Annotated in this window: 60 protein-coding genes and 3 tRNA genes (1 of these 63 running past the window's edge); 44 read left to right on the forward strand and 19 right to left on the reverse strand. The window is 43.8% G+C overall.

What is annotated here, in order from left to right; translation table 11 throughout:
* Positions 1–414: 414 nt before the first annotated feature.
* From N473_RS10280 to N473_RS10300, 5 genes are all read left to right on the forward strand, one after another.
* The gene (locus N473_RS10280; protein WP_063367842.1) at positions 415–1131 is read left to right on the forward strand and encodes a beta-ketoacyl synthase chain length factor; all 717 of its coding nucleotides are present in this window, start codon (positions 415–417) and stop codon (positions 1129–1131) included.
* Between the two features lie 216 nt (positions 1132–1347).
* Positions 1348–1614, forward strand: coding sequence for a phosphopantetheine-binding protein (locus N473_RS10285; protein WP_063367843.1), 267 nt, complete (start codon positions 1348–1350; stop codon positions 1612–1614).
* A gap of 440 nt (positions 1615–2054) precedes the next feature.
* A complete protein-coding gene (locus N473_RS10290) occupies positions 2055–2501 on the forward strand; it encodes an acyl-CoA thioesterase (RefSeq protein WP_063367844.1) in 447 nt (148 codons plus the stop codon).
* Between the two features lie 112 nt (positions 2502–2613).
* Positions 2614–3801, forward strand: coding sequence for a beta-ketoacyl-ACP synthase (locus N473_RS10295; RefSeq protein WP_063367845.1), 1188 nt, complete (start codon positions 2614–2616; stop codon positions 3799–3801).
* Between the two features lie 181 nt (positions 3802–3982).
* Positions 3983–4780 (forward strand): VOC family protein, encoded by a 798-nt coding sequence (locus N473_RS10300; protein WP_063367846.1) that lies wholly within the window; start codon positions 3983–3985, stop codon positions 4778–4780.
* On the opposite strand, the gene N473_RS10305 is transcribed toward N473_RS10300, so the two are convergent.
* A complete protein-coding gene (locus N473_RS10305) occupies positions 4770–5516 on the reverse strand; it encodes a hypothetical protein (protein WP_081221080.1) in 747 nt (248 codons plus the stop codon). The genes N473_RS10300 and N473_RS10305 overlap by 11 nt on opposite strands.
* Positions 5517–5658: 142 nt before the next feature.
* Here N473_RS10305 and N473_RS10310 point away from each other — a divergent pair, with 142 nt between their 5' ends.
* From N473_RS10310 to N473_RS10320, 3 genes are all read left to right on the forward strand, one after another.
* Positions 5659–6324, forward strand: a complete 666-nt coding sequence (locus N473_RS10310; protein WP_063367847.1) for an SDR family oxidoreductase — start codon at positions 5659–5661, stop codon at positions 6322–6324.
* A 105-nt stretch (positions 6325–6429) separates the two neighbouring features.
* Positions 6430–6828 carry a hypothetical protein gene (locus N473_RS10315; protein WP_063367848.1) on the forward strand — a complete coding sequence of 133 codons (399 nt, stop codon included), beginning with the start codon at positions 6430–6432 and terminating at the stop codon, positions 6826–6828.
* A 16-nt stretch (positions 6829–6844) separates the two neighbouring features.
* A complete protein-coding gene (locus N473_RS10320) occupies positions 6845–9181 on the forward strand; it encodes a fatty acid cis/trans isomerase (protein ID WP_063367849.1) in 2337 nt (778 codons plus the stop codon).
* Positions 9182–9231: 50 nt separating this feature from the next.
* On the opposite strand, the gene N473_RS10325 is transcribed toward N473_RS10320, so the two are convergent.
* The gene (locus N473_RS10325; RefSeq protein WP_063367850.1) at positions 9232–9858 is read right to left on the reverse strand and encodes a peroxiredoxin-like family protein; all 627 of its coding nucleotides are present in this window, start codon (positions 9856–9858) and stop codon (positions 9232–9234) included.
* Between the two features lie 119 nt (positions 9859–9977).
* Here N473_RS10325 and N473_RS10330 point away from each other — a divergent pair, with 119 nt between their 5' ends.
* The 4 genes from N473_RS10330 to N473_RS10340 all read left to right on the forward strand — a co-directional run bounded on the left by N473_RS10330 (position 9978) and on the right by N473_RS10340 (position 11870).
* A complete protein-coding gene (locus N473_RS10330) occupies positions 9978–10598 on the forward strand; it encodes a dUTP diphosphatase (RefSeq protein WP_063367851.1) in 621 nt (206 codons plus the stop codon).
* A gap of 236 nt (positions 10599–10834) precedes the next feature.
* Positions 10835–10966, forward strand: coding sequence for a hypothetical protein (locus N473_RS26870; protein WP_269202335.1), 132 nt, complete (start codon positions 10835–10837; stop codon positions 10964–10966).
* Positions 10954–11160, forward strand: a complete 207-nt coding sequence (locus N473_RS10335; protein WP_063367852.1) for a hypothetical protein — start codon at positions 10954–10956, stop codon at positions 11158–11160. The genes N473_RS26870 and N473_RS10335 overlap by 13 nt, the downstream gene beginning before the upstream one ends.
* Entirely contained in the window at positions 11157–11870 is a 714-nt protein-coding gene (locus N473_RS10340) for an alpha/beta fold hydrolase (RefSeq protein ID WP_081221082.1), read from the forward strand. Before N473_RS10335 ends, N473_RS10340 begins: the two co-directional genes overlap by 4 nt.
* A 300-nt stretch (positions 11871–12170) precedes the next feature.
* On the opposite strand, the gene yrfG is transcribed toward N473_RS10340, so the two are convergent.
* A complete protein-coding gene (yrfG, locus tag N473_RS10345; protein ID WP_063361952.1) occupies positions 12171–12842 on the reverse strand; it encodes a GMP/IMP nucleotidase in 672 nt (223 codons plus the stop codon).
* 60 nt (positions 12843–12902) lie between these two features.
* Between yrfG and nudE the strand changes: the two genes are divergently transcribed.
* From nudE to N473_RS10370, 5 genes are all read left to right on the forward strand, one after another.
* The gene (nudE, locus tag N473_RS10350) at positions 12903–13466 is read left to right on the forward strand and encodes an ADP compounds hydrolase NudE (RefSeq protein ID WP_063367853.1); all 564 of its coding nucleotides are present in this window, start codon (positions 12903–12905) and stop codon (positions 13464–13466) included.
* Position 13467: 1 nt separating this feature from the next.
* Positions 13468–14259 (forward strand): 3'(2'),5'-bisphosphate nucleotidase CysQ, encoded by a 792-nt coding sequence (cysQ, locus tag N473_RS10355; RefSeq protein WP_039611386.1) that lies wholly within the window; start codon positions 13468–13470, stop codon positions 14257–14259.
* A 250-nt stretch (positions 14260–14509) separates the two neighbouring features.
* Positions 14510–14586 (forward strand) — tRNA-Met (locus N473_RS10360).
* A 44-nt stretch (positions 14587–14630) separates the two neighbouring features.
* Positions 14631–14707, forward strand: a tRNA-Met gene (locus N473_RS10365).
* A 45-nt stretch (positions 14708–14752) separates the two neighbouring features.
* Positions 14753–14829, forward strand: a tRNA-Met gene (locus tag N473_RS10370).
* Between the two features lie 80 nt (positions 14830–14909).
* Here N473_RS10370 and N473_RS26175 read toward each other — a convergent pair.
* The gene (locus N473_RS26175; RefSeq protein ID WP_155735577.1) at positions 14910–15050 is read right to left on the reverse strand and encodes a hypothetical protein; all 141 of its coding nucleotides are present in this window, start codon (positions 15048–15050) and stop codon (positions 14910–14912) included.
* A 213-nt stretch (positions 15051–15263) separates the two neighbouring features.
* Between N473_RS26175 and N473_RS10375 the strand changes: the two genes are divergently transcribed.
* Positions 15264–15485, forward strand: a complete 222-nt coding sequence (locus tag N473_RS10375) for a hypothetical protein (RefSeq protein ID WP_063367854.1) — start codon at positions 15264–15266, stop codon at positions 15483–15485.
* A gap of 230 nt (positions 15486–15715) precedes the next feature.
* Here N473_RS10375 and N473_RS10380 read toward each other — a convergent pair whose 3' ends face one another.
* From N473_RS10380 to abc-f, 6 genes are all read right to left on the reverse strand, one after another.
* Positions 15716–16900, reverse strand: a complete 1185-nt coding sequence (locus N473_RS10380; protein WP_063367855.1) for a dipeptidase — start codon at positions 16898–16900, stop codon at positions 15716–15718.
* Positions 16901–16985: 85 nt separating this feature from the next.
* Entirely contained in the window at positions 16986–17243 is a 258-nt protein-coding gene (locus tag N473_RS10385; RefSeq protein WP_039611390.1) for a YheU family protein, read from the reverse strand.
* A 10-nt stretch (positions 17244–17253) separates the two neighbouring features.
* Positions 17254–18234, reverse strand: a complete 981-nt coding sequence (locus tag N473_RS10390; RefSeq protein WP_063367856.1) for a hydrolase — start codon at positions 18232–18234, stop codon at positions 17254–17256.
* A 187-nt stretch (positions 18235–18421) separates the two neighbouring features.
* Complete coding sequence (locus tag N473_RS26490) at positions 18422–18562, reverse strand: hypothetical protein (RefSeq protein ID WP_196766395.1); 141 nt, start codon at positions 18560–18562, stop codon at positions 18422–18424.
* A gap of 119 nt (positions 18563–18681) precedes the next feature.
* The gene (locus tag N473_RS10395) at positions 18682–19131 is read right to left on the reverse strand and encodes a TIGR02444 family protein (protein WP_063367857.1); all 450 of its coding nucleotides are present in this window, start codon (positions 19129–19131) and stop codon (positions 18682–18684) included.
* Complete coding sequence (gene abc-f, locus N473_RS10400; protein ID WP_063367858.1) at positions 19125–21047, reverse strand: ribosomal protection-like ABC-F family protein; 1923 nt, start codon at positions 21045–21047, stop codon at positions 19125–19127. The genes N473_RS10395 and abc-f overlap by 7 nt, the downstream gene beginning before the upstream one ends.
* A 122-nt stretch (positions 21048–21169) precedes the next feature.
* Between abc-f and N473_RS10405 the strand changes: the two genes are divergently transcribed.
* Positions 21170–21370 (forward strand): YheV family putative zinc ribbon protein, encoded by a 201-nt coding sequence (locus tag N473_RS10405; RefSeq protein WP_023401300.1) that lies wholly within the window; start codon positions 21170–21172, stop codon positions 21368–21370.
* 35 nt (positions 21371–21405) lie between these two features.
* On the opposite strand, the gene N473_RS10410 is transcribed toward N473_RS10405, so the two are convergent.
* Positions 21406–21618 carry a SlyX family protein gene (locus N473_RS10410; protein ID WP_039611394.1) on the reverse strand — a complete coding sequence of 71 codons (213 nt, stop codon included), beginning with the start codon at positions 21616–21618 and terminating at the stop codon, positions 21406–21408.
* The gene (locus tag N473_RS10415; protein WP_063367859.1) at positions 21618–22616 is read right to left on the reverse strand and encodes a WD40 repeat domain-containing protein; all 999 of its coding nucleotides are present in this window, start codon (positions 22614–22616) and stop codon (positions 21618–21620) included. The genes N473_RS10410 and N473_RS10415 overlap by 1 nt, the downstream gene beginning before the upstream one ends.
* 276 nt (positions 22617–22892) lie before the next feature.
* Here N473_RS10415 and fkpA point away from each other — a divergent pair, with 276 nt between their 5' ends.
* Positions 22893–23648, forward strand: a complete 756-nt coding sequence (gene fkpA / locus N473_RS10420) for an FKBP-type peptidyl-prolyl cis-trans isomerase (RefSeq protein ID WP_039611396.1) — start codon at positions 22893–22895, stop codon at positions 23646–23648.
* A gap of 58 nt (positions 23649–23706) precedes the next feature.
* Here fkpA and N473_RS10425 read toward each other — a convergent pair whose 3' ends face one another.
* Positions 23707–24177, reverse strand: a complete 471-nt coding sequence (locus N473_RS10425) for an Rsd/AlgQ family anti-sigma factor (protein WP_039611397.1) — start codon at positions 24175–24177, stop codon at positions 23707–23709.
* Positions 24178–24830: 653 nt separating this feature from the next.
* Here N473_RS10425 and hemE point away from each other — a divergent pair.
* Positions 24831–25898: a uroporphyrinogen decarboxylase gene (hemE, locus tag N473_RS10430; protein WP_063367860.1), complete on the forward strand. Its 1068-nt coding sequence runs from the start codon at positions 24831–24833 to the stop codon at positions 25896–25898.
* A gap of 61 nt (positions 25899–25959) precedes the next feature.
* Here hemE and speE read toward each other — a convergent pair whose 3' ends face one another.
* Entirely contained in the window at positions 25960–26820 is an 861-nt protein-coding gene (gene speE / locus N473_RS10435) for a polyamine aminopropyltransferase (RefSeq protein WP_063367861.1), read from the reverse strand.
* A gap of 215 nt (positions 26821–27035) precedes the next feature.
* Between speE and speA the strand changes: the two genes are divergently transcribed.
* The 5 genes from speA to N473_RS10460 all read left to right on the forward strand — a co-directional run bounded on the left by speA (position 27036) and on the right by N473_RS10460 (position 33107).
* Positions 27036–28916 (forward strand): biosynthetic arginine decarboxylase, encoded by a 1881-nt coding sequence (gene speA / locus N473_RS10440; protein WP_081221085.1) that lies wholly within the window; start codon positions 27036–27038, stop codon positions 28914–28916.
* 112 nt (positions 28917–29028) lie between these two features.
* Positions 29029–29907, forward strand: coding sequence for an acyltransferase (locus tag N473_RS10445; RefSeq protein ID WP_063367863.1), 879 nt, complete (start codon positions 29029–29031; stop codon positions 29905–29907).
* Positions 29908–29948: 41 nt separating this feature from the next.
* Positions 29949–30869 carry an acetyltransferase gene (locus tag N473_RS10450; RefSeq protein WP_063367884.1) on the forward strand — a complete coding sequence of 307 codons (921 nt, stop codon included), beginning with the start codon at positions 29949–29951 and terminating at the stop codon, positions 30867–30869.
* Complete coding sequence (locus N473_RS10455; protein ID WP_063367864.1) at positions 30866–32053, forward strand: mechanosensitive ion channel family protein; 1188 nt, start codon at positions 30866–30868, stop codon at positions 32051–32053. Before N473_RS10450 ends, N473_RS10455 begins: the two co-directional genes overlap by 4 nt.
* 244 nt (positions 32054–32297) lie before the next feature.
* Entirely contained in the window at positions 32298–33107 is an 810-nt protein-coding gene (locus N473_RS10460; protein ID WP_063367865.1) for a substrate-binding periplasmic protein, read from the forward strand.
* Between the two features lie 46 nt (positions 33108–33153).
* Here N473_RS10460 and N473_RS10465 read toward each other — a convergent pair whose 3' ends face one another.
* A complete protein-coding gene (locus N473_RS10465; RefSeq protein ID WP_155735578.1) occupies positions 33154–33546 on the reverse strand; it encodes a serine hydrolase in 393 nt (130 codons plus the stop codon).
* A complete protein-coding gene (locus N473_RS10470) occupies positions 33543–35060 on the reverse strand; it encodes a S41 family peptidase (protein WP_063367867.1) in 1518 nt (505 codons plus the stop codon). The genes N473_RS10465 and N473_RS10470 overlap by 4 nt, the downstream gene beginning before the upstream one ends.
* A gap of 184 nt (positions 35061–35244) precedes the next feature.
* On the opposite strand from N473_RS10470, the gene N473_RS10475 reads away from it, so the two are divergent.
* From N473_RS10475 to N473_RS10490, 4 genes are all read left to right on the forward strand, one after another.
* The gene (locus N473_RS10475; RefSeq protein WP_063367868.1) at positions 35245–35742 is read left to right on the forward strand and encodes a DUF6653 family protein; all 498 of its coding nucleotides are present in this window, start codon (positions 35245–35247) and stop codon (positions 35740–35742) included.
* Between the two features lie 235 nt (positions 35743–35977).
* Positions 35978–36307 carry an ArsR/SmtB family transcription factor gene (locus N473_RS10480; protein ID WP_063367869.1) on the forward strand — a complete coding sequence of 110 codons (330 nt, stop codon included), beginning with the start codon at positions 35978–35980 and terminating at the stop codon, positions 36305–36307.
* A complete protein-coding gene (locus N473_RS10485; RefSeq protein ID WP_063367870.1) occupies positions 36307–39600 on the forward strand; it encodes an efflux RND transporter permease subunit in 3294 nt (1097 codons plus the stop codon). The genes N473_RS10480 and N473_RS10485 overlap by 1 nt, the downstream gene beginning before the upstream one ends.
* Positions 39584–40636, forward strand: coding sequence for an efflux RND transporter periplasmic adaptor subunit (locus N473_RS10490; RefSeq protein ID WP_063367871.1), 1053 nt, complete (start codon positions 39584–39586; stop codon positions 40634–40636). Before N473_RS10485 ends, N473_RS10490 begins: the two co-directional genes overlap by 17 nt.
* A gap of 10 nt (positions 40637–40646) precedes the next feature.
* Here the strand turns inward: N473_RS10490 and N473_RS10495 are convergent, their stop codons facing one another.
* Positions 40647–41324: a nitroreductase family protein gene (locus N473_RS10495; RefSeq protein ID WP_063367872.1), complete on the reverse strand. Its 678-nt coding sequence runs from the start codon at positions 41322–41324 to the stop codon at positions 40647–40649.
* A gap of 243 nt (positions 41325–41567) precedes the next feature.
* On the opposite strand from N473_RS10495, the gene N473_RS10500 reads away from it, so the two are divergent.
* Both N473_RS10500 and purT read left to right on the forward strand, forming a co-directional pair.
* Positions 41568–42242 carry a fumarylacetoacetate hydrolase family protein gene (locus N473_RS10500; protein ID WP_063367873.1) on the forward strand — a complete coding sequence of 225 codons (675 nt, stop codon included), beginning with the start codon at positions 41568–41570 and terminating at the stop codon, positions 42240–42242.
* A gap of 95 nt (positions 42243–42337) precedes the next feature.
* Complete coding sequence (purT, locus tag N473_RS10505; protein ID WP_063367874.1) at positions 42338–43525, forward strand: formate-dependent phosphoribosylglycinamide formyltransferase; 1188 nt, start codon at positions 42338–42340, stop codon at positions 43523–43525.
* 48 nt (positions 43526–43573) lie between these two features.
* Here purT and N473_RS10510 read toward each other — a convergent pair whose 3' ends face one another.
* Entirely contained in the window at positions 43574–44260 is a 687-nt protein-coding gene (locus tag N473_RS10510; RefSeq protein WP_063367875.1) for a TorF family putative porin, read from the reverse strand.
* 276 nt (positions 44261–44536) lie between these two features.
* Entirely contained in the window at positions 44537–45703 is a 1167-nt protein-coding gene (locus N473_RS10515; RefSeq protein WP_063367876.1) for a hypothetical protein, read from the reverse strand.
* 441 nt (positions 45704–46144) lie between these two features.
* Here N473_RS10515 and N473_RS10520 point away from each other — a divergent pair, with 441 nt between their 5' ends.
* From N473_RS10520 to rpsE, 12 genes are all read left to right on the forward strand, one after another.
* Positions 46145–48094, forward strand: a complete 1950-nt coding sequence (locus N473_RS10520; protein ID WP_063367877.1) for an AsmA family protein — start codon at positions 46145–46147, stop codon at positions 48092–48094.
* 464 nt (positions 48095–48558) lie between these two features.
* Complete coding sequence (locus tag N473_RS10525; protein ID WP_063367878.1) at positions 48559–49326, forward strand: ATP-binding cassette domain-containing protein; 768 nt, start codon at positions 48559–48561, stop codon at positions 49324–49326.
* A 538-nt stretch (positions 49327–49864) separates the two neighbouring features.
* A complete protein-coding gene (locus N473_RS10530) occupies positions 49865–52519 on the forward strand; it encodes a family 20 glycosylhydrolase (RefSeq protein ID WP_063367879.1) in 2655 nt (884 codons plus the stop codon).
* A 209-nt stretch (positions 52520–52728) separates the two neighbouring features.
* Positions 52729–53559, forward strand: coding sequence for a polysaccharide deacetylase family protein (locus N473_RS10535; protein ID WP_063367880.1), 831 nt, complete (start codon positions 52729–52731; stop codon positions 53557–53559).
* Between the two features lie 276 nt (positions 53560–53835).
* Positions 53836–54204: a 50S ribosomal protein L14 gene (gene rplN, locus N473_RS10540; protein ID WP_023401270.1), complete on the forward strand. Its 369-nt coding sequence runs from the start codon at positions 53836–53838 to the stop codon at positions 54202–54204.
* Positions 54205–54214: 10 nt separating this feature from the next.
* Positions 54215–54529, forward strand: a complete 315-nt coding sequence (rplX, locus tag N473_RS10545) for a 50S ribosomal protein L24 (protein ID WP_023401269.1) — start codon at positions 54215–54217, stop codon at positions 54527–54529.
* A 15-nt stretch (positions 54530–54544) separates the two neighbouring features.
* Positions 54545–55084 (forward strand): 50S ribosomal protein L5, encoded by a 540-nt coding sequence (rplE, locus tag N473_RS10550; protein WP_010386945.1) that lies wholly within the window; start codon positions 54545–54547, stop codon positions 55082–55084.
* A gap of 10 nt (positions 55085–55094) precedes the next feature.
* A complete protein-coding gene (rpsN, locus tag N473_RS10555) occupies positions 55095–55400 on the forward strand; it encodes a 30S ribosomal protein S14 (protein ID WP_023401268.1) in 306 nt (101 codons plus the stop codon).
* Between the two features lie 20 nt (positions 55401–55420).
* Positions 55421–55813, forward strand: coding sequence for a 30S ribosomal protein S8 (gene rpsH, locus N473_RS10560; protein ID WP_039611415.1), 393 nt, complete (start codon positions 55421–55423; stop codon positions 55811–55813).
* Positions 55814–55826: 13 nt separating this feature from the next.
* Entirely contained in the window at positions 55827–56357 is a 531-nt protein-coding gene (gene rplF, locus N473_RS10565; protein WP_023401266.1) for a 50S ribosomal protein L6, read from the forward strand.
* Between the two features lie 9 nt (positions 56358–56366).
* Positions 56367–56717 carry a 50S ribosomal protein L18 gene (rplR, locus tag N473_RS10570; RefSeq protein WP_023401265.1) on the forward strand — a complete coding sequence of 117 codons (351 nt, stop codon included), beginning with the start codon at positions 56367–56369 and terminating at the stop codon, positions 56715–56717.
* Positions 56718–56726: 9 nt separating this feature from the next.
* Positions 56727–57017 carry the 5' portion of a 30S ribosomal protein S5 gene (rpsE, locus tag N473_RS10575; RefSeq protein WP_023401264.1) on the forward strand. Its footprint extends 216 nt past the window's final position, so only the first 291 of its 507 coding nucleotides appear in the window; the start codon lies at positions 56727–56729; its stop codon lies beyond the right edge, outside the window.

The following is a 57017-nucleotide window of genomic DNA, read 5'->3' on the forward strand; positions in this document are numbered from 1 at the left end:
TTAGCGGTGGTTAAAACGGCTCACTTCACCTTGCGCAAATTGAACGTACTCGCTTCGCTCGCTGTCGTTGCATTTTGCACGTTATCACCTTGCGCAAATTGAATGTACTCGCTTCGCTCGTTGTCGTTGCATTTTGCACGTTATTCACCGTGCGCAAAAAGAGCGGGCTCACTTCGTTCACTGTCGCTAACCTTTTACACTTTACTTGATGACAAAAAAACGATCGCAAAATAGATAAAATATATTAAGTATTCTATTTTGATGGATTAATAAATTCCTGTGTCAGCGTGTTTTTTAACCTTTTTATCCAATTACCCATAGCGAGCACAGATCGATTGAGGTAACATGAATTGGTTAAGGATACCTCGTTTAGAAACATTTAAACTTACTGAACATGTATATGGGAAGAGTCATATGAGATTTGAACTCGCAGTAGATGACAGTTTTTTTATTAGTTCTACCCAAATAGGGAAAATTGAATTAAAAGACCTGATCAGCACATTAAAGCCAATTCAGAAAAGGCGTTTAAGTAATTTTTCAAAGCTTGCGATAGGTGCTTTGTTAAACTTAGACGAGCGGTTGCTAGAAGATGAAGATTGGGAGTTAGTATTCGCCAGTCGGCATGGTGACTTTCATAAAACCAGCGAATTACTCACTAGCTTAGCAAACAAAGAAAGCCTCTCTCCATCTGGTTTTAGCTTATCTGTACATAATGCCGTAGCAGGTATGTACTCGATATTTATGCAAAAAAAAGTACCTATTACCTCGATTGCTGCAGGTAAAGAGGGTCTATTTGCAGCATTGACTGATGCATATATACGTCTATCGAGTAAGCAGGTAAATAAAGTGGTTGTTGTATTAGTTGACCAAAGCCTGCCCGAGCCGTTCCAGCAATATAGTGATGAACAGCAAAATGATTATGCATTAGCCATGGTTTTATCCAATATTGAGGATACGCACACCGCTCATCCGCATACTTTAAGCTTTACGCGAGATGTTCAGTTTACTGCCAGCAATGGTGACAGTCCGGCAATCCCAATTGAATTTGCGAAATGGTTAAAGACATCGCAGGCCCAGTTGCACCTCTCTGGTCAAAAGCAGAGCTGGACTGTGGAGCGGCTGAACTCATAGGTCGCGCAGACAGATTTCGATGTATTGGTGGTGGAATCAAATTTAGTAAAATTAAAGTGTGTTAACAAAAAAACAGTGATAGTATCCTAATTAGGAACCTTTGATTAACCTTTTATTAAATATTGGTCTGGGTTCTATGTCTTGAATATAGTCATACTCCCAGAGGCATTAGTTTATGCGTGAATTGAACGGGGTATAAAAAGGAGTTAAACAAAAGTGACACACACTGAACTGCGTTTAGAAATTAAGCAACTCATCATCGATAGCCTTGATCTTGAGGACCTTTCACCAGAAGAGATCATCGATGACGAACCTCTGTTTAATGATGGCCTAGGCTTGGATAGTATTGATGCACTTGAGCTGGGTCTGGCTATTAAGAAGCGATATGGCGTAAAAATTGACGCGAATAGTGAAAACACCAAGCAGCATTTTGCATCTATAACTAGTTTGTGTGCCTTGATTGTCAGCCATGAGCCTGCATAAAGTCCACTTCTGAGGGCTGCCGAATGAACTATGAATTACGATAAAGTCCACCCAACAAGCAAAAAAGGCTTTAGCGCGGCGTGCGTGAAAATGGACGCCACTAGACGCCCAATGCTGATACTGTCGATAGTAGAAATTTAAATTTATAGCTTGTTAATATTGCTCTTTATTGATTGTGAGTGCTTACATTGATTGTTTTTTGACGTATTAAATTAAGCTCTGTGATGGCGGCATCTAGTCAGTTCATTTTATGGGAGACAGCACAATTCATGGTCAGTGTCCCATGTTGGGGACTTGCGAATTACATAACATAATTTAGTTACGATGAGCTGACACGTACTGTCGAGATGATATTTGACAAGGTTGATGTGCTTCTCTCTAGGTCGGATAAGCATGGAAAGAGACCATAGTGGCTATTCAAACTCAAAGATGGAGGTGATATGAGGAAGTTTAAGCCGTTGCTTGAAGCCAGTGTAGAAATTGAAATTCCGTTTCATGATTGTGACCCAATGAATGTTGTTTGGCACGGCAATTATGCCCGCTATTTTGAAGTGGCACGCTGTAAGCTATTGAGTGCATACGAGTGTGGTTATGACAACATGGAAAAAATTGGTTATGTATGGCCAATTATCGACATGCAAACACGTTTTATTGGTTCATGTGTATTCGGTCAAATAATTAATGTTTGTGCACAGTTAGTAGAATATGAAGATCGGCTGAAAATAGCGTATGTAATCACCGATGCTGATACCGGTAAAAAGTTAACGACAGGTGTGACGACGCAAGTGGCGGTGGAAGTGGTTAGCCAGTCAATGCAGTTTATGACACCACAACCTCTTGTCGATAGATTACGAGCTGCGATAGAGACATCTAGTATGCCAAGCTAGATAGTAATACAGATATGATGGACAGAGTTTTGACCTGATAAAACGCATAACAGTGGCACAAATGCATTGTGATTGGAGCTTACTGGCAGAAAAATAATATTGAGTGAAAGTGATGACGACATTTTTAAATGATTTTGGGGTGGTTTGTGCACTTGGCAATAATAAAAACGAAGTGAAGCACGCTTTACATCATCCGGAAGTTGAGTATCAAAGTTTAGACCGTGAATTACATTTGGAAGGGCAACCTGTTTACGTTGGCAAAGTGACCGGGCATCTGCCTGATATGTCTGTTTTCCCACCATATCAGCGCACTCGTAACAATGCGTTGGCATTAATGGCGATAAAACAGTTAGAGCCGACTTTGTCCACTATGTTGGCGGGCGTAGATAAACAGCGAGTGGCGGTGATCATTGGCACAACGACTGCGGGAGTGGGTACTGCTGAACAAGCGGTCGCGCATTATATGGAAACAGATGCTTTCCCGGCAGAGTATGGTCATCAATGTCAGGAACTGATTGCGCCCGCTGAGTTTCTCGCGGCGTATCTAGGGGTGAATGGGCCGACTTACACAATTTCTACTGCATGTAGCTCAAGTACTAAAGTCATCATGACCGCGCATATGTTGCTCGACACAGATATGGCAGATGTTGTGCTGTGTGGAGGTGTTGATTCACTGTGCCAGTTAACGGTCAATGGTTTTGAAGCGTTAGACTCAACATCGCAAAGCTTATGTGAGCCCTTTAGTGCCAGTCGAGACGGAATTAACCTTGGTGAGGCGGCAGCGCTATTTGTGATGTCAAAACAGGCAGGCCCTGTGGCGCTGCTGGGGGTAGGTGAAACCTCTGACGCGTATCACATCTCTGCCCCAGACCCAAGTGGCGATGGGGCTATTCGTGCTATTAATATTGCGCTTGAAATGGCGACACTGACGCCCAGTGATATAGATTATATTAACCTGCATGGCACGGGCACGAAAAAAAATGACGAAATGGAATCACGGGCAGTGTATACACTCTTCGCTGACTCGGTGCCTTGTAGCTCTACGAAGCGCTTAACAGGCCATACACTAGGCGCTGCAGGTGCATTAGAGCTGGGGTTTTGTTGGTTGCATTTAACCGATCCTGATACGCCGTTACCAACACATAAAATGACTAAACCACGTGATGAATCTCTGCACCCAATTCAACTGGTTGAGTCTGTCACTAAACAAGCTTCGCGCATTTGCTTAAGTAATTCCTTTGCTTTTGGTGGTAATAACATCAGCGTGGTTATTGGCAAAGTTGATAAGGTGCAGAGCTGATGACTGCTGGTGCACTGTACAGAAAAAGATAACACCATTTGAAGGTTCGACGGTTTTGGTATTGTCGCTTAAGACTTAACAGGCAAAGCAACAATGGCACGAAGTTGCTAAACACCATGATTGCGAATGACAAAAAATCTGCTTAACTGTACATATTAAATACCAGATAGGAATTGGTCATATGGCATTAATTGAACGAAGTCAGGTAGGCGCATTTTGTTGGTCTGAACTCTGTAGCGCTGATTGGGCGGCTGGCAAAGCATTTTATACTCAATTGTTTGATTGGCAAAATGTCGACCAACCAATAGGAGAGGGCTGCTTCTATACCATGCTACAAAAACATGGCTCTGACATTGCTGCGATGTATCAGATGATGCCAGAGCAACAAGCTGCAGAAGTACCCAGCCATTGGCTTGGATATATTGCAGTTGATAATGTCGATGATATGGCAGAGCGTGCGCAAACATTAGGTGCAGAGATCATTGCAGGCCCTCATGATGTGCCTGAAGCGGGCCGAATGGTGATGTTACATGAACCGGGTGGGGCGCATTTTGCCCTTTGGCAGGCTGGTGCGCATACTGGCACACAAAGAGAGCTAGAAGCAAACGTCCCGTATTGGTATGAATTGGCGAGTCAAAATAGTGCAAAGAGTGAAGCGTTTTACTGTAATTTACTTGGTTGGCAAGCTGATCATCAAGCCATGGAAAACATGGATTACGTGGTGTTTAGTCATCAAGGCAGACCGGTTGCGGGCATGCTGGAAATGACGGATGAATGGCAGGGGCTCCCTCCGCATTGGATGTTGTACTTCGCAGTGCTGGATTGTGACAAGTTAGCTGAAACAGCGACATCATTGGGAGGAGAGGTCTGTGTTCCACCAACAGATATTCCTCAAGTGGGACGTTTTGCGGTGATAACGGATCCTCAAGGGGCGGTATTTTCCATTATGGCTTCAAGCATGGATGAAATCACAAGCTAGCAGCTGGGCTGTTTGGTAATTTGATGATCTCACCATTGCAATTGGCAAATCCATTGTTTATACGATCAATGAAGGCGGCAAACTCGCCGCTTTTCATCATACCTTGAATAATGCCGTCTAGCTTGGGCACCAGTGCCTGATGTTTTTTGTGGATATAATGACGAATAACAATGCCTTTGGCGGGTAATAAGCGCATGTAAATTTTATTGAGCCCAGAGCTACATAAAGACCCGATACTAAAGTGGTCTGTTGCAAGCAGTTGATGGCTATGGTGTCGTGTTAATGCTTGAAAAGCAGAGATATTGTTTTTTACACCATGGCAAGTTAATTTGGTGCGCCGGCAAAAACTGGTGGTGATCAGACTCCCTTCAATGGTAATAATGTCGCTGTCATTGTTGATATGACACAGCTCTGGCTTCAAGCAAAATACAGCAAGTCGCACTGTGGCTAAGGGAGTGGGAACCGCAACAAGCTGAGAGTATTCGCTCATTTCATTTGCGGCACGTCCTGCCTCTGCATCAAAGCGGCCGCTGTCGACCCACTGTAATCCGCGCTGTGTGGGCAGGTAGTGGAATGTCGGTTTGATATCCAGTGGACTATAAATACGGGTGAAGATATCTTCGATTTGTTCTTTTGCTAAATGGAATGACAAACCTTCACTGATATTGATGTTGAACTCTTTGGCGAGTGGTTGATTACACACCCACAGTAACATCAATGCAATTAAGCGATACACAACGCTTCCTAATCTTTCTTGCTTGGTTTAAGCCTAGCAGAAGTCTCCAAATGCACGCAGTTTGCGTGTGATTATTCTCTTGAATCTCGAAGAGCTTGCCCCAACAACTAAGGTAAATCGTGACCTAAGCTTAGAGGGAAACATGACCAAACACGTAGTGATCACTGGGGCAAATAGAGGCATTGGGCTGGAGTTTTGTCGTCAATATACGGCGCTGGGCTATCAAGTTACAGCAGTAGTGAGACGTTCATCAACAGAGTTAGATGCGTTAAATGTAGACGTTATTGACAATATTGATGTGAGTTTAGAGCAAGATGTTGTGCGCTTGGCTGAATTACTGGCGTCTAAGCGCATTGATATACTCATCAATAATGCCGGTATTTTTAGCAATGAAAGCCTTGCTGATATGGACTTTTCTAGGGTAGAAGCGCAAATTGCCATTAATGCTGTGGCACCGGTCCGTGTGACGCATGCGTTGCAATCCCAATTAGCTTGCGGAGCAAAAGTGGCCATGATCACCAGTCGCATGGGGTCCATTGAAGACAACGGATCCGGTGCTTATATTGGTTATCGCATGTCAAAAGCAGCACTGAATGCGGCAGGGGTGAGTTTAGCGCATGAGCTTAAGCCTAAAGGGATCTCTGTTGCTTTGCTACATCCTGGGTTTGTACAAACGCAAATGGTTAATTTTGCAGGTGATATTTCAGCTCAAGAATCAGCACAGCGATTGATCACACGTATTGATGAGTTAACCTTATCTAACACTGGTTCTTTCTGGCATTCAAATGGCGAGTTACTGCCCTGGTAAATAGGTTAAAGCGAAAGGGTCAATATATTTGACCCTTTGTGTGTAATTCGGGGCTGCTTAGGTGAACTATGCTACAATTGCAAAAAAATCATCTCAGAGACCCGTATGGAACTGCAACAAAATACGCCTTTAACTCTTCCTCTCTTTCAATTAAATGAACATCTGGAATCACGCGATATTGACTCTCCTGATATGCAATTGTCGGTTAACTTAACGGAGGATTTATTGGCGAATTTATGCCAAAACCCAGCGCCAGAGCAAAATATGAGTATTCCCATTGAGCACTATGAGCTAACTGATATCGAAGCCAGCTATACAGCTGTCTTGAGTGAAGGTCATCAGGTTCAATTGATCTTAAATCATGGGCCGGTGCTCAGTGCTGTACTGAGCCCTTTGGGTGAAGACATGTTGTTTGTTTCCCCGCCTGTGGACATGATGCCTACATTCGATTTAGGCCTTGATGATGACGAAGATGAACACGAAGACGAAACGCAAAATACGTAGTTAAAGAGGTAGATACATGCTGCAAAAGCGCATTATTTGGTTAGCGAGTGCTCTGTTTGTGCTCAGTGGCTGTGCGGTACTGGGCGTCAGTCATTATGATGACTTATTTGGACCAGAGCAGCCGCGCCAACGTTTGGTTGAATACCGACAAGGCGGAGCACAATATTTGCAGCAGGTAAAACCTATCTTAGACAATCGCTGTGTGGTGTGTCATGGGTGTTATGATGCGCCTTGTCAGCTGAAGCTGAGTTCGCCGCAAGGGATTGAGCGTGGACTCAGTAAAGAGTTGGTATATGACGGGACGCGTATTTTAGCGACACCACCAACACGCCTTTTATTTGATGCAACGACTACTGCGCAGTGGCGAGATAAAGGGTTTACCCCAGTATTAAATGAGCGTGTGCAAACCCCTTATGCTAATTTACAAGGCAGTGTGATGTATCACAGTTTGCTACTGAAGCAGCGCACCGCATTCCCACAGCAAACCGTGTTGGGTGAAGAGTATGATTTTGCGTTGGACAGGCAGCAAACTTGCCCGACGATGGATGAATACGACAGCTATGCGAAGGACAATCCGCATGCGGGTATGCCTTATGGACTGCCCGCATTGACTTCGACAGAGTATGCACAGCTGCAAAATTGGTTAGAGCAAGGCGCCTTAATGAGCGAGGCCCCAGCACCTGCTGAATCCGTGATTGCGCAGGTAAATAAGTGGGAAGCTTTTCTAAATCAGTCAGGGAATAAATATCAGTTAGCTGCTCGATATATTTATGAGCACTGGTATCTGGCCAATATCTATTTTCGCGACCACAGTCAAACGGACTTCTTTAAATTAGTGAGGTCTAAAACCCCGCCAGGAGAGCCGATAGAACTTATTGCCACAGTTCGGCCCTTTGATGATCCAAAAGTGTCGAGAGTGTACTATCGTCTGCTACATGAGCGCAGCACGATATTATCAAAAACACATCTTCCGCTCGCGTTAGATGATAAAAAAATGGCGCGTTTGCATGCGCAATTTATTGGCAGTGATTATCAAGTACCGGCGTTACCTGGGTATAAACCAAAACTTGCAGCAAACCCATTTAAGACGTTTGCTGCAATTCCAGTCAAATCCCGCTATCAGTTTATGTTGGATGAAGCTGAGCTAATCGTAAAAGGTTTCATTAAAGGCCCTGTATGTAGGGGGCAAATCGCCCTTAACGTGATTAATGATCATTTCTGGGTAACCTTTGTTGACCCTGAAAAAAATGCGTCTCCTGCTGTCGAAGCACTCTTGATGGCGCATGATGATGACTTGCTATTGCCTGCGGCTGAGCAGAGCAATGCATTGCCGCTATCGAGCTGGGCTAAATACGCCAAACATCAGAGCGATTACTTGAAAGCAAAAACACGATTGTCGGAAGAGATATTTAATCAAGGTGGTAAGTTAGACTTAAACTTAATCTGGCAAGGAGATGGTCATAATCCCAATGCAGCGCTGACTATTTTCAGACACTTTAACAGTGCCACTGTCGTTAAAGGATTTGTAGGGCAGCAGCCTAAAACTGCTTGGGTACTGGATTATGCATTGTTCGAACGCATTCACTATCTTCTGGTGGCTGGGTTTGATGTCTATGGCAACATAGGTCATCAGTTGATCACCCGTTTGTATATGGACTTTTTACGTCTTGAAGGTGAACAGAATTTCCTGAACTTACTGCCACAAAGCCACCGCCAAGCGATTAAACAGCACTGGTATCGAAATTCTCATTTGAGCTTAAGTGAATTTATTAATCGCAAGAGCTTATTGGGTGCGCCGAGTCATATTCAGTATCATAGTCAAGACCCACAGGGTGAGCTCTATGACAAATTGACAGCGTACTTAAGGCCTGTGTTGCATACGGAGTATGATTACACGTCAGTCCCTGATACGCTAAAAATACTGAATCATTTACCCATTGAAGCCATCAATACATTGCCGCAAGTGACGTTTATTTTGGTAAATGACGAGTTGGGTGAACTCAAGGGCTATACTTTGTTGCGCCACAATGCCCACTTTAATATCTCATCTTTACTGAATGAAGCAGGCCAGCGAGCTTATAAAGAGGATTATGTGACCCTGTTACCAGGCTTTGTTGGAGATTATCCAGAAGCCATCTGGTATTTGCCAAATCAAGCGCATATGGCAGCGTTTAGTGAGGGGTTAAAGCTGGTCTCGGATGAAGCAAGCTATCAGGCGTTAAAAGCGCAGTTTGGGATCAGACGCACGCATCCTCAGTTTTGGCAGTATAGTGACTTATTGCATCAGATTGCGCAGCAGGCGCGAGGTGTTGAGTTTGGTCTATTTGATTATAACCGGCTAGAGAATAGATAAAGATAAATAAGTGGTGGCAGCTGTGCTGCTGTCACCACTTCCAGCCTCTTTTAAAGTTTACTGGCCGCTGTTGCAGCAGCGAGTAACACTTGCTCATCCAAACGTACTTTGTAATTAGGGTTAGCGTATTGGAACTGAATTAAGCCCTGCTTATCAATAACAAAGACTGCTGGCACAGGCAGTGCCACTCTGTCCTTGCCATCAAGGTCAACAAAATTCACACCGAGCTTATTGCGATATGCTTTCGCGGTTTTATCATCCAAGTAGTAAGCCAACCCGAGTGCTTGAGAATAAGCCAGCTCAGCATCAGAAAGCAGCATATAATTGGGTGACTCTACGGTGCTTTTAGCAAGAGATTGCGGTGAATCGGGTGAAATAGCAACGATTTGCACATCTAACTTGGCGAGTTGAGATTCAATTTTTTGGATCCCGTTTAGTTGGCGCACACAGTATGGGCACCATCCGCCACGATAAACGACCACGAGGGTCGTTTTGCTTTGATATAGCTTGGCTAAATCGACCGCTTTACCCTGACTATTTTTTAATGTCATCGCTGGTGCGTCTAACCCCGGTAGCAGCGGCGCCACCGTTTCTTGTGAATTACTGATGTTGGTGACAGTGGCCGCAGATGCGCTTGGTAGCACAGCTAACAGTAAAGCAAAGAGTAATACTTGCATAAGTTCCTCGATAAAAGTGAATAGTCAGTGTTAATAGACAGGCAAAGTGACGAAAGGCTTTCGCTCGGGTATGATATTGTCTGTAACTTTTATAATTTATCAGGTCAAAGAGAGCGAATATGTCTGCAAATATCACAAAGCTGGTGGTGATGCTGGAAATGCAAAATGCGATGAATACCAAGGTGCATGAGCAATGGTTTAGTCAAGGTTTTGAATGGTATCGAGCAATTTGGGTCGAGTGCGCAGAAATGTTAGACCACTACGGTTGGAAGTGGTGGAAAAAACAAACGCCAGACACAGAGCAGGTGATCTTAGAGCTGGTAGATATTTTTCATTTTGGTTTATCGCTGCGCATTGATGGCGAAACCTCATTTGAAGAGTTAGCAAAGCAGTTAGATAAAGAGCTTGCAGCTCCAAGCCAAGCCGATGACTTCAAACAAACGCTTGAGTTGTTGGCAGCCAGTGCAGTGGCCGACAAAGCATTCAATGCGGCAGCATTTGCAGGATGCATGACGCAAATAGGTATGAGTATCGACGACTTATATCGAGGGTATGTGGGTAAAAATACGTTGAACTTCTTCCGTCAAGATCACGGTTATAAAGAGGGTACCTACATCAAAGAGTGGGATGGCAAAGAGGATAATGAGCACTTGGTGGAGATAGTCAAAAGTCTAGACACTGAGCATCCAGACTTTGCTAAGCAAGTATACAGCGGCTTACAGGCACGCTATCCTGCATAAACTATCCACTGGGTAACAAAAGGGCGCTCGCCACGCGTTGCCACCTAGTCAGCGATCTTGTTGAGAGGTTGCTGACGGCTTTATATGGTGAAAACAATCAAAATGGCATAATGTGGCTGCGCGTTATACTACGGGCTTTGCGGGCCATAAATACGTAGTGCACAATTGACATGCCTTTGAATATTACTTTCATAACATAATGTGACGACATTGTTTGGTAGCACCTCAAGAAGCCCATGATATCTAAGAATGATCCGTATTTTGTATACAAAGTGGATGAATATGAACAAGCAATACTGGTAGTCCTATTGCTTGAGCAACAGGCGCTCTCTATGCATAACTTGGGCTGGACTGTGTGTGGTGCTTAGCAAGTGGTGATGGGAAAGCCCGCAATTGTGCAGGGCTGACGCGACCAAAAGACATCTATGCACATCAGGGGGTTGCTTTTGATAGGCAAGGTATTGTACGTGTGACATTGCCCTCACAGGATGATCAACCTGCGGCAGTGCGCCTAGCTGGTCAAGTGCTTCAACTACACCACTTCACTATGGATATTGGATGATTGGTTTGAAATTACAGCGCCTAGCGATGGTGCCGGGAACACAGTGTAATAACAGGTTATGGGAGCGGCTTACGCCTTTACTGAGGGCGCATATAAAGCCAAGTCATATCGCCATAGAGCAGTGTGCTACTCGAGCACATATGTTAGAAAAAATTGGTAATGAACTTCCCTCATCAGGGCACTTGCTGGGGTTTTCAATGGGCGGCTACTTGGCACTAGAGTACGCATTAGCTCACCCTGAACGCGTGGACTCCTTGGTGCTAATTGCTTGCAGTGCGTTTGGCTTGAACAAGGGTGAAAAGCTAGCGCGGGATACGATGCGCAATTTTTTAAAAGCAAACCCATATTCAGGTATCTCTACCCGTCGCATACAACAATTTATTGGCTCAAATCGATGGCAAGATGAGGCGCTTATTGAGGTGATCAAAGCGATGGATAAAACGCTTGGAGGTGTTACATTACTGAACCAAGTGCAAGAAACATCTAATAGAGAGGATTTAAGTACGAGGCTTTGTAGTTTAACGTGTCGGGTATTGATCATTGCGGCACGAGACGATCGGAAAGTAGCCTGGCAAGACCTCAAGCGTATGGCAGAGCTGTTACCTGATGCACAGCTAACGGTACTCAATGATTGTGGTCACATGGTGCCATTGGAGCAGCCAGAAGCACTTGCTGAGCGACTTAATTTATTTTATTCAGCTAAAGGTTAAAGGGACAAAAACATAGCCTATTAGCCTTGATGATCTTTAAATGCATATTGTCGTGTATCCTCAAAGGCAGAGGGTACGCTGTCATGAACACTGTATGCGAAGATATGGGGTAGTTAAGCAGCCTAGCTTAAACAGGATAGGTGTAAGTCTACAGCTGATGGGTAAATACATGATATTGAAATGAAAGCGATATGTAGTCGGCGAGTCTGTTTCAGGCAATATGAAAAAGTCTAGATGCTGAATATCTAGACTTCGCCAAGCCACAGTACTATGGCTTATTCTCGTGTGATTAAGCGCAAGTTATGTAATGGGTAAGAGTGTACGATAGTCACTGATGGCCATATAGTCAGTGATCTCTTTTGGAGGTTGCTGACTGTCAGGGTTATTGATCGCCAATAAGTGGCCAATGCCGTATTCTTTCGCAGCAGCTAATACGCTTAAGCTGTCATCTACAAATAAAGTCCGAGACTTATCAAAACCAAGGTCTGCTTGCACTTGCTGCCAAAGAGATTGACTTTCTTTACTGACACCGTATTCATGTGTCGAAATGATCTTGTCCAAGTAGCCATCGAATTGTGTACCAATGAGCTGGGTGCGCTCTATTTTAAGGCTTAAGCTATCTGGATGTGCATTGGTAAGTAGGACTAATTCTTTACCTGCATCTTTGAGCGCCTGTAAAAAGTCTGGCACATCTTCTCTGAGCGAAATGAGGTGCTCCACTTCGCGTTTGAGTTCCATAATCGGTAGCTGAAGTTCTGCTTGCCAGTAATCAAGGCAATACCATTCAATTTGTCCTGTTACGGCTTCATATCTGGCAAGAATATCTGCGCGAGCTTGTTCGAGCGTAAGGCCCTGTCGGAGTGCATGGGCTTTAGGGATGATCTCCAACCAAAAGTGGTTGTCAAAATGGAGATCTAAAAGGGTGCCGTCCATGTCGAGCAAGACGGTATCGATTTTTGACCAATTTAGCATAGGCTTTTAACTACAAAGGCTTTATGATTAGGTTATCCACATCATAGCAAATAAAAGTTTATGTCACAGAAAAAGCATCCCTGTCCGCCGGAAATTTTGTCATCTGACGTTGTCGCCTCGAGTCGGTTGTTTACCGTTGAAGCTTTATCCTTACAGTTCTCAAATGGCGAACGAAGGCAATATGAGCGGGTGAAAGGAGGAGGTCGTGGCGCAGTTATGATTGTGCCAATAACTGCTGAAAATGAACTATTATTAGTGAGAGAGTACTGTGCAGGTACACATGATTATCAACTGGGCTTCCCTAAAGGGCTGATTGATCCGGGTGAGACACCGATAGAAGCGGGTAACAGAGAGTTAAAAGAGGAAGTCGGTTTTGGCGCCAATAAATTTGTCGACTTAAAAACGGTTTCTCTCGCGCCCAGCTATTTCAAAGCACATATGCATATTTTATTTGCAAAAGATTTGTACCCCGAGCGTTTAGAAGGGGATGAGCCTGAACCGCTGGTAGTGGTGAAATGGCCTCTTGATGACTGGCAATCTCTACTGGATCAAAGTGACTTTACCGAAGCGCGAAGTGTGGCTGCACTGTTGTTATTACAGCAGCATTTATTAAAGGAGGTTTAAATTGCAAACCTACTTAGAGCCATGTATTGAACTTGCGCAATTGGCAGGTAAGGCCATTATGGCGATTTATCAGCAAGATGACATTGGTCAACAGGAAAAGTCTGATCACACTCCTGTCACTGCCGCTGATTTGGCTGCCAATGAAGTATTGCTTAATGGATTAAAAGCGCTGGCACCGGATATCCCTGTGATGTCTGAAGAAACGCCTATTCCACCACTTGAGTTGCGACAAGATTGGCAGCGCTACTGGCTTCTAGACCCGATGGACGGGACTGGTGAGTTTATTTTGCAAAGTGGTGACTTTGCGGTCAATATTGCGCTGATAGAAGGGAATCAGCCCGTGTTGGGAGTGATCCATTGGCCTGCAAAAAACGTCACATATTTTGCTACGAAAGGTGCTGGAGCGTATAAACGTTCAGGTGCGACGGATGAGCAAATATGCGTAGCGCCACCGGATACGTTAACGCTTGCAGTGAGCCGAAGGCAGAAGATTGAGGCGGTAAGCCAGTATCTGAATAGTCAGTTTGATACTATAGCACTGGGCTCTTGCTCATTAAAAGCGTGTATTATCGCTGAAGGCAAAGCGGATTGCTTTTTACGTGTTGGTCCAACAGGAGAGTGGGATACGGGAGCATCTCAAGTGATTGTAGAAGAAGCGGGTGGATGTATTACCGATGCACAATTTAATCCGCTGACTTATAACCAGCGTGAAACCACTGAAAATCCTGATTTTATTGTTATGGGTCACCCTGATTGGCAGTTTCAGAAGCTGATCAGCCCTCATCAAAGGTAAATAGTATTATTCTGGCTACGTATTTTTGTCATGTTATGTGGGTAAAATACGTGCTTGCCACGGTAAGCTTTCTACTTAAATACGCGTTTTTATAAAGAAAAACACAGTTTTGCCGTATTTTTGTTCATTTAAGCAATTATTTTTTGTCAAATCCTTGCAATAAAAATAAATTTAGATATTATAGCGACCTCTTTAAGGAAGAGCTGAAAAGCACTGACTTAAAGCAGCATCAATTATTGATGCATACAGGCGCGGGATGGAGCAGCCTGGTAGCTCGTCGGGCTCATAACCCGAAGGTCGTCGGTTCAAATCCGGCTCCCGCAACCAACTTCTTAGTTAAGAAAGAAGCAAAACAAACTTAACATTACAGGCGCGGGATGGAGCAGCCTGGTAGCTCGTCGGGCTCATAACCCGAAGGTCGTCGGTTCAAATCCGGCTCCCGCAACCAACTTCTTAAGTTAAGAAAGAAGCAAAACAAACTTAACAATACAGGCGCGGGATGGAGCAGCCTGGTAGCTCGTCGGGCTCATAACCCGAAGGTCGTCGGTTCAAATCCGGCTCCCGCAACCAAATCCCTGTATATTCTTAATCTTATCTAATCAAATTACTATTTCGATACATCTTTTTAAATATTCTTAAAATACTGATTTTTATTGTGTTTTATTGGTGATTTGTACCATATGCAAGATCTCATATGAGCGCTTATATTGGCAACTTGAGCGGTTATCGATGCCTGCAATACTTGGTGCCCGCGTCGCTTTATCCGTTACAGAGCTACCCCACTTTTTCATGCACAACTTCATACCACCTAATTATTTATATATCGTTTCAAACTTAATGTTATGAATAAAGAGGCGAATAATAAATATTATTTTATTTCTCTTTTTTAAATTTAAAAGTTTACAAAAGTTTACGCTGAATTACTTTGAGGATTTTAGATTATAAATTAAATTGAAATTTCAAGTACGACTGCTTTTTAAATAAAATTAAAAAAGGAAATTATAATGAAGCTATCTATTCAAAAGAAAAAACTAAAGTCCCTTTCTAAAAGCCAAGCTATTATGAAAGAGCAAACACCAGTCGTGGCTGGTGGTACATTTAATACCACAGGCCCAGGCTCCACATGTCAAAACTCAACAGCTTGCCCTTCTAGAGATAGGCCAGATACTTGTGTGAAAGTATCAAAAGAAATCAGTTGTTTAATTGGTCATAGCTGCCTGTGCTAATATGATAATCTGTTGCAGTGGAGGCGAGTGCATTCACTGCATTTACAGTAAAATAAGCGGATATTGTCTGAGAGGGGGCTGATAGCTGTATCTGTGATTATAAACTAGAGACTTCAACTTGCCATGAAGAGGCATCTAACTGGATTAGCTCCAATCAATTAATTAAAAACGATACTGAGCTAATTTAGGGAGAATACGTCAGGCAGGGTCAAAACCCCACCTGATTTAAATTAAAACTGGGCAGAAAAAGCTTCAGCTTGTTTCCATACTCTCAAAGTATTACCACCTAATATCAGCTTAATATCTTTATCACTGTAACCGCGATCTAATAACCCTTGAACCAGATTGGGATAGGTTGATACATCTTTTAAGCCTATCGGCAAAGAATCCCCAACGCCATCGTAATCAGAGCCAATACCGACATGTTCGATACCAATCAGTTTTACTACGTGATCAATATGGTTAAGTACTTGTTCGAGTGTGGCGAATGGAAATGGATTGCGTGCTAAATAAGCGGCACGAAAGTCTGTCTTTGTCGCGCCGCGGCTGGTTGCTTCTTGTTCTGCTTCACTGCGTTTGTCATACCAAGTGCGTGATGCTGACGTGACAAAACTAGACCCAAAGTTTATCTGAATAACGCCGCCATTCTTTTTCAGTGCCAACAACATATCATCATCCATATTTCGCTCAAAACCTGGCGTATATTTTCTTAGTGATGAATGTGATGCAATCACGGGCACTTTTGAGATCTCCATGACCTGATAAAACGCTTTATCAGAAATATGTGAGACATCTATCAACATGCCCACTTTGTTCATTTCGACAACTAGCTCTTTACCAAACGGGCTGAGGCCTTTCCATTTTCGACGTAAATCATAAGATGAATCAGAGATATGGTTACTTTGGGAGTGCGCTAAGGTGATATAGCGAACACCTCTGTCGAAGAAGTGTTGTAAGTTTTTCATCTCTCCCTCAATGGGTGAGCCGTTTTCCATCCCCATGGCGATAGACATTAAGCCTTTGTCAAACTGTGACTCAATATCTTTGGTGCTATGGGCGATGGCAAATTTATGCGGTGCACGATGGACCAGCGCTTCCATGCCGTCAATGAGCTGATTGGCAAGCTGATAGCTTTTTCCTTTCCCCTCAAACTCAAGACTGGCGGGAATGTAAATTGACATAAAAGGCGCATTGAGTCCGCCCCGCATGGCACGTGGGTAATCAAAATCCCCGCCTTCGGTGGCTTTTGAGACATCGTCCCACTGCATGTTAATTCGGTATGGGACATCAATATGGGTGTCGATGAGCAGGTTTTCTTGTGCCAAGCGAATGGCACGTTCGGATGCGATGTATTCTTTTGCATAGACAGTGGAGGTTGCCAATGCTAGAGCACAGAGCGCTGAGCTTAACTTCATGTTTGCGCCTTTATTATGATTGTGAAGTTTGATTGTAACAACTAATTCTAAAGGCTCAATATATGGCGTTATTTTAATCGCTTAATTAGTCGTAGGTTGGCTCTGAGTCGTAGTCTTGGCTTTGCATTGCATGAAACTGAGCTTTGCTGACAATATTGACTGATTCATGCAGTTCAGAGAAGACAATGAGGGCTTCGCCGCTTTGTAATTGTGCTTTGACCTGAGCCACTTTTTGCTCTGTGGTGATTTCACTATCACCATAGTCAGTGCCTTCACGTAAAACGTAATGTTCAATGAGGCTGTTTAGTGTTTCAGGCGCGATTTGTTGATAGGGAATGAGCATATTGATACCGCTATTTAATAAGTGAATGAATATATTCGGGTACGACTTTTTCTAACCAATAAATAGGTTTTAATGGGTTATTTCCTGCAATAAAACCAACGTGTCCGCCTTTAGATGAAACAGCGAGTTTAACCTGATCGCTGGTCTGTTTTGCAAGGGGAATAGCTTGCGTTGACAGCATGGGGTCATCTTCAGCGTGGATCAGTAACGTGGGGGTTTCTATCAAGCTTAAATATGGCTGGGAGCTTGCTTGAGCGTAATAGTCTTCAGCACCTTTAAAGCCATGTAGAGGGGCTGTGACTCGATCGTCAAACTGCCATAAATCATTAATTTGGGACAGTTCGCTGGCACTGATATTAATGGTGCTTTTTATTTGATCTAATTTGCGTGTAAACGAATGCTTCATTCTATCTAATAAGTACTTTTGATAGAGCTTGAAGCAACTTTTTCTGATCACCTGACAGGATGAAGATAAATGGTAAGGTGCAGAGATTACGGCAGCACCAGCTAAGCGACTTGCTGGTCCTTTTTCGCCTAAGTATTTGGCCAATACATTACCGCCCAAAGAGAAGCCGACTGCAAAGAGTGCTCTGCCAGGGAATCGCTCGCTCAAGGTTTTAATTAAAAAGCTTAAATCCTGAGTTTCACCGCTGTGGTAAGCGCGAGGTTGCTTGTTGACGTCTCTTGAGCAATTACGAAAATGCATTAACACGGCATCTAAGCCTGAACGTGTGAGTGCGCGCAACATGCCCTTGGCATAAAAGCTGTTTATATTGCCTTCTAAGCCGTGTAAGACAACGACTAGCGGTGCATGTGCATGACCATTATTGGCCCATGCTAATTCTAAAAAATCATCATCAGGGGTCGTCAGATGTTCAAAATTGACATCTGCTTTTAATCTTGGGCGAAAAGCACGGGGAAGTATGGTTTGGACATGCCTATTGCGCATCCACCAAGCGGGCTTAAAGTCTAAATCAAGCTGCTTTGACATAGATAGGTGACATTCTCTAGTGACGGTAAACGTCCACAGTGTACCAAAGCTGTTACCAAATGAGTATGCATGTCTTCGCTCGATATAAAAAGCACCCGACCAGCGAAGCTGATAAGGTGCTTTGTGCGTCGTGCTTAATTCTGAAACGGGAACTAAATTTGCTTAACGTTAGTCTGGTGACACTGTCTTACTCTGGTACTTCAGCCTCATTGACTTTTTTTACAAAGTAGTAGACATAGTAGATACACAGCGCAATGACGACACCGAGTATGCCGAATGATAAATACAATACTGGGTCTGAAAAGAAATCTCTAAAGAATACGTTCATGGCTGTGACTCCTCAATTTGTCGATGGGTAAATAGTAGAGGAGCCATACACTAGAGGTTATGATCGAGATCAAGTTTATTATTTAGCCGATATCTACTCGGGTTAGCGTTTGATCTTGATCATGTTTTTGCGTGCTCGAACCTATCGACTAGGGGTTGTGGCAAGTAGTGTATGAGGTTGTTGGCATTTGGCACATCACGTGTGAGGCATAAGTGATTGGCCGTTTCAATGAGCAAGTGTTGCTGTAGTTTTTCAAGCTCCAATTCAGTGGTGAGCAAACTTTTTCTAAGCGATGGATAGTTGGGATAGTCACTGCACTGTGATTTGACTTGTCGCCGTGTTGCGCGATAAGGCTGCAATATGGTTGTGTCAATGCGCTCTACACACGCAATTAACGCTTGGACTTGCTGGGCATTTAACTGTATCGAGAGTGAACTTAAATAGTCAAGCAATAGGCAAAGGTTGACGTTTTTGCTGTGCAGGTCCTGGTACTCTAAGAGCACCTGTTGGACCTGTTCATTGCGGTATATATCGCAGGCATATTGCCAAAAATGCGCACGGTTTAGCATATTTCTCCTGTGCTTGCGAAGTGCGCTTCTTTTTCTTCTAGCTCTTCGAGTGCGATTAACAGCGACTCCTCTGTGTCATTGAGCTCTGGTGTCATAGTGGCTTGCTTGGCCAGTAGCTCACTGAGTTTGGCTTTGTTTTCTGCCTCATACAAGCTGTTGTCAGCGAGTTGTGATTCAATATCAGCCAATGCCGTGGTGAGTTTATCCAGTTGCTTTTCAAGTTTGTCGATGGATTTTTTCAGTGGTTGAACTGATTTTCTGAACTCCGCTTCAAGGCGTTTTTGTTCTTTACGGTTGACGCTAGAATGCGCTTTGTCTTCTACTTGAGGCTTTTGTTTTGCCTCTTTATTGGCATTGAGTAGCCATTGGTAGTATTCATCTAAGTCGTAGCCAAATGCTGAGACGGTGCCATTATCCACCAAGTAATACTCATCGGCGGTATTTTTTAGCATATGGCGGTCGTGCGAGACTGTAACCATTGCCCCTTCAAAGCCTTGTAGTGCCATTACTAACGCATGACGCATTTCTAAATCTAAGTGGTTGGTTGGCTCATCCAGCAGCAATAGATTGGGCGACTGATACACTAACATGGCCAGTACCAGTCGCGCTTTTTCTCCTCCAGAGAACGGCGCGACGGGATCGAGTGCTTTATCACCGTGAAACGCAAAACCACCGAGAAAATCTCGCAGTGATTGCTCTGTCGCTTGTGGATCTAAGCGCTGCAAATGGGTAACAGCACTTGCATTTAAATCGAGTGACTCTAACTGATGCTGAGCAAAGTAGCCGACTTTTAAGCCCTGATGTTGGAAGACTTCCCCTGCTTGAGGGCTAATATCTCCAGCCAACAGTTTAATTAGGGTGGATTTACCCGCTCCATTTCTACCTAATAATGCGATACGGCTACCCGGAACAAGATTCAACTTAATTTGATGCAGTATCGTAATATCACCATAACCTGCTTGCGCTTGATCTAGCGTCATCAGTGGATTGGGGATGTTTTCAGGGTTGGTAAACTCAAAGCTAAACGGCGAGTCGGCATGCGCAGGAGCTAGCTTTTCCATGCGCTCAAGTGCTTTAACACGACTTTGTGCCTGTTTTGCTTTACTGGCTTTGGCTTTAAATCGAGTTATAAACTGCTCAAGGTGTGCAATGGTTTCTTGCTGTTTTTCATACATGGCTTGCTGTTGAGCCATACGTTCAGCTTTTTGGCGCTCGAACTGTGAGTAGTGACCTTTATAAACATTGATGCATTGCTGATCTATGTGCCAGATTTGGTCAACCACCGCATCTAAAAACTCTCTATCATGGGAAATTAATACCAGTGTACCTTGGTAAGCCTTTAAGAAGCGCTCTAACCAGTAGACGGCATCCAAATCTAGGTGGTTGGTCGGTTCATCGAGGAGTAATAAATCAGCATCACGGATCAATGCTTGTGCTAAGTTTAAGCGCATTCGCCATCCACCTGAAAACTCACTTACGGCATAGTCAAGTTGTTCATTGCTAAAGCCTAAACCGTGAAGTAGTTCCCCTGCTTTCGCTTCGATACTGTATCCGCCAACCAGTTCTAGCTGTTGATGGATTTTAGCTTGCTTATCGCCATCACCTTGTGCTTCGGCTTGTTGCAGTGCTGAGCGCAGTTCATAGTATTGCTGATGACCTTGCAGCACATACTCCATCGCCGAAATGGCCAATGCGGGTGTTTCTTGTTTTACAGAGGCAATAGACCAGTCTTTTGGTATTAAAAAGTTACCCGCGTCAGCATGTAGCTGTGATTTGAGCAATGCAAATAATGACGACTTGCCGCAGCCATTGGCACCGACTAAACCGACCTTATGTTGCGCAAATAACGTCGCGCTGGCATTTTTCAATAGCGTTTTTCCGCCACGTAACAGTTCAATATCAGAAAGTTGGATCATAATAAGCTCAATTCAAAATCACTGCGTGAATGATAACATGGATCGATAACTAAGGAACAAGCGTATAAAAGCATCCTAACTTAAGTTAAAATAGCCTTTCACAGAGTAGGTGGGGTTGTATTGTGAGAACAAAAAAACGTTTTATTGCGGGCGCATCTTGCCCTGCTTGTAACAAAATGGATGTCATGATGCTATACAAAGAGCATGACGTTGAAAAGGTAGAGTGTGTGGCATGTGGACACTCAATGACGCAGCCAGAAGAAGCCGTGCAGGCGTCAACACGCCAATTTGAGCAAGTAATTGGTGTATTTAAGCCGCAATAAACCGATGCGACTCAGCGCATCATCGAGTTTTAGTGTTAATAATGAGGCGGTGGTGGCTCCTGCTCAATTGGCATCATGCCATCGTCTTTACCTTCTTTGATCTTTTCTGCCAATAATCTGATTTGGTGTTGCATGGTTGCCAGCCTTGCCTGATGGATTCTCAGTTCATCATTTAATGTCTCGATAGTATCTTCCTGAAACGCGACTTTTGCTTCAAGTTCGATTACGCGACTTTCTAATTCTGTCATTACTTTATTACTCTTTCGAACTGCTCCATCAAACCACTAGAGCTTTCAGTGACCAAAATGCCGTCGCGTTGTGCAAATGCAACATCGAAAACCACAGCTGACTTTGGTCGACTTCCTTCACGGGGTTTGACTCGCCAAGTTTTTAGCTTAGTGCCATCGCTTACTCGCCATAAGGTAAGTTGACGATTAGGGGAGCCTGTTGCAAGCAGGTTACCTTGTTGATTGAAGCGCACGGCACTAAATATTTTCTGCCTCGCAATATACTGTAATTGAGCCACGAGGTCACCTGAAGTAAGCTGCCAAATACTGGCTTTTTTCATACTATCTGCTGTAAAGGCATAACGACCTTCTGGATCTAAGGCGACTTTGGTGACACGGCTGGGGTGATTAAAACGATGCAAAACTTGTCCTGTTCTGGTATCCCAAAAGTAGGCGCTATAGTCGTTTGCGCCGGTTAAGGCAAAGTGGCCATTGGGTGAAAGCGCAATACTATTAATTTTTTCTTGGTGTCCAAGGAACTCTATGCGTCTTCCACTATCTAAGTCGAGATGCACAACGACATTGTCACTGCGACCATACAGGACATAGCGACCGTTGTTGCTGACAGCGATATCCCGAATGGTACCCATATCTATTTGATAATAGCCAATATTTTTACCATCGGAGAGCTGCCACAAGGCAAATCGATCGCTGGCGGCAGTGACTGCGGTAGAGTTATCATGTGAAATGGCCAGTGAGTGAATGAGATCATCAGGCTGATCTGAATGAGACCATTGGTACTTTAGTCCGTGGGTGGTGTTGTCCCATAAAACCGCACCATGCTCAACAGATGACACTAAACTGTAACGGCCATCGTGTGAAATAGCTGCAGCAAATGCACCGCGCGCTGCATGTTCAACAGTGAGTAGCGCTTTGGAGCTTTCCGAAGAACACCCAGTGAGTATCAGCGCGGACAAGCAAACAAAGAGTTGGGTGTGCAATTTTAAAAATTTGGCCATAAATTCGGTATTTCCCCTTAACTCTATGATTTTCAGCGAGTAGACTAGTGGTAAAATTGATTGGGCCACAAAACAGATATTAGCGTATTCGCTAAAGTATGTCGCCAGTCGCAAGGATATTTCCCATAGGTCAGGATCTGTGGGTGTGAATCTTGGCTTTGGTGGCAATGAGTGATAATGTGACATCACCTTTTTAAATTAATAATTATTTAACATGACAATGAAGATAGAGGGCAACGTGATGTTGCTGGCTGCTCGGATGTCGGAGAAAATAAAATGAAACAAACTATTAAGCTGTCTTTAATCGCAGCCTCAGTACTAGCACTAACTGCGTGTAATCAAAAAGCGCAGGAAACTGCAAAAGTAGAAGAAGTAAAACTTGAGACTGAAGTACAACAACAAGCGTATGGTATTGGTGCATCAGTAGGTAACTTCCTACAGAAAGACCTAGCTGACAAGCAAGGTCTAGGCATTGAGCTTGATCAAGAGCTTCTAATGAGAGGTTTTAAAGATGCACTTGCAGGTAACTCAAAGCTAGACGATGAAAAAATTCGTGAAGTACTGACAGCACTTGATACGTCTGTACGTGAGAAGCAAACAGCGAAAGCAGAAGCAGATGCAAAAGAAAATAAAGAAAAAGGCGCTCAGTACCTAGCTGAAAATGCGAAAAAAGATGGTGTAACTGTCACTGAGTCTGGTCTTCAGTACGAAGTTATTTCAACAGGTGAAGGTAAAAAGCCAGTTGCAACTGACGTGGTAAAAGTACACTACAAAGGTACATTGTTAGATGGTTCTGAGTTTGACAGCTCGTACTCACGCAATCAGCCGGCAACTTTCCCACTGAACCAAGTTATCGCTGGTTGGACTGAAGGTCTACAGTTGATGCCTGTGGGCTCAAAATACAAGTTCACTATCCCTGCGGAGCTTGGTTATGGTGAGCGTAACCTTGGAAAAATCCCTGCGAACTCTACATTGGTATTTGAAGTAGAATTACTTGAGATCCAAGAAGAGCAAGAAAAGCCAGCTGCATAATTTGCACTGTGTGAATCAAAAAAAGGGCCAAATGGCCCTTTTTTGTTTATGTGAGTGATCACTCAGTATGATTGGCGAAGAGGTTATCAATTAATTCGTCTTCTAGCCCAAAACGTTGCTCTAAAGCCTCTCCCAGTGTAGACAAGTCTTTATCAAAATCCTCCAGTGGGTTGTCACTACTTGCTTCTGCATACTTGTCATTGAAGTCGAGTGCCAGATCTGTGGAGGCGGTAATTCTCGGGTATATTGATTGTGCCAACTTCAAACTATCAGGACCTTTTTCTTTGCATGCGGCAACAATATTGTCGTAGATTTCGAAGTGACCCGCCGACAAGTAATCCATCAGAATTTGGCAAAATGATTGGATCTGAACTTGCTCTGGCAGTGCTTTATCAGCGCTTTCATAGGGCGATAGGCCAGCTACTTTGTAATATAACAGCAATAATTCTTGACGCTCCATGAGCCAGTTGTCGATAACACTATGACTCCCTCCCCATTTCTGTTGGGCTTGTTCTAACCGTGAAAGCATAGTTATCTCCTTAGCGGGTCGTTTTGTTGGGCCCTGCAATGACCAAACTGTGTTTATGTAACAATATTTATTGTTATGGGTACATCAAAGTTAGGATGGAGTGGACCCAAAATCACACAGCAATTTGGTAATACTGAATACTTGATCTTGCCTTCTATAAAAATGAAAACTGATGAAAAGATCAACCACTTTTTGCAAAAAGCACCTAATTTCTTTGATTTGTACCTTAGCTGGGTTATTTACTCTTGGTGCTAATCATTTTTATTTAGTATTCAGGGAGACTGAATGTAAGTAGGGACAAACAAAATAAAACCACCCGAAGGTGGTTCAAATCAGTTTAGCAATTTGAATTTATTCTTGTTAGAAGGTGTTTTGTTATTGTTGTTTTGCGCAGCATTTTTATAGCAAGGTTTTTTTTCTGGTGCAAATAATCTGCGTTACTTTTTTTGTGAATTTAATATATCAAGACTATGACAAAGCGGGGCCACAGGAAGTGGCGCGACGGTAGTTCTTGATATCGTACACATACTTGCCTGGGCTCTACCTTAATCTGGATCATAGAGAAGCGATTTAAACGACTGAACAACTAGGGAGCTTAGGGATAAAGTGATACAATTCGAACAATTTTTACAGCACTGGAATTGAATCACGCTATGAGCGAGTTGAAAAATGATCGTTATTTACGCGCGTTGCAGAAGCAGCCGGTTGATGTGACCCCTGTATGGATGATGCGCCAAGCTGGGCGATACTTGCCAGAATATAGAGCAACGCGAGCACAAGCTGGCGACTTTATGAGTTTATGCAAAAACGCGGAGCTTGCCTGTGAAGTCACCTTACAGCCTTTGCGTCGCTACCCACTGGATGCTGCGATTCTATTCAGTGATATTTTAACTATCCCAGATGCTATGGGCCTTGGTTTATATTTCGAAACTGGGGAAGGTCCTAAGTTTGAGCGTCCGATTTCATCGCTTGCAGATGTGCAAAAGTTACCCAAATTAGACCCAACTGATGAGCTGGGTTACGTGATGAATGCGGTAAGTACTATTCGAAGAGAGCTTAAAGGGGAAGTACCCTTAATCGGTTTTTCAGGCTCTCCATGGACGCTAGCAACTTATATGATTGAAGGTGGTAGTAGTAAAACCTTTGGTAAAATTAAAAAAATGGCGTTTGCAGAGCCACAAACACTGCATTTGCTATTGGACAAAGTTGCTGACTCAGTCATTGACTACTTAAATGCGCAAGTAAAAGCGGGCGCGCAGTCACTGATGATTTTTGATTCTTGGGGTGGGGTCTTGAGCCCGCGTGATTACAAAGAGTTTTCACTACAGTATATGCATAAGATTGTGGATGGGCTTATTCGTGAAAACGAGGGGCGTAAAGTCCCTGTGACGTTGTTTACTAAAAATGGCGGTCAGTGGATCGAATCTATTGCGGCAACAGGGTGTGACGCGATTGGTCTTGATTGGACGATTGACATTGCAGATGCGAAACGTCGTGTTGGCGATAAAGTTGCGCTGCAAGGTAATATGGACCCTGCAATGCTACACGGCACACCAGAACGCATTCGTGAAGAGGTACAGTCTATTTTAGCTGGCTTTGGTGAAGGCAATGGTCATATCTTTAACTTAGGCCATGGTATCACCCCTGATGTGGACCCTGAAAATGCGGGTGTGTTCATCAATGCAGTGCATGAATTTAGCCGTCAATATCATCAGAAGTGATAAAAAGATAGCAATAAAAAACCCAAGCATCGCTTGGGTTTTTTGTTTTTAGCGCTGCGCTTTATTCGTCAAACGCGCGACGCATAAAGTTCGGTGTGGCCAAAGCGCCTTTGTGAATACCTGTGTTGTAATATTCAGTTTCAAATGTTGCAGCGTCGACATCTTGCTCTCTAAAGCCGTTAAAGGCTTCACCTTTACGCGCTAAAGTTGCAGACCATAAACCACTTGGGTAAATAGGTTGAGGGAAAGGGAGTGTTTGCAAATCTGCAAAGCCAACGTCTTTCATTGCTTGACGCATTTCTTTGAGCAGTGGCATGTGCATCAATGGAGATTCACTTTGCTGAATTAGGATCCCGCCTTCACGTAGCGCTGCTAGGCAGCTTGTATAGAAAGCGTGGTTGAACAACCCCTCACCTGGGCCTACTGGATCGGTACCATCCACAATAATGATATCGATGGAATTGGCAGCAGCCTCACGCATGTATTTAATGCCGTCGTCAAACATCACGGTTGCGCGTGGGTCGTCATTAGATGCGCATAGCTCTGGAAAGTATTTCAGTGACATTTGCGTCACGACTTCATCAATGTCAATTTGCGTTACCGACTCAACATCTGGGTGCTTCAGGACTTCGCGTAATGTACCACAGTCACCGCCGCCGATGATCACCACATTTTTGGGTGCAGGGTGTGCAAAGAGTGCCGGGTGACTCATCATTTCGTGATAGAAAAAGTTTTCTCTCGTGCTGACCATGGTACAGCCATCAATGATCATTAGATTGCCAAAGTCGGTTGTTTCATACATTTCTACTTTCTGAAACGGTGACTGAACCTCATCAAGTTTTTTATTGATACGCAGAGAAAAAGCGCTGCCATCTCGGTCACTTATCTCTGTAAACCAGCGGTTTGCTTCTAAATTAGACATGTTTGCTTTCACATTGAATTTAAATTTGGCGCAAATTTACCAGCGCCGAGGAATTTGCTCAATCTATTTTAGTCGATAGCCAGCAGTTTGTCTGTTTGCCAGCTGTGGCTAATAAAGTGCGCTAAGTGCAGAGAAAAGCCTATTTTAGCTATCGCTTATCATGATAAGGCGTATTAAAATGGGCAAAATATGAGAATTTTTTAGTAGGAAACATGATGGAGTGGGGAGTAGATAACGCGCGTAATACCTACAATGTACAGCATTGGAGTGATGGTTATTTCGATATAAATAAGGCGGGTGAATTGGTCGCTTATCCAGATCGTGATAGCAGTAAAACCCCCATCGTATTATCTGATCTTACTGAGCGATTTAAAGAGCAGGGTTTGACCCTACCTGTATTGGTGCGTTTTACCGATATTTTGCAAAATCGCGTCGATACACTCACAGAAGCGTTTGCTCAGGCACGCGAACAGAATGACTATCAAGGTCAGTACACCTGTGTTTATCCGATCAAAGTTAACCAACAGCGCTCTGTGGTCAGTAAATTATTGAGTCACCCAAGTGGCTTAGTGGGCTTAGAAGCGGGTTCAAAACCTGAGCTCATGGCAATTTTGGGCTTGGCGACGACGCCAATCACGATAGTGTGCAATGGTTATAAAGACCGTGAGTTTTTGCGCCTGGCATTAATTGGTCAAGCAATGGGTCACAAGGTCCAAATTGTGGTTGAAAAGCTGTCAGAGCTCGATGCATTAATTACCGAAATTGATGATATGCAGATCGAACCTGCGATTGGTATTCGTATTCGCTTAAACTCAATAGGAAAAGGCAAATGGCAAAATACGGGGGGTGAAAAAGGCAAGTTTGGTCTGACCGCCGGTCAGGTGCTTAATGCTGTTGAGACATTACGCCGTCATAACAAATTGCACCTGATGCAACTGGTTCATTTTCACATCGGCTCACAGATTGCGAATATTCGCGATATACAGAGAGCGCTAAGAGAATGCGCGCGTCATTATGCGGAACTTACACAGCTTGGTGTCCCGTTAAAAACGGTGGACGTAGGCGGTGGCTTAGGGGTCGATTATGAAGGCTCTGGTTCTCGCAGTGCTTGCTCGATGAACTACACAGTGGGTGAATATGCACGTAATGTCGTGCACGCGTTTGCTGAAGTGGCTGAGCAGCACGATTTACCGCACCCAGATATTATCACAGAGTCAGGTCGTGCACTGACTGCGCACCACGCGGTCTTGATCACTGATGTGATTGATATTGAGACGGCACCCTGTGAGGAAGTGCCAGACCAAATGGCTGATGATGAGCATCATTTAGCCCATGAGCTGAGACTGGCATTATCACGCTTAACCCCTAGATTGGCTTTAGAGACCTATCACGACGCTATTCATGTATTTGGTGATGCACATGATCAATATGTGCATGGCCTGATCTCAATGGCACAATGGTCGCAAATTGAGCGTTTGTATTTTACTATCTTACGCAAGGTGAGGGACTGTTTGAGCGTTCACTCAAGGGCGCATCACGAAGTTTTGGATGACCTCAATGAAAAGTTAGCTGATAAGTTATTTGTGAATTTCTCGCTTTTTCAGTCTCTACCAGATGTGTGGGGGATCCAGCAGTTGTTTCCTGTGATGCCTATTTCAAATTTAGACCAGCCGTTGACACAGCGTTCAATTATTCAAGATATTACGTGTGACTCGGATGGGCAAATTCGTGAATATGTGGAAGGGGCTGGCATAGAATCAAGCTTGCCAATGCCACAGTACCAGCCTGCTGAGCAGTATCATTTAGCAATGTTTATGGTCGGTGCTTATCAGGAGATCCTTGGTGATTTACACAACTTATTCGGTGACACGGATTCAGTGCATGTGGAGCTTAATGACGAAGGGTATCAGCTCACCAATGCGTTAAAAGGGGACTCGGTTGAAGATGTTCTGCGCTTTGTACATTATGATAAGCAGCAGCTCATTGATAACTTTATTCGTCAAGTTGACTCCGTCGCATTGGCACCCAAAACAAAAGAGACATTTTTACAAGAATTAAAGATGGGCTTGTCTGGTTATACCTATTTTGTAGATTAACGCTCACTGCTCTGATTTTTTCTTGCCTTGAAAATGCGTATGATGCCCTCATCACAACATAAGGTTGTGATGAGGTATTATTGAGTAAAATAAAGTAGTAAAGGAAACTTGCATGTCGCTAGTCCGTCAGATCTTGGGACTTATTTTATATGTCCTAAATACATTATTATGGTTTGTGCCTATTTTTATATGCGGTGTGCTTAAGCTGATCCCAATCCCTGCATTGCAACGTGTATTAAGTAAATTGGCTAAGGCATGTGCAAGCATGTGGGTGGCAGGTAATAACGTCAATCAACGCTGCATTTCACCTTATGAATTGCAAATCAATGGCGCAGATAAACTCAATAAGCAAGATTGGTATTTGGTGATCGCAAATCACCAAAGTTGGGTAGATATTCTTGTGTTACAAAGAGTTCTGCATCGAAAAATTCCATTTTTGAACTTCTTTTTGAAAAAAGAGCTGTTGTACGTGCCTTTTTTAGGCTTGGCTTGGTGGGCATTAGATTTCCCGTTTATGACGCGAACCAGCAAAAGCCAAATTAGAAAAAATCCCAAATTAAAAGGCAAAGACATTGAAACGACACGCAAAGCGTGTGAGAAATTCAAAACTATGCCTGTGAGTATTGTGAACTTTGTGGAAGGGACGCGCTTTACAGGTGAAAAGCATCAAAGGCAAAACAGCCCTTTTAAACATTTACTCAAACCGAAAGCTGGCGGCATTGCTTTTGTTATGCAGGCGATGGGAGAGCAGATAAATCAGGTGGTGAATGTGACCATTCATTACCCTAATGGTGTACCAACATTTATGGATTTTGTTGCCGGTAAAGCGGGAAAAATTAACGTGCAAGTTGATTTGATGCCAGTCAATGACAAGCTAGTTGGTGATTATACTGGAGACAACGAATTTAGAGTTCAATTTCAGGGTGAGCTAAATCGCCTATGGACTGAAAAAGACAAATGTATTGAACAGTTGGCGACTTCAGCAGATTAGCTGCTTGAGATGTGTCGACGAATGCGCAAAGGAAAAACAAAATAATGAAAAGTGTATTACCGAAGTGGTTAAACGGTGCAGTAGGTGCATTATTTTTGTTACTTAATACCGCCTTTTGGGGGGTAATAATACTTTGCTTGGGCGTGGTTAAGTGGTGTCTGCGTATTAAGTCCATATCTGTGCTTTTGCACTGGGCTTATCACAAATGGTGCTTAGGCAATCGCATTGGCTTAAAGCTCGGCGGCGTCTCACTGCAAGTGAGTATGCCGCAGGCGGTGTCAGTCCACGGGTGGTACTTATTGGTATGCAATCATATTAGTTGGTTAGACATTGTCGTACTCAGTGCGCAGGCCCAGCTTCCTGCACCGAAGTTTTTTCTCAAAGATGAACTTAAATACGTGCCTTTTATTGGCACGGGTGCCTGGGCATTGGATATGCCGTTTATGAAGCGGGCCAGCAAAGCGCAGATCGCTAAAAATCCCAAGCTGAAGCGCATGGATGTTGAACGAACAAAGCAAAGTTGTAAAAACTTTAAACACCACCCGACCACAGTGATAAACTTTGCCGAAGGTACACGCTTTACTGTGCAAAAACATCAACGTCAAGCCAGCCCTTTCGATAATTTACTTAAACCAAAGGCGGGTGGGACAGCATTTGCATTGGATGTACTGAGTGAACAAGTAGATGGGTTACTAAATACAGTGCTGGTCTATCACAGCGCAGATCCGCATATCTGTCGCGCATTTATCTTTGGTCGATTGGCAGCGGTGTCTGTGCAAGTCGACTATATCCCTATGAGTGAACTGCCTCTGGGGGATTATCAAGGTGATAAAGGCTATCGAGTGGCATTTCAGGCGTATATGAATACCCTATGGCAGCAAAAATCAGTACAGATAAAAGCACTAGAGCAACAATCTCATGATCGCACTGAAAAATATTCGTCAGAGGTAAACTCATTATGAGCATGGCTCATGTACAAGATGTGATTTCCCCCTTTGTGGGCGGGGAAAGTATGCACCCGTTTATTTTGGCTTCACTGACAAATAGTGTGTCATTGCTCGGCCTCGTGATCATGTTTGCCTTGATCAAATTGGCTCTGGTGCCAAAGGTAAAGCGCATGTTGTCTCGCTTACTCAGAGCCAAAATTGCTTTTTTAGCCCCCCAGCTCAGTAAGTTGAGCGGTCGGGTCGCATTGTTGATCAGCAGTATTCTATTTGTCATGGTCAATAAATATATGTTTGTTGCACCAGCTTGGGCCATGAGTCAACTGCAGGTGTTGGCACAAGTGATTTTGATCGTCGCTTTTGGCTTTTTAGTCAGCTCTTTGCTGAATATTGCCCACGCCATTTATCAGCAGCAAAAATTTGCTAAAGATGTGCCAATTAAAGGCATTGTGCAGTTGGTTAAGTTGATGGTGTTCATTGTGACAACGGTTTTGGTTGTGAGCACGATCGTTGATAAGTCACCTACTTACATTTTATCTGGTTTCGGTGCTATTGCGGCAGTCACTTTATTGGTATTTAAAGACACTATCTTGGGGTTGGTTGCCAGTATTCAAATTGCGGCAAATAAGCTCGTAGCGACAGGCGACTGGATCCAAGTTGATACATTTGGAGCTGATGGTGAGGTGATAGATCTTGGTTTGAATACTGTACGTGTTCGCAATTGGGATAATACGGTGACAACCATTCCAACTTATGCACTGATTTCGGATTCGTTTAAAAATTGGCGTGCAATGCAAGAGTCGCCAGGACGACGCATTAAACGTCATATTCCAATAGATATGAACAGTGTTCGCTTATTAACCGAGCTTCAGTTGGTCGAATTAAAGTCTAAATTGCCCGAATTGAATGCAGTCAAATTGCCAGAGCATTGTAGTAACTTGACGGCTTATAGAATGTACGCTGAGTACATACTGAAACACAGGCCAGAGATAAATACAGAGTGCACTTGTATGGTGCGTGAATTGTCACCGACGCAGCACGGATTACCAGTTGAATTTTATTGTTTTAGCAAAGACAAAAGCTGGGTTAATTATGAGCATATTCAAGCCAATATTCTTGATCAAATGTTGTTGTTGCTGAAAGCGTTTGAGCTGCGCCCCTATCAAGTATTGAGTAACCATCATAGCCCTGAAGTCAGTTAATTGATTATCTATATACACGTGGCCTAATGCCCGTATTGGGCTGTACCTTGTTTATTCGTGTTTAAAGCAGATAAAAATCGCTGAGCCGATTAAATTACTATGCTAAGGTGAAAGCACAATCACGATTTTATTGTGGTATTTTTGTGACATTCAGATATGTTATAGGGAAGGAAGTTGTTATCGGTGGTGGCAAGTACGCTTAGTGTCTTGACGTGAAAAGACGAGTTATTAGGTAGGTGATAGAATGAAGTTCATAAACGTGCTAATACAGAGTTTGCTGGCTTTGACTTTTAGTGCGTATAGTTTCGCGGTAGATAAAATTGTCCATGTCGCTGTTGATCATGCTCCACCTTACAGCCGCTTAAGTGAAAATAATCACCCACAAGGTCTCATCTTAGATATTCTTAAATATGCCGAATTAACCAGTGGCAAAAAATACAAGATTAAAGCGGTACCCTGTCCTTTCTCTCGTTGTGTGCGTTTGTTAAGTAAAGGCAAAGTGGATGTGATGGGTGGGCTTATTAAAACGCCTGAACGAGAAAAAATTATGTCGTTCGTCGAGCCACCTTACATGGTGCTGTCGTCTTCATTTGTCTTTTATGGTCGTCAGAACAGCGATATTGAAGTGAATCGTTATGAAGACCTTCAAGGAAAACGCATTGCTGTGATGAGAGGGGGCGCATTTTTCCCTCAGTTTGATAAAGATAAAAGTCTAAATAAAGTCGCTGTCCCCTCAGAGCGCGTTGCGGTTGATCTCGTGCTACGGGGGCGCGTCGATCTTGTCATTGCCGTGGAAGATACCGCAGACATTGCAATGGATGTGTTGGACCAGCCGATGCATAAATTGAAAAAAATGCAATATCGTCACACACAACCAATATATGGCTATATGGCAATGAGCGAATCTTTTGCAAATTCTGGCCTTGGCGGTCATATTTCGCAGCAAATGCAGACAATGGCAAAAAATAAGACATTAGATAAATTGGTCGCTCCCTATCATTTACCTAAGATACCCGCGCAGTTGATTTATCCATCTTCTTTGTCACCGCATTAGTTGCGTTGCCCCAGAGTATGTCTGTGTCCAATAGGTACGCTCCACCTTAAGTGGCTTGCGTGAATGCATAGCGGGCAAGTGTGACGCCCTGGCGAGAATAAATTGGCGTATCCTCGCTCACGGCATGGTAAAGTGCACCGTCTTCGTTTAAATAGGATGCCAGCAGTATATCTGGGCTGTCATGAAAGCCAATGTAGTGTGCTAGGTTAGCAGATGGTGCATAGGTAAGCATGTTCGGGTTATCAATCATACCGCTCTGATGTGTAAGTAGCTGAGTCAGTGTTAAGTGCGCGCTGGAGTGGGAGAGTGCAAAAGGTAACCAGTATGTAATGGGTTCATCAAGCAATAGTGCTCCGTTTTTATTCGCTCTATGTATCGCGTGACCAATTAAAATCTCATCTAACCCAGTGACATCAAACAGACTGTCTACATGATTTATCGTGCAACGTCATTGATGGCGATGCTTGGTATATTGCTTTGTGTTTGCAATAACGATATTTGGCGTTCAAAGTCGTCGATATCCATTGTAGGAAAGTGTGTTTTGTTGAGCTTGTTGAGCACAAAGTCATAGGTTTCAAAACGCTGAATGTCTAGATCGTATTGACTGAATGCAGGCACGCGATATTCAGGTATGAAACCTGAGTGTTCGAACATGTCGCCTTGTGCGTTGCGATATACTTCATTGGATAAACTCAACTGCCAGCCGTTTGGTAAAGTAAGTTGTAAAGCGTCAGAGAATGCACCTGCGGTTTCCTCACCGACCAGCGTCACATGAGGAAGTTGTGCCATGGCCATGGTGAATACTTCTGCTGCACTGGCAGTGAGTTGGCTGGTGAGCAGATATATTGGTTGTGTGTAAGCAGATGACTTGGCTTTCAATTGCTGACGCACAGGCATACCGCGCCCTGCGGCATTGATGGCTTGTTTATTAAAAGCCAAAACATCTCTGTCAGCGAAGTAGTTTGCAATAGCCAAAGGGATGGCATCACCGCCGCCGATGTTATGTCGGATATCAATAATCATGGCTTCAGTTTCTTTGAGATCAGCCATGACGGTGTCCATCATAGTACGTGCACTGTTGAGATGTTGTATTTCAGTTGCGTCTTCTTGTGTGGCAAAGGCGGTTAAGTTATTCAGGACCAACACCCCGACATTACTTGCCGTTTTCCCCCATACGGCGGTGGCATTATCACTGTGTTCAGGTACTGTTTTGATACTCTCTGCGACAAGGTATTTTTGACTGATGTGCTGTGACTTGATTTGGTAATCTGTAAAAAGCTTAGTTAAGTCATGGGGTTTATCTTGCACTCGTAGTAGCGCCGCATCTTGTTTTATGGCAGTGAAAATGGGCGCAGGCTTATGCGCTAAATAGTTCTGATAGGGAGAAGAAAGAGTAACATGCATATCGTTTAACGGCGCGATCATCTCTGAAAGGAGGTGAAACAGTGCCTCATCAGACATGGTATCTTTTACTTGTCCACGGTATTGCTGATATTGCGCTTGCCAATCAAGGTCTTTGAGAGAGAAGAAAGCATAATAGTCGTTGAAGGCATGCCAAAAATAGTCAAATACCTGACTAGGGGGGACGGTACTTGATACAGTTATTGGAGACTCACACTGTGCAGGCAGTGCATCAAGCTGTGTATAGTGATGTGGGTAAACGGCCCCATGGTATTGTATACGTAACCGGTTTGGTTTGAGCATGGTAATGGACGACAATGTTTTCTTTGCTGCATGGTGAGTTTGAGTTGATATTTCAATGCACCCATAGCTGTTGTATTGATAACTGAGTACGCGATTCATGGTTATCTGCAGCGCGGCCCCATAACCGAGCTTATGCCATATGCCTGCCGAATGTTGTAAGTCAGAACGGTGATCTTGCTTGTCCTGACAGCCGACTAATAACAAGCTTGCTGCGATTAAGCAGGGGGTGCATTTCAAAGCCAGCGTCATAATAATCCATCCTTGCGGTTAAGTGTCAAAAACTAGCAATGAGTCTACAGTTCATGATGAGGCAGTGCTGTAAGCTAGTTAACTAAAAGCGTCAGCAAATGTGCACGTAGTGCTACACTTTTAAACAGTTCAATTCCGCAATTATGGTTAGGCTAACAAAGGTGACTGATATAAGGAGGTAGATATGCGATTTGAAAGTTTGGCAGCGAAATACTTGTCTATGAATGAGGATGTGTGGCAACGACATGCGAACCCTTGGAGTGTATGGACGCGTTACACGTGTTTACCGCTTTTGATTGCGTGTATTTGGTGGCGTGACATCTTTGGGATATGGTTTTGGCCTGTGCTAGTTGCATTAATTGGCTGGATTTGGATAAACCCTAGGTGTTTTAAAAAGCCTGCGCAGACAGATAGCTGGGCGTCGCAAAGCGTGCTTGGGGAGCGTATCTTAATTTACCAACGTGAGCGAGTACCTGTGCATCACTTTAAAACATTAGATGTGATATCAGCACTTTTGTGTGTATTTACAGCGATGTGTGTTGCTGGATTATTTTTTCACGAGGCGATCAGCACGTGCTGTGGTGCGATTGGTTTGATCCTAGCAAAAACATGGTTTTTGGATCGCATGGTCTGGATTTACCAAGAGGCTCACCGCCAGCAGGGTACTAATCAGTGTCATTAGCACACACGATAGACCCTTTGGGTGCACCTCGATGATGTTTCATCATTTCCCGCTCACTAATTAAACAGTCTTTTTGGTTTCGTTTTCATGTCTCCCGTACATCTGTTATTGGTCTGGATGATGGTAAGGGGTTCTTTGATGGATCGCAGCATAGTGGTGTATTTATTATATTAGGAATTACTAATATTAGTAATTCCTAATATACTTATCTATACTGTCATCAAATGAAGGTGAAATGGATATAACATTGAAAGCACAAGACATGGCGCAAAGCGCTGAACATGCAGAAGCGTTACTTAAACTGATGGCCAATAAAAACCGTTTGATGATCTTATGTAGCTTGTTGCAGCAAGAGATGAGTGTCAGCGAGCTCAATGCGCAGGTCCCATTGGCTCAGTCAGCATTGTCGCAGCACCTAGCTGGGCTTCGCAAAGCCGGTGTGGTGGCAACGCGCCGTGATGGACAAACAATTTATTACCGCATCGTGGATGATAAAGTCATCGCCATTTTAGCACAGCTATATCAACTATTTTGTCAGCCGCAAATAGATGAGGGCTCCAACTGATGTTTGCTCGCGTCATGACACAGTTACTACATAGTCGTATCCCTTTATTCATTTTGCTAGTTAGTGTGATTTTAGGGGGATTGGCTCTGCATTACACTGCGCGAGAAGAAGAGCCACAAATTGTTGTGCCAATTTTAGATATCCATGTCGAGGTGCCTAATGTGGCTGCATCTGAAGTAGCACGATTGGTGACCGAACCACTAGAGAAATTACTCAGGCAAATCCCAGGTGTTGAACATATATATTCGACCAGTCTATCTGGCAGTGTTTCAGTGACATTGCGTTTTGAGGTCGGGCAAGATCGTGAGCGCGCCATTCTCAATACCTACACCAAGTTATATGCCAATGAAGACCGAATGCCAAGTGTGGTTCAACGCTGGCAAATCAAGCCGGTAGAAGTGGATGATGTCGCGATTCTTATGTTGGGTTTATACAGTGACGATCCCGCTCAATATAGTGATTTTGAGCTGACACGGATTGCGCAAGAAGTTTCGACGCAGTTACAAACAATCAAGGATGCCAGCGAAGTGACCGTGCTTTCTGGTCGAACACGACAAATTCAGGTTGAGCTCAATGCCAGTGCATTGGCCGCGCATCACACTACGCCGTTGGACGTACTAAAAGCAATTGAATATGCCAACCGACTTGAAAACGTGGGAGATTTTATTGTTGGCAATCAGCAATGGCAGTTGCAAGCCGGCGATGTGTTACGCACCACCGAGCAATTAGGCCAATTGGTCGTCAATGTCGTCAATGGTAGACAAATTTATCTTGCTGATATTGCAGCCTTGCGAGATGGGCCCAGTGAACCAAGTAACTATCAATGGATAACGCGTGATGATCAACAGCGCAATTTACCCATGGTGACCTTGAGTGTGGCCAAGCAAAGAGGCAGTAACGCTGTGATGGTTGCCGAGCAGAGTCTGGCGATGATGCAGAGGCTTGAATCTGAATTATTTCCCGCGGGTGTGCGGTATCAGGTATTACGCAATTATGGTCAAACGGCAGATGAGAAGGTAAACAGCCTGACAGCCAGTTTAGCCTTTGCCATTGTCACCGTTGTGGTTTTTATAGGGCTCTTTTTAGGGTGGAGGCAGGCGCTGATAATTGGCTTGGCTATCCCTGTTTGTTATGGGATCACGCTCAGTTTAGGGTACGTATTTGGGTATACCATTAATCGTGTCACACTTTTTGCTTTGATCCTCGCGTTAGGGTTATTGGTTGATGATCCTATCACTGGTGTCGATAACATCACGCGTTTCTTGCGTCGCAAGCAAAGCAGCGTCGATAAATCAAAGCGTGCCAATACCATTGTGGCTGCGATGCTCGAAGTGAAGATACCATTATTAACATCGACGCTCACTATCATTGTGGCATTTATCCCACTGGCATTTATTACTGGCATGATGGGACCTTATATGGCACCCATGGCGTTTAATATTCCCGTGGCAGTGATTGCATCGACCTTGGTTGCTCTGTTTGTTACTCCTTGGTTGGGAAAAAAATTACTCAATAGTCAAATAAATACGCAGTCACGACAAAGTAATCAGTGGTATAGAAGGGTACTTAGCGGACTGTTAAGCAAACCGACTAGAGCACGGTGGTTGCTTTGGTCAGTGCTGGGTTTGTTCATTGTGAGCGCGAGCTTACCTTTGTTGCGTGCGGTGCCACTCAAATTATTGCCATTTGACAATAAAAACGAAGTACAAGTATTGATTGATATGCCACGTGGTAGCAGTTTAGAGGCGACGGCAGCAATGACACAGCGCGTGCAAGACATTGTCTGGCAATTACAAGAAGTCACTGCAATAGCGGCGTATGTTGGACAGCCATCGAGCGTCGATTTTAATGGTATGGTGCGGGGGTATTATCAGCGTCGCGGTAGCCATCTGTCAGAGCTTAGAGTGTTGTTAGTCGACAAACAGACGCGGGAGCATCAGTCTCATGCGGTGGTACTGAGAATGCGCAGATTACTGGCGCCATTGATCCAAAATGGTATTCGAATCAAAGTGGTCGAGGTTCCACCTGGCCCTCCTGTGATGTCGACATTGGTGGCCGAAGTGTACGCCACTGACTTATTTACAGACAGAACGACGCGTATCGAAGCGGCTTATGTGCTCAAAAATAGACTTGAGCGAGAAGCGCACGTGACTGAGGTAGATATGTCTTTGGTGCCCCCTGCAACGCGCCAGCGTTTTGTGTTAGACAAACGCAAAGCCGCGCTATCAGGGATTGTTACGCAGGATGTGAATCAGACCTTAAAAATTGCCAGTGGAGGCTTAGTTGCTGGGGTATTACAAGTACCCCGTGAAGTCACTCCGCTTGCTATAGAGTTACAATTGCCTTTTGTCGACCGAAACCAGTGGCCAGTCTTGAATGGACTCCAGCTGAGAGGCACAGATACGTTAGCAAAAATGACCACGGGACAGGCGCTTGAAAGTGCTACTTCACCCTTAGTGCCTTTAGGAGAGCTTGGACAGTGGCAATCAGGTATTGTTGAACAGCCTATTTATCGCAAAGATCTCAAAGAGGTGATTTATGTGACGGCTGAGCTCAATGGCAGAACCCCCGCGGCAGTGATCGCGGATGTCGTCAATGATGAAGGTAAGACGTCACAGCAAACTCAGCTGCCGTGGCAATCTCGAACATTCTTATCTAATGGTGCTGGACTTGGTTGGCAGCTGCCAGCAGGGACAGAATACCGTTTCACTGGTGAAGGGGAGTGGCGTATTACTGTCGATGTATTTCGCGATATGGGGATCGGCTTTGCCTTTGCACTAACGGCGATTTTTATTATTTTACGATGGCAAACGTCATCGACTGCGCTTGCGGGGATCATTATGTCGGCCATCCCATTAACCATGATAGGGATCATGCCGGGTTTTTGGCTGTTAAATCAATTTGGCGAACGCACCATTGCGGGGGCACCTGAGCCGATATTATTTACTGCCACAGCCATGATTGGCATGATAGCTTTGGCAGGGATTGTGGTGCGTAATAGTCTTATTTTAGTTGAGTTTGTTAATCAGCAACGCGCACATGGGGTGGCAATAAAAGAAGCGCTATATCAAGCCGGTGAAGTACGTATGCGACCTGTATTACTCGCTGCTGGCACGACTATGCTAGGTAACTTAGTGATCATATTGGATCCCGTATTTAGTGGGCTGGCACTGGCGATAATTTTTGGCACTTTGGCATCAACGGTACTGTCCTTGTTTATCGTGCCAGTGGTGTATTTTCTGGTATTTAAAGAAACTGAACAAAAGGGGGCTGGCAATGCGCTTAGCAATTAAACACTGGCAAGCGGTGGCGGCTTTCGCTGCGCTGAGTATTTTACTGGGTGCTTTTTCTGGCGTGTTTAATAAACAGCTTGAGCCACAATTACGGAGTAAACCTGCTGAGTATAGTGGTGAACATTACCTTGTCACTCGGCGAGATGTATTTCCTGAAGATTTTGTCAGTGCCAGTTTAGTCGCCCGAGAGAATACGCAAGTATCTAGTCGTGTGTTAGCACAGTTGCATACGCTTGAGGTGCGTGCAGGTCAATTAGTCAACAAGGGTCAATTATTGGCGACTTTGGAAGATACGCAGTTGCGTGCTTCCATGGAGGAAACCCGTGCACAAAATCAAGCCAATGAAGCTTTGTTATCGCAAGCGAAAAAGCAGTTGGCGCGCAATGAAGCATTATTTTCGAAAGGGCTGGTTGCCAGCAATCAAGTGGATGAATGGCAAAGTAAAGTGGACGAACTCAGTGCTCGTCGTATGGCGTTGGCTGAGCAATTGAGTGGTGCACAAGCTGGTTTGAGTTACACTCGATTGCATGCGCCTTTGTCTGGTGTTGTGGTCGAGCGACTGCAAGAGCCCGGTAGTATGCTCAGTCCAGGTGTACCAATTTTAGAGATTTTTAATCCAGCGAGCTTACAAGTCAGTGGCGCAGTGCGTTCTAGTTTGGCCGGTGAACTCAAAGTGGGTGATGAGTTGCAGATTGAGTTAGGTGTATTGAATAAAACTGTGATGGGTGAAATCAGTGAAATAGTACCAGTCGCAGATAGTTTGGCCAGACAGTTTCAAATTAAGTTAGACATTACACCGCCAAACGGCGCTAAACCGGGTATGTATGCCCAAATAAGGTTGCCGTCATCACCCATTCAAAAGGTAGTCATTCCGCAGCATTATGTTCAGCGCATTGGGCAGTTAACCATGGTGCAAGTTATCGAGCAGGGTATAAAGCAGCGGCGACTTATTCGTTTGGGACATCAGTTGGGTGACGATGTCGTCGTGGTCTCTGGGTTGGTTGAAGGCGAGATGCTGGCATTGACCAGCATCTAATTAATCAAGATTAGATAAACGAGGCGATTTCATCTAATGATTTTTTAACGAGTGCATGCTCAGGTACCGTGGCATCTTCAGCAGGATAGCCAGCGATCAGCAGCATATATGGGCGCTCATTGTCTTTATCACGTTGACAGATCTCCGTCAAAAAGCTCATCGGCTTAGGTGTATGTGTTAATGTGGCTAAGCCTGCATTATGTAGCGATTGGATCAAAAAGCCGGTCGCGATACCGACTGACTCATGCACGTAATAGTTGGTGTTTTTATCTTCTGCATGGATCCCACCTTTCTTTTGGGTAAAAATCGCAATGAGCCAAGGCGCATGTTCCAAATACGGTTTTTGCGCATCTGTACCCAGAGGTTTCAACGCGTCTAGCCACTCATCACCTGCTCGACCTTCATAAAATGAACGTTCAAGTTGTTCGGCCGCTTCCCTGATTTGTTTTTTCACATCATTGCTGTGGATCGCCACAAAATGCCATGGCTGATGGTTTGCGCCACTTGGTGCCAGCCCTGCAGTTTTAATACAGGTTTCGATAACTTCCTTTGGTACAGGGCGATCACTAAAACTACGAATGGTATGCCTACGTTGCATAAGTGAGAAGTTTTCATCGGCGCGCTGCTGCATTTCCTGCGGCGAATATTCTACAAAGTCGGTGAGTGGGATATTGTCATGGGCTTTCATGAATGTGATTCCTAGTTACTTGCTGTGTGTTTTTTATAACTTGCGATTATAAAGGTTTCAACTTATTGCGCATTTTGATTAACATAAAGTTTCCATAACAGTGGCAAAATAAGTTTACTCTGACGTGCAGTGAAATGACCAAAATCATATTTCTGTATATTGATTATAAAGATAATTTGCTCAATGTTTGTCTGGGAGTTAGATACAATTCTGGGCAAATAACGGAGTATAAAGGAGAAAGTAATGTATCAGCATAAATGGGTATCAGGAGAGGCGATACCACTTCCGGTCGGTAAAGCAGTGTGTATTGGCCGTAATTATGTGGCCCATGCGCAAGAATTAAATAACCCCATACCTGAGTCACCTTTATTATTTATCAAGCCATCCAGTGCGTTTTGTGATTTTTCGCCAGTATTTATGATTAATGAACAGCTCGGTGAGCACCACTATGAAGCGGAGCTCGTGTTGCTGGTGGGGGAAACCATCACCGCTCAAACAGAGAAGCCGCTATCGTCTATTTCAGGTGTTGGTGTTGGTCTCGATCTGACTTTACGTCATTTACAAACTCAACTTAAAGCGCAAGGGCACCCTTGGGAGCGTGCAAAAGCGTTTGACGGCAGCGCCTGCCTGTCTGCATTTATCGCTACGGAGGGGTTAGAGTTGTCACACGCTTTAGAGTTTAAGTTTTGGCAAAATGACCAGCTTAGGCAACATGGTGAAACCGATATGATGATTTTTAAACTAGGCCACTTACTCAAAGAGATCGCACAGTACTTTACCTTGCAGCCGGGTGACATCGTGATGACAGGGACGCCACAGGGAGTGGGAAAATTGAGTATAGGTGATACGCTTGCACTGCAACTGGGTGATTGTGAGAAAGTTCAATCTCAGGTTCAATCCAGACCTCAGCAGTTTTAAATCAGCTGGTTGAACTGCTCAAATAATTTGACTGGACTCACTGCACTCACTGGGCTTAGGCTATTGGGGTGAATCTACGTTTATCAGGAAAAATTATGAAAACTATGCCATTAGGTACTCCCTTTAGCCCAACAGCGTGTAAAGTACTTTTTTGCGGTGGCGGTGAATTAGGCAAAGAAACCGTGATTGAGTTTAAGCGATTAGGTGCTGAAGTGATTGTCTTAGATCGGTATGACAATGCCCCTGCTATGCAAGTTGCTGATAGAAGCTATACGTTGTCCATGCTAGATGGTCAGCGCCTGGCAGAAATCATTCGTTCAGAACAACCCGATTACATTGTGCCAGAAATTGAAGCGATCGCCACGGACACCTTAGTTGAGCTTGAAGCAGAGGGTTTTACTGTTGTACCAACGGCAAAAGCAACACAGCTCACCATGAACCGTGAGGGGATCCGCCGATTAGCTGCTGAAGAATTAAAGATTCCTACTTCACCTTATCAATTTGTTGATAGCTTTGATGGTTTTCGTGCGGCCATTGAACACATTGGCATGCCATGTGTCGTGAAGCCGATTATGAGCTCATCGGGTAAAGGACAAAGCGTGGTAAAAACACTGGGTGATATTGAATCCGCGTGGGAATATGCACAGCAAGGTGGTCGAGCAGGAAAAGGCCGAGTGATTGTAGAGGGTTTTGTTGATTTTGATTATGAGATCACTTTACTAACAATACGCCATGCTCAAGGTACCAGCTTTTGTTCGCCAATCGGCCATGTACAAGCTGGGGGGGATTATCAGCAAAGTTGGCAGCCGCAAGTGATGAGTGATCTAGCTTTGTTACGCAGCAAAGAGATTGCCAGTAAAATTACCGAGGCACTGGGTGGTCGAGGGCTATTTGGCGTTGAGCTTTTTGTCAAAGGAGATGAGGTCTATTTTAGCGAAGTATCACCGCGTCCACATGATACTGGCATGGTGACGTTGATTTCCCAAGACTTGAGTGAATTTGCATTGCATGCACGTGCAGTGCTTGGTTTGCCAATTCCTGCCATTCACTTCCATGGTCCTTCGGCGTCGAGTGTTATTCTTGTTGAAGGAGAGTCTGACCAAGTGCAGTTTGGTAACTTGAGTCAAGCATTGGCTGAAGCCAATACCGATCTACGCCTGTTTGGTAAACCGCAAGTACAGGGGGTTAGGCGTATGGGGGTTGCATTGGCACGAGATAATAGTGTGGGTAAAGCGATAGAAAAAGCAAAGCGCGTAAGCGCAGCGGTTGAGTATACGATTTAACTGTGCGAAATAGGGCCGCAAGGCCCTAAGATTTGCAGCAAAATAACTTTATAGTTCAAAATCGACGGCGTAACTTACATAGACTTTGAGATCGTCATCAGCATCAAGGTCCGTTTTTACTAGGCCGAATGTATAAGCGTCTTTACTCAAGCTGATGCCATAGTCCATATAGCTGTCATCTTCTCCTGTCCATTCCATGACGGTATCACCACTTGAGTTGCCGATATGCAAGCCAAGTTCGGCATCTGTGAAAACAGGGAAGGCGGCACCGAGTTCAACATAGAGCATATCTTCTTCGGTGCTGCTATCTGATTGCGCATGGGTCAGGTAACTGATTTTTAGACTGACATTACGCCAACCGATTGATCCATAGACTTCACCAAAGTCGATATCACCTGCTGCGTCTGGGTAGGCATAGTGGATATAGCCCACATCATAACTCAGTGCATTAACCTCGCCACTAAAACCGAGGTAGAAGTCCAACTCATAGCTGGTGCTGGAGGTATCACCAAAGTCAACGTTGGAGGCCCATGTACCGATATAAAATCCAGATTCGTGACTATAGTCAATGCCACCTGATACGGCTGCGCCATCATCCGATTGGGTTATGCCACGCCAAAAGTAGTTAGAACTGGCTGCGGCATTGGCGGATACCGAGTGTTCACTGGCTAAAACAGCTTGGGTAGAAAGGAGCACTGCACACGTACACAATAAGAGAGTTGCTTTGTTTGTCATAATGGTTCCTATATGGCACAGAATAAATCGTATTTTTAAAACGAATGTCCGCTGTAACAGGTCTACGATAGACTAGGTCGCAGCGGTATTAAAGCAATCGCAAACTGCGCGCCAATTTAAGCGCATTGATTTGTTTTTAGTTTAGGTTATTGAAATGGAATGTAATAAATTTTAGCGAGAATAAAGTTGTTGGGATGTGTATTTGAGAGGTGTGCACATTGATGGTGCGGATTATATCAGCCTGCACCGATAGCATGCAGGCTGTGTGTTGAACCATTAGCCAAATATGGTACGCATTAACTGAATGGTTTCATCCACGCTTCTGCCTTTTTCGACTTCGGCAATGATTGAGTCACGTTTGGCGCGAATGTGTTCAGGCATAGATTCATCGCTGAGAGCTCTATCAACCAGTGTTTCAGCAGATTCTTTGCTACGGCGTACAGATCGAGTACCCGCGGCACTCGATGTGCGTTTTGGTTTGTGTAGTAGCTTGTAATAGTTTGACGAGGTTGCAGTGTCTTCGTCGGCATAATAAAACAGGACAGGTAGAAGCGCCTTGATATCAGTCAGCTTGGCTTCAAGTTCATTGCTGCCACTGGCCATTGCAAACCAAGGCATTTTAGCAATTGCTTGCACGATGTCTTGCCAGTATCGCTCAAAGTCACGGTTGTTTAAGCGTGTGATCCCCAAAGCTTGGCAAAGGGCATCAAGGCGATTGTTGCTGATTGGCGTAAATACATCAGGGCGGCGCATAGCGAGAAGGCGTGTCGCTGGCGCAAGCGTCGGCTTTTCATCACTGCCGTTGAATGCGCTGAGAAATGCGATGGTAAAGCCTTGGTAGTGATCTAATGTGACTGGGCCTTCAAGTGGAATATGCGCTAACGCATCATCAAAAGCACCAGGCAGATCAGCCAGCTGTTGATGGAACCCTTTGGCACTCTTTGTAGAAGTAAACCATTCGACGTCAAACTGATAAACGCTGGTATCATGCTTTGCTGTATGTTTACCGGCAAAAGCGAGACGGTCCTCTACAATCATATCTTGTAATCTGTTGTTGCGCAGTGTAACAATGTAGTCCATTAATTTTAGTTGTTCATCTAGCGCCAATACCTCACTGCGTTGAGCAATGAATTCGCTAACCACAGGCCAAGGTGCAATTCTAAGTGTTTTGACCTGCAAAAAGCTAATTGCTGAGATCAGCATGTCTTGGAGTTTTTTGACGGTTGGTAGCTGGTGGTCATCCAGCAGGTCAAAATTGATTCGGTTTTTAGCTACATCAAGTAACTCATAACACCAACCCAGGAAGTCTTCTGGGTGATTCTCTACTTTAACAGCCATCAGGTTGAGACTGATCTCAGTAGATTGCTTTAAGATGTTTTGGTAAATCTGACTTTCTTGTTCTCCCAAAGCCATATTTGACGGTGAAATGAGCAACTTTTTCATGCTGCGTGAGTACTCCAAGGTTAGGTTGAAATCTAGACTATTCAGTTTAGCGAACGTAACGGTAAACTGGCAAGGGCGAGGATCATACCGAGTTCTAGCACAGTTGCAATGTGGTTTTTGTGTCTTTTTTATTCTTTAATTTGAAACATGTTTTTTATTGCATGTATTTAGTGGAATAGCGTGTCTTGTCGGCAATAGGATTTTAAGTTTTTTACGATCTTTAAATCTTGATTCACCCTTCTCAAGTGAGCCATTAAATATTAATTTAATTAATAATAACAATGGGTTGCTTTTTAAACTCTGCTTGTTAAAAGGCGCTTACAAATATGACATTGCATTTTCTTAGCGTGAAATACAGTTTTACCACTGTGCGGCTTTGTGGTTTTTTATCGGCCTCGCTATCATAATGCATAGATAATTATTTCTCTGGAAGGATGATCGATGAAGGCGATATTAAAAGGTGTAGTAGGTTTACTGTTATTAGTTGTGGTGTTGATAATCGTTGCACCCATGCTGATCCCTACAGAAACGATTGTGTCACAGATCACGTCTCAGGTTGAGAAAACCACAGGCAGAAAGCTGACGATAGCAGGTGATAGCGAGTTATCTATCTTGCCAGAGTTGAACATCAAGCTTAACCAAGTGGCTTTTGACAATATGCTAACAGGCAGTGGGCCACATATGTTGGAAATGGAGCAATTAGCTGTACATATTCCATGGGGGTCTTTGTTCTCTGGTGATTTTAAGCTAGAGCGCTTTGTTATTCAAAACCCCAAGATTTTGTTGGAAGTGGACTCAACAGGCAAGTCAAATTGGCAGTTATTTGACGCTACATCGACATCAGCAAGTACATCAACGAATGAAGCAAGCTCAGGTCCTGTCACCTTACCTGATGGATTTGATATTGCTTTAGGGGAAGTGGCAATTTATGGCGGGTCACTCATTTATGTAGATAATCAAGGCGGCACAAAGGAAGAACTGAATGATTTATCATTGCGTGTAGCCCTTCCTTCATTATATCAATCACTTTCAGTGCAAGGCCAAGTTACTTTTCAAGGTCAGCGCTTTGACCTTGAATTAAGCGTAGATACGCCAGCTAAGGCAATTCAAAGTGAAGACTTTAAATTTACCAAAAAGCTTCGCAATGAGTTGGTAAATATCGATTTTAATGGCAGCGTACTCAAGCAAGGTCAGCTGTTCGAAGGCGCGCTTTCGCTGTCGGGTAGTTCAGTGAAATCGTTAGCTGCATGGCAAAAGGTTGACTTGAATGCCAAAGACAATGCCTTTAACCAGTTTGAAGTCACAGGAGACATGTCATTTGCGGACAATGTGTTTAGTCTCAAGCAGTTCACTGCTGCGCTAGATGAGTTGGCTATAAAGGGTCGTGCACAAGTGAACGTAGCCCAGAGATTATCGGTCACTGCAGATGTCGATTTGGGGATGCTTGACTTAAACCCTTATTTGCCCGAACCCGTTGCTGTGCCTGAACAAACGCCAGAGCCAAAAGAAGACACGCCAGCGCAGCCAATTGTATGGGATGAGACTGAAATTGACTTGTCCGCTTTAAATGCATTAGATGCGGATATCGTGGTGCGCTCAACAGGGTTAAAAGCGCGCAAAGTTACTTTAGGCAAAAACCAGTTGTCAGTGAGGTTAGATGGCGGTAAAGCCATAGCGTCATTGGATAGCTTTAATGCTTATGAAGGAACCGGTAAAGGGAAGATAGAAATCAATGGGAGCAATAAGCCGTATCAGATCAAAACAAATTTTGCGCTCAATGGCATTAATGCTGAGCCATTACTCACCGATGCCATCGACTTTGATAAAGTACTAGGCAAAGGCAGTATTAACTGGCAGTTAACTACTCAAGGCGTGAGCCAAAAGCAGTTTGTCTCTGCGCTTGGTGGACAATTGGCATTTGAGTTTAAGGATGGGGGCGTAAAAGGGGCCAACTTAGCTGAAATGGTGAGAAAAGGTCAAGAAATGCTCAAGGGCAATTTCTCTGGGCTGTCTGAAGGCATTAATGCAGACTTTGACCCACAACAGAAAACCGACTTCTCAGCGCTCACGGGGAGCTTTAAGTTTAATAAAGGCGTTGGGACGAATACCGATTTATTACTGGCAAGCCCACTGATTCGTGTGACCGGTTCGGGAGATGTTGATTTGCCCAAGACGTTTGTCGATTATCGCTTGGTAACGGGTATTGTCGATACCATTGAAGGGCAAAGTAGTCGTGATAAGAGTACAGGCTTTAAAGTGCCTGTAAGGATCAAAGGTCCATTTCACAAAGTGGAGACGAACTTAGACTTAAGCAGTGCGGCTAAAGACAAAGCCAAAGACACTATCAAAGATAAACTTAAAGACAAATTCAAAGGCTTATTTGGCGGCTAGGCTTTATGGGTGCATATTATACGTCGACCGAAATATGCACCTCATTTCTGCTGTTCTTCCGCGCATAGGAAATAGGTCGTTGTCTGTATATTGTTGGGTAAATTTGTAATGTGCCCACTCCCTTTTTCCTGCCTAAATCTTGAATGTTGGTTTGTAAACCCTCCTTTAGTATAAGTTTATTCTTTCTTATTTTGCATGACTGGTTTTCTATAAGGGAGGTAAGTACCCGTTTTTAAATATTAAAAGCCAAAGTACATTTCTTTAATGTAAATAGTGCCGTGTACATGTGATATTTTTGATTGAAAAATATACACGGGTCGTTTAATTCTATTAGCAATATTCCCAATATAGAGAATTGCAAACATCATGCTCATTGCTCAGGACTTTTTATACTTTTTTGATTTACAGGGTAGGCAAAAAGAGACGCATAAGATGGTTCGGACTGTGATTGTCGAGCGTGCGTTATGAAAGTGATACAAGTTGAATGTGTTAGTAAAACTTATCAGTATTACAGAAAGCCACAGGGGCTTTCAGCGTCTTTAAAAAGTCTTTTTCAGCGAGAAATATCATACACAGAAGCCATTAAAGACATGTCATTTGAGATCGAGCGAGGACAAGTTGTTGCCGTTGTTGGTGAAGCTGGAGCGGGGAAGACGACGACAATGAAGATGTTATCTGGCACCGAGTTACCGACGCACGGAAGTATTAAAGTATTTGGGGACACACCATCTGCGCAGACTGCGGCATTTAAAAAGCGTTGTGCTTTTTTGACTGGGGAGAGTTTTCAACTTTGGCCAGATCTACCTGCTATTGATAGTTTTAATTTATGTCAGTGTATCTATGAAATTCCATTGCCCAAATATCATCAAAGATTGCGTTATTTATCAGAGTTTCTACATGTTTCACACTTATTAGATATTCAAGTTCGACGTCTGTCTGGTGTTGAGCGTATCAAAATGGAGTTAATAGCGGCTTTATTGCATGGTCCAGAGATACTATTTTTAGACGAACCGACTTTGGGGTTGGATTTTTTATCACAGCGCGCAGTGACACGATGTTTAAAATCATTGGCCACAGCAGATCAACTGACGGTTTTGGTATCAAGTGATACTGTAGATGAGATTGCGATGTTGTGTGAGAGAGTATTGGTTATTAAAAGTGGGCGTTTGGTATGTGATGATGACATTGAATTAGCAAAACAAGCATTAGGAGGTGTTGTAGAAGTGATATAAAGGAGATATCGAGGTGATAAATGCCTGAACAATGAAAAAAAGTCATGTTATTACTCTTTCTATACGAATCGATTTATTCATTATGCCTACTATTGGCTTTCCAATAAAATATTTAGCAATGTATCCCCACGTGGCTGATAGCTTGATCCTGCTATCAAACAGTCATTCAAAATCAAAGGTAGTGCACAACTAATCACAGTATTTCTAATTCATCATCAATGAACGCCTGACTATGGTCCGATTTACATCTTAGCAATCATTTTGGTTGTCTGATGATATTTGCTTTGTGGTGTTAACTGCTAGAAAGGTCATCTAACTACATTGTAAAGCCTAGGGTTATGAGTGCTGAATCGCTGTACCGAACATTATTATCCTAAAAACGTTCACGAACTGCGCTGTTGTTATTAACTAAATTATTCCTGACAGTATGAATGTTTCGAAATTGAATCGAGTATACAAAAGCTCTAGATTGAGATGTTTGAGCTAATTTTTAACCAATTTAATGTTTTAATTAAAATGAAAAAGCAGGAATGGATATATGCATGTAAATAAAAAAGCATTAACGGAACGTATTTTGGCTTTGCTATTGCCGACAATGGCCCTGACGAGCCCTGTTTGGGCACTAGATACAATTAATCAGCAACAGTTAAATCAACTCGCTGATACGCTCGATGTAAAATATCGACTATTAAGTAATATGCCAGAACAATGCCCAGGTTCAACAGCTGAGTTTTGCTATCACGCTCAAATTGAAATCACGAGCCCATTTACAGCCAATGTCGATGGCTGGAAAATCTTATATAGCCAAGTATACCCAGCTACGGAAAGTAAAAGTGATCAATTGACACTGCGACATTTTAATGGGGACCTGAATCACATCGCGCCAAGTAGCAGCTTCACTGGCTTTGAAGCTGGGAAGAGTCAAGTGATCGAATTCTGGGTTGCTAGCTCATTGCTTAATGAAGGTGAGTTAATGCCAAATTATATACTCACCGCGCAAGGGTTAGAGCCGAAAGTCATTAAGAGCACACAGTCTTATATCGAGCCGGACACAGGACTCGAAATAAAGCCATACGCAGCCGTGAGTGCAAAAAACAGCGTGATGCAATCTCACGCAGATGATCACTATATCAAATACACGTCAGCAGCCTTATTCGATAAATATGCTGTACAAAATTATAAATTGGACTCAGTGACACATGCGATTGTGCCCACGCCGGATTCCATGGAAGTATTTAGTCAAGAGAACTCGCTTAACTTACAAAAAGGCATTCAGCTGGATCTATCTGGACTTGAGTATGGAGATGTGTCCGCCGCTTTACAGCGTTTAGACGCTTTGGGTGTTAAGCAAAAACATAACGGTATTGCCGTGCATATCACGGTAAGAGGTGAGCGTGAGGGTCATGCAGGTGCTTACCAACTGAGCACCAGAGAAGGAAAAATTCAGATCCAAGCACAAGATAGTGCAGGTGCTTACTATGGGTTACAGTCTTTGGCGAGTTTGTTATCACTAGACACCATGCAGGTACCTGCGGTAACGGTGATTGATAAACCTCGGTATAGCTATCGAGGGTTGCATTTGGATGTCGCACGTAATTTTCGTTCTAAAGCGTTTGTATTGCGCTTACTTAGTAAAATGTCAGCTTATAAACTAAACAAATTGCATTTTCATTTAGCAGATGACGAAGGGTGGCGCATTGAAATTCCGGATTTACCCGAATTGACAGAGTTATCATCCCATCGTTGTATAGATTTGGATGATAAGCATTGTTTGCAGCCTCAATTAGGTTCGGCAATTAATACTGACAGGGATGGTTATTACTCTATTGCGGATTATCAAGAAATTTTGAATTTTGCCAAGCAACATCACATTGAAATTATTCCGTCATTAGATATGCCTGGTCACTCTCGTGCAGCGGTAAAAGCCATGGAGAAACGCTTTTATACGCTGACTAAGCAAGGCAAACATGATGCGGCACGACAGTACTTGGTAAGTGATCCGTTAGACGCCACAGAATATCGCTCAATTCAGCACTATAATGACAACACATTAAATGTGTGTATGGAGTCGACTTATGCATTTGTTGATAAGGTGATTTCCGAAGTGGCTGCACAACATAAACAAGCGGGCTCACCGCTGAATATTTATCATATCGGTGCAGATGAAACTGCGGGGGCATGGGTCGAGTCTCCGGCTTGTAAAAAGTTTATAGCGGACAAGTCAAATGACGTACATGAAGTTGAGGAACTAACAGGTTATTTTATCGAGCGTGTTGCAACTATGATTGCCGCAAAGGGTATTGAAGTGGCTGGTTGGAATGATGGCCTTTCTGAAACGAGGCAGGATAAGATGCCACGTAAAGTTGCATCGTATGTATGGGCAACTTTGCCTCAAAATGCACATAAAGTCGTGAGTGCACATGCTAGACGAGGGTGGGATATTATATTGTCTACCCCAGATGTGACTTATTTAGATTTTCCCTATGAGTTAGATCCAAAAGAGAGTGGATATAAATGGGGGGCGAGAAGAACGAACAGTAAAACCATTTTTGAGTTCATGCCAGATAATTTGCCTGCCAATGCAGAAATTAAAAAAGATACCATAGGAAGACACTACATTGCAGATGACCGTACGCAGGTGGATGATAATGGTAAATTCACTCATCAACCGCTACCTGCAGGGTTTCGTGTTACAGGGATCCAAGGTCACCTCTGGTCAGAAGTTGTTCGTAAAGACCACTTAGCGGAGTATATGTTATTTCCCCGTTTGTTGGCATTGGCGGAGAAAGCATGGCACCGCGCAGAGTGGGAAGTGCCATATAATTATGTCGGTGAAAAGTATGACCATACAACTGGCTTCTTTACCACACATATGCGCCAGCAACGTGATCAGCAATGGCAAGACTTTATTCATGCTGTGGGCTACAAAGAGCTCGAAAAGTTCGATCGCCTTGGCGTATTTTATCGGATCCCTAATGTGGTGAGTAAAGTCATTGATAATGAATTACATGCTTCAACGATTATTCCTGGGTTGCCGATCCAATACCGAATTAATCAGGGAGAGTGGCAAGAATATGTTAAACCAGTGCGATTATCACAAGGAGAAAACATTGAATTACGAGCATTGTCACCAGATCGACGTCGATCAGGACGAATTGAACTGGCTGATTTAGCTGGGACCGCGCGATTTTAGACTGCCTTGAGGTTGATAGGCTGTGTTGCTCGTTGATTATTTCAGTTGTGAGCAGCAGCTTGGGAAGGGGTTCAATAAAAGCATATATATAAGTGATTTATGCTTGATAAATAGAAAATAAGAATACCTTCATTGTTTCTTCATGGTGGATAGTGTGCGGACTACGCACACTATCCAGCGAGTGAATTGAATCAAGAAATGGAGATAATATGTACTCAACACATGCAATTAGTAAACTCATAGCGGCGACTTTCTTTACCCTGTCTGTAAGTAGTTGTGCTGGGACTAAAGAGTTTGGGTCAGATAAAGTTGAGTTTACATACCCAAATGGTGCCCAATACGCAATATCTTTGAGTTTTGATGACGCACGAAGCAGTCAAATAGATGTAGGTATACCAATATTGGACAAACATGGTGTGAAAGGCACATTTTATGTTAACCCCCAATTTGTGGAAAAAAGACTCGCAGGATGGCAGCAAGCGGCCATTAATGGACATGAATTGGGCAACCACACCAGTTCACATCTCTGTACGGGCAATTTCGCCTGGTTACGTAAAGACAATTTAGGCCTAGAACAAGTCAACTTGGATTGGTTGAAAGAGGATATTGAAGCCACCACTCGATATATGAAAAAACACCTCAATGTTGAGCCTAAATCTTTTGCTTATCCGTGTGGTAACACGTTTGTAGGCAGAGGCAAGGAAGTGAGGAGTTATGTGCCATTAATTGCCGAGCTATTCAACACAGGGCGCACTTGGTTAGATGAAACCGCCAATAACCCCATATATACGGACTTCGCACAACTGGCGGGTAATCGTATGGATGGTATGAGCTTTGAAGAAATAAAAGCGCAGCTTAATTTGCTTAAAGAAAACAACAAATGGATTATTTTAGCAGGGCATGATGTTGGTGAAAAAAGTATGTATACCACCGATAAAGATGCGTTAGAAGCGCTTATTGTATATTTAAAAGACCCTAAAAATGGTTATTGGCTGGCGACAGTCGATGAGGTTGCAACCTACATTGAAAAAAACAGATAAACCAATGCTGGTTGTTTTTTGAGCTGCAACAAAGGCTTAAAATTTATGCTGTAGACTTGTTTTTTTTATCATCGGCCTCATATGAGAGGATGTGGTGAAAGCAGATGCAGCAATTTGATAAATTAATTAAAAATTGAACTATCTTTGGCTGAACTTTGCTGTTACAATTCCCCGCCCTTGAAAGACGAAAGCTTCGTTTTTTGAGTGGAAATTAATCTAAATGCTTAGCTTTTATACAAAATCTAAGTAAATGTTAACTACACCGGAGCATAGACAATGATCCAAATGCAAACTCAGCTGGACGTTGCTGATAACAGCGGCGCTCGCAAAGTGCAGTGTATTAAAGTCCTTGGTGGTTCGCACCGTCGCTACGCGCGTGTTGGTGACATCATTAAAGTTTCTGTTAAAGAAGCAATTCCTCGCGGCAAAGTGAAGAAAGGTGATGTTAAAAACGCTGTAGTAGTGCGTACTAAGAAAGGCGTTCGTCGTCCAGACGGCTCTTTAATCCGTTTCGATAGCAATGCGGCTGTTATCTTAAATGATAGCCATCAGCCAATTGGTACTCGTATCTTCGGCCCTGTGACGCGTGAACTACGTAACGACAAGTTCATGAAAATCGTTTCACTAGCACCAGAAGTACTATAAGGAGTCGATCATGGCAGCAAAAATCCGTCGTGATGACGAAGTAATCGTACTAGCCGGTAAAGACAAAGGTAAGCGCGGTAAAGTGCTTTCAGTTGTAACTGAAACTGGTCGTGTATTTGTTGAAGGCGTAAATATCATCAAGAAACACCAGAAGCCTGTACCACAACTACAGCAAGCTGGCGGTATTGTTGAGAAAGAAGCGTCTGTCGACGTATCAAATGTAGCGATTTTCAATGCCGAAACTGGCAAAGCAGATCGTGTTGGTTTTAGATTTGAAGACGGTAAAAAAGTCCGTTTCTTCAAGTCTACTGGCAAAACTATTTAATAGTTGGAGTAGACGATGGCGAAACTGCATGAAGTGTACAAAGACAAAGTAGTAAAAGAGCTTTTTGAAAAGTTCGGTTACAGCTCTGTCATGCAAGTCCCTCAGATCGAGAAGATCACACTTAACATGGGTGTGGGCGAAGCCCTAGCTGACAAGAAAATTCTAGAAAACGCAGTAGCAGATCTAGAAGCAATCTCTGGTCAGAAACCTCTAGTGACTAAAGCACGCAAATCAGTTGCAGGCTTTAAGATCCGTGAAGGTTACCCAATTGGCTGTAAAGTAACCCTACGCGGCGAGCGTATGTGGGATTTCCTTGAGCGTTTAGTCTCAATCGCGATGCCACGTATTCGTGACTTCCGCGGTGTTAGCGCAAAGTCTTTTGACGGTCGCGGTAACTACTCTATGGGCGTACGTGAGCAAATCATCTTCCCAGAAATCGATTATGATAAAGTAGACCGTGTTCGCGGTATGGATATCACAATCACTACTTCTGCGAAAACAGATGATGAAGGCCGTGCGTTATTAGAAGCGTTCAACTTCCCATTCAAAAAGTAAGGGTAGGGTTATGGCAAAGAATTCAATGAAAGCGCGTGACGTAAAACGTGCTAAATTAGTTGCACAGTACGCAGAAAAGCGTGCTGCACTTAAAGCTATCATCAGCGATGTTAAAACATCTGATGATGAGCGTTGGGACGCGGTATTAAAGCTTCAGTCTTTACCGCGTGATTCTAGCCCTTCACGTCAACGTAATCGTTGTAACATTACGGGCCGCCCACATGGTTACCTTCGCAAGTTCGGCCTAAGCCGTATCAAAGTTCGCGAAGCAGCTATGCGCGGTGAAATTCCTGGCCTTAAAAAGGCTTCTTGGTAATAGAATCACGGGAGTAAGACATGAGCTTGCAAGATCCAATCGCGGATTTGTTTACACGCATCCGTAACGGTCAGTCTGCGAAGAAGGTAGCTGTAACAATGCCAACTTCAAAGCTGAAAGTAGCTGTTGCTGACGTACTGAAAAACGAAGGTTTCATCACTGGTTATTCAGTATCAGGCGACGTAAAAGCAGAATTGACTATCGAACTTAAGTACTTCGAAGGCAAAGCTGTTATCGAAAGCATCCAGCGTGTTAGCCGCCCTGGTCTACGTATCTATAAGAAACGTGACGAATTACCAAAGGTAATGGGTGGTCTAGGTATCGCTATCGTATCAACTTCTAAAGGCCTGATGACAGACCGCGCTGCGCGTACCGCTGGTGTTGGTGGTGAAATCATTGGCTTTGTAGCTTAATCGGAGGGGAACTATGTCTCGTATTGCGAAGGCTCCTATTGCTGTTCCTGCCGGTGTTGAAGTTGCAATTAACGGCCAGGAAATCAAAGTTAAAGGTAAAAACGGTGAATTGACTCGCGTTCTTAACGACGCAGTTGAAGTTGTTCTTAACGACAACGTTATCACTACAGCACCTCGTGAAGTAGCAAATGCTTGGGCTCAAGCTGGTACTGCACGCGCTCTGATCAACAACATGATCATCGGCGTTAACGAAGGTTTTGAAAAGAAACTACAACTAGTCGGTGTTGGTTACCGTGCTGCAGTTAAGGGTAAAGTTTTAGACCTAACTCTTGGCTTCTCACACCCAGTGAACTTCGAGATCCCAGCGGGTATCACAATCGAAGCTCCAAGCCAGACTGAAATCGTTGTTAAAGGCGCAGACAAGCAGCTAGTTGGTCAAACTGCTGCAAACATCCGCTCATACCGTGAACCAGAGCCTTATAAAGGTAAAGGTGTACGTTACGCTGATGAGCACGTGCGTCGTAAAGAGGCTAAGAAGAAGTAAGGTAAGACGATGGATAAGAAAACAGCTCGTCTACGTCGTGCTAAGCGCACTCGTAGAAATATTATCGAACAAGGCACAACACGTCTTGTTATCCACCGCACGCCACGTCACATATACGCTCAAATCGTAAACGTTGAGGGTATTGTACTGGCTGCTGCTTCTACTGTTGAAAAAGCAATTGCTGAAACAGTTAAAGGCACTGGCAACATCGAAGCTGCACAAGCAGTTGGTAAAGCAGTTGCTGAACGCGCGGCAGACAAAGGCATCGAAAAGCTTGCTTTTGACCGCAGTGGCTTTAAATATCACGGCCGTGTGAAGGCGCTTGCTGATGCAGCGCGTGAAGCCGGTCTGCAATTCTAGGAGTAGACAATGGCTAACGTAGAAGCAAAGCAACAACAGCCTGATTTGGCTGAAAAGCTAATCGCGGTAAACCGTGTGTCTAAAGTGGTTAAAGGTGGTCGTATCTTTAGCTTCACTGCACTAACTGTAGTTGGTGATGGCGCAGGTAAAGTAGGTTTTGGTTACGGTAAAGCACGTGAAGTTCCAGCTGCTATTCAAAAAGCAATGGAAAAAGCGCGCCGTAACATGGTAAATGTTGATCTTAACGGTCACACGCTACAGCACCCAATCAAGGGTCGCCACGCGGGTTCTAAAGTATAC

It is taken from the genome of Pseudoalteromonas luteoviolacea CPMOR-1 (assembly GCF_001625685.1).
GTDB classification, from domain to species: Bacteria; Pseudomonadota; Gammaproteobacteria; order Enterobacterales; family Alteromonadaceae; genus Pseudoalteromonas; species Pseudoalteromonas luteoviolacea_K.

Coding starts and splice junctions, on each gene's coding strand:
- N473_RS10385 (WP_039611390.1), bottom strand. CDS start 17,243: ATGCTCATTCCCTATCAACAAATCGCGCCTGAAACACTAAACAGCCTC.
- N473_RS10455 (WP_063367864.1), top strand. CDS start 30,866: ATGAGCATGGCTCATGTACAAGATGTGATTTCCCCCTTTGTGGGCGGG.
- rplF (WP_023401266.1), top strand. CDS start 55,827: ATGTCTCGTATTGCGAAGGCTCCTATTGCTGTTCCTGCCGGTGTTGAA.
- abc-f (WP_063367858.1), bottom strand. CDS start 21,047: ATGATCCAACTTTCTGATATTGAACTGTTACGTGGCGGAAAAACGCTA.
- N473_RS10310 (WP_063367847.1), top strand. CDS start 5,659: ATGACCAAACACGTAGTGATCACTGGGGCAAATAGAGGCATTGGGCTG.
- speE (WP_063367861.1), bottom strand. CDS start 26,820: ATGTCTAATTTAGAAGCAAACCGCTGGTTTACAGAGATAAGTGACCGA.
- N473_RS10300 (WP_063367846.1), top strand. CDS start 3,983: ATGGCATTAATTGAACGAAGTCAGGTAGGCGCATTTTGTTGGTCTGAA.
- speA (WP_081221085.1), top strand. CDS start 27,036: ATGGAGTGGGGAGTAGATAACGCGCGTAATACCTACAATGTACAGCAT.
- N473_RS10340 (WP_081221082.1), top strand. CDS start 11,157: ATGATTGGTTTGAAATTACAGCGCCTAGCGATGGTGCCGGGAACACAG.
- N473_RS10330 (WP_063367851.1), top strand. CDS start 9,978: ATGTCTGCAAATATCACAAAGCTGGTGGTGATGCTGGAAATGCAAAAT.
- N473_RS10320 (WP_063367849.1), top strand. CDS start 6,845: ATGCTGCAAAAGCGCATTATTTGGTTAGCGAGTGCTCTGTTTGTGCTC.
- N473_RS26175 (WP_155735577.1), bottom strand. CDS start 15,050: ATGAAAAAGTGGGGTAGCTCTGTAACGGATAAAGCGACGCGGGCACCA.
- N473_RS10525 (WP_063367878.1), top strand. CDS start 48,559: ATGAAAGTGATACAAGTTGAATGTGTTAGTAAAACTTATCAGTATTAC.
- N473_RS10280 (WP_063367842.1), top strand. CDS start 415: ATGAGATTTGAACTCGCAGTAGATGACAGTTTTTTTATTAGTTCTACC.
- rplE (WP_010386945.1), top strand. CDS start 54,545: ATGGCGAAACTGCATGAAGTGTACAAAGACAAAGTAGTAAAAGAGCTT.
- purT (WP_063367874.1), top strand. CDS start 42,338: ATGAAAACTATGCCATTAGGTACTCCCTTTAGCCCAACAGCGTGTAAA.
- N473_RS10475 (WP_063367868.1), top strand. CDS start 35,245: ATGCGATTTGAAAGTTTGGCAGCGAAATACTTGTCTATGAATGAGGAT.
- N473_RS26870 (WP_269202335.1), top strand. CDS start 10,835: ATGATATCTAAGAATGATCCGTATTTTGTATACAAAGTGGATGAATAT.
- N473_RS10295 (WP_063367845.1), top strand. CDS start 2,614: ATGACGACATTTTTAAATGATTTTGGGGTGGTTTGTGCACTTGGCAAT.
- N473_RS10480 (WP_063367869.1), top strand. CDS start 35,978: ATGGATATAACATTGAAAGCACAAGACATGGCGCAAAGCGCTGAACAT.
- yrfG (WP_063361952.1), bottom strand. CDS start 12,842: ATGCTAAATTGGTCAAAAATCGATACCGTCTTGCTCGACATGGACGGC.
- N473_RS10425 (WP_039611397.1), bottom strand. CDS start 24,177: ATGCTTTCACGGTTAGAACAAGCCCAACAGAAATGGGGAGGGAGTCAT.
- rplN (WP_023401270.1), top strand. CDS start 53,836: ATGATCCAAATGCAAACTCAGCTGGACGTTGCTGATAACAGCGGCGCT.
- N473_RS10380 (WP_063367855.1), bottom strand. CDS start 16,900: ATGAAGTTAAGCTCAGCGCTCTGTGCTCTAGCATTGGCAACCTCCACT.
- nudE (WP_063367853.1), top strand. CDS start 12,903: ATGTCACAGAAAAAGCATCCCTGTCCGCCGGAAATTTTGTCATCTGAC.
- N473_RS10415 (WP_063367859.1), bottom strand. CDS start 22,616: ATGGCCAAATTTTTAAAATTGCACACCCAACTCTTTGTTTGCTTGTCC.
- N473_RS10495 (WP_063367872.1), bottom strand. CDS start 41,324: ATGAAAGCCCATGACAATATCCCACTCACCGACTTTGTAGAATATTCG.
- N473_RS10485 (WP_063367870.1), top strand. CDS start 36,307: ATGTTTGCTCGCGTCATGACACAGTTACTACATAGTCGTATCCCTTTA.
- N473_RS10520 (WP_063367877.1), top strand. CDS start 46,145: ATGAAGGCGATATTAAAAGGTGTAGTAGGTTTACTGTTATTAGTTGTG.
- N473_RS10535 (WP_063367880.1), top strand. CDS start 52,729: ATGTACTCAACACATGCAATTAGTAAACTCATAGCGGCGACTTTCTTT.
- N473_RS10410 (WP_039611394.1), bottom strand. CDS start 21,618: ATGACAGAATTAGAAAGTCGCGTAATCGAACTTGAAGCAAAAGTCGCG.
- N473_RS10445 (WP_063367863.1), top strand. CDS start 29,029: ATGTCGCTAGTCCGTCAGATCTTGGGACTTATTTTATATGTCCTAAAT.
- N473_RS10510 (WP_063367875.1), bottom strand. CDS start 44,260: ATGACAAACAAAGCAACTCTCTTATTGTGTACGTGTGCAGTGCTCCTT.
- fkpA (WP_039611396.1), top strand. CDS start 22,893: ATGAAACAAACTATTAAGCTGTCTTTAATCGCAGCCTCAGTACTAGCA.
- N473_RS10460 (WP_063367865.1), top strand. CDS start 32,298: ATGAAGTTCATAAACGTGCTAATACAGAGTTTGCTGGCTTTGACTTTT.
- N473_RS10515 (WP_063367876.1), bottom strand. CDS start 45,703: ATGAAAAAGTTGCTCATTTCACCGTCAAATATGGCTTTGGGAGAACAA.
- N473_RS10470 (WP_063367867.1), bottom strand. CDS start 35,060: ATGACGCTGGCTTTGAAATGCACCCCCTGCTTAATCGCAGCAAGCTTG.
- N473_RS10395 (WP_063367857.1), bottom strand. CDS start 19,131: ATGCTAAACCGTGCGCATTTTTGGCAATATGCCTGCGATATATACCGC.
- N473_RS10290 (WP_063367844.1), top strand. CDS start 2,055: ATGAGGAAGTTTAAGCCGTTGCTTGAAGCCAGTGTAGAAATTGAAATT.
- N473_RS10390 (WP_063367856.1), bottom strand. CDS start 18,234: ATGTCAAAGCAGCTTGATTTAGACTTTAAGCCCGCTTGGTGGATGCGC.
- N473_RS10325 (WP_063367850.1), bottom strand. CDS start 9,858: ATGCAAGTATTACTCTTTGCTTTACTGTTAGCTGTGCTACCAAGCGCA.
- N473_RS10530 (WP_063367879.1), top strand. CDS start 49,865: ATGCATGTAAATAAAAAAGCATTAACGGAACGTATTTTGGCTTTGCTA.
- rplR (WP_023401265.1), top strand. CDS start 56,367: ATGGATAAGAAAACAGCTCGTCTACGTCGTGCTAAGCGCACTCGTAGA.
- hemE (WP_063367860.1), top strand. CDS start 24,831: ATGAGCGAGTTGAAAAATGATCGTTATTTACGCGCGTTGCAGAAGCAG.
- N473_RS10500 (WP_063367873.1), top strand. CDS start 41,568: ATGTATCAGCATAAATGGGTATCAGGAGAGGCGATACCACTTCCGGTC.
- rpsH (WP_039611415.1), top strand. CDS start 55,421: ATGAGCTTGCAAGATCCAATCGCGGATTTGTTTACACGCATCCGTAAC.
- N473_RS10315 (WP_063367848.1), top strand. CDS start 6,430: ATGGAACTGCAACAAAATACGCCTTTAACTCTTCCTCTCTTTCAATTA.
- N473_RS10375 (WP_063367854.1), top strand. CDS start 15,264: ATGAAGCTATCTATTCAAAAGAAAAAACTAAAGTCCCTTTCTAAAAGC.
- rpsN (WP_023401268.1), top strand. CDS start 55,095: ATGGCAAAGAATTCAATGAAAGCGCGTGACGTAAAACGTGCTAAATTA.
- N473_RS26490 (WP_196766395.1), bottom strand. CDS start 18,562: ATGAACGTATTCTTTAGAGATTTCTTTTCAGACCCAGTATTGTATTTA.
- N473_RS10490 (WP_063367871.1), top strand. CDS start 39,584: ATGCGCTTAGCAATTAAACACTGGCAAGCGGTGGCGGCTTTCGCTGCG.
- rplX (WP_023401269.1), top strand. CDS start 54,215: ATGGCAGCAAAAATCCGTCGTGATGACGAAGTAATCGTACTAGCCGGT.